The sequence below is a fragment of the Sorangium sp. So ce693 genome (genome assembly GCF_051521375.1).
Taxonomy (GTDB): domain Bacteria; phylum Myxococcota_A; class Polyangia; order Polyangiales; family Polyangiaceae; genus Sorangium; species Sorangium atrum.
This window is the reverse complement of sequence record NZ_CP150347.1, coordinates 6,827,745-6,885,415: the sequence shown is the minus strand read 5'-3', so window position 1 is coordinate 6,885,415 and position 57,671 is coordinate 6,827,745. Positions and strand designations below refer to the sequence as shown.

The window sequence follows — 57,671 nt, the reverse complement described above, 5'->3', positions numbered from 1 at the left end:
GGTGCCCCGGTAATAGAACGGGAGCAGGAACGTCCGCTCGAGATCGATGGCCGGATCCCGGTATTGCCAGAAGAGCGGCGTGATCATGTCGAGCTCCGTCCGCCCTCGGTAGCGAGCGTAGCCCCAGGTCGCGAAGGTGCTCTCCCCCTCCTCGCCGCGCGCCTTCAGGAAGAGCGGCGTGATGAGCAGGCTCTTGTTGCCCTCGTACCCGTAGTGGAAGAACGGGAACAGCGTCGTGCGGTCGTAGTTCTTGCCCCAGCTGTGCCAGTAGAAGGGCATGACGTTGAACACGTCGCCCTTGCGGGAGTGCTGCCACATCAGCGGGCCCCACACGTTGGTGGAGCGCTCTCCGACATCGCTGTAGTGGTAGTAGTGCAAGAGCGGCGGGATGACCTCGTACTCGCTGCTCTCGTCGCGGCCGTAGAAGTACAGGGGGGCCAGGCCGAGGTGGATCTTGTCGGCGGAGCGCACGTCGCACGCGGGGCCGCCCTTCCAGCTGCAGTAGAGGGGGCCGACCAGGTTGAAGCCGCTCTGCGCCGTGTGATGCGTGAAGGTCAGCAGGGGAGGGATGTGGAAGTAGCCGCTCCCGTCGTCGCGCTTTCCCTCGAAGAAGAGCGGCGCGAGCCAGTTGTCGTGCCGGCCCGGCTCTGCCGCCCGCCCGGGGCTCGCGGGGCGACCCTCGGACTCGCGGTGCATGAACGGGCCGACGATCGTCGTGTACGTGTTCTCGTCCCGGAGCTTCCAGAAGAAGGGGAAGAGCACGTCGGCGTCGACGTCCTTGCTCCGGCGGTTGTAGTAGAGCGGCGTCACCATCGTGGCGCGGTCGCCGGGCATCCGGCGCTCCGCCCACAGGGGGAAGACCGTCCTGAACTGGTAGCTGCCGCTCCGCTCGCTGTAATAGGGGCCGTACCAGTCGCGCTGGATCTCCGCGGCGCGCCCGCGCTCCCACTCGCCGACGTCGTTCGTGCCGATCTGCTTCTTGACCGCGGGCGGCACCGCCAGCGGGTCCTCCGGCAGGGTCGGCTCCTGGGTCTGGATCGGGCTCTCCTCGGACGTCGGCGCCGCGTGCGTCTCCGGCGTGCCGGGCGGCGGCTTCGGCGCGCTCGCGGGCGGCGGCTGCGACATGCCGGGCTGGCCGAAGCCGAGCTGCGCCGCCGCGACGGACGGCGCGGCGAGCGCGGCCAGCGCCACGGCGAGCGACAGCGCCGATCGCGCGCGCCGAGCGCGGCCCCGCCCCTCGCCCGCCGGCGCGCCGCGCGCCCCTCGCGAGCAGCCCTGCGCTCCCATCGCTTCGGAGGTCAACGCGCTCCCCGCTGGCCGCCGGGCGACGCCTCGAGGGCCCGATCCGCGAGCACGCGCGCCGCACCTTCCAGCGGGATCTCCTCCTGCACGTGCGCCACCAGATCCTTGATCTGGAGCACGCCGCGCTCGATCTCCGCGTCGCCCAGGATCACGCAGAGCCGCGCGCCGAGGGAGTCCGCGCGCCGGAGCATCGCCTTGAGCCGCCCGCCGCGCCCGTCGAGCTCGACCGGGACGCCGAGCGCGCGCAGCTGCTTCGCCAGCACGAGCGCCTGATCCGCGCCGCTCTGGCCGAGCGGGGCGAGGAAGCAGCCGGGCCTCCGGCGGGGCGAGGCGCCGGGCATCATCGTGAGCAGCCGCTCCATCCCCATCGCGAAGCCGATCGCGGGCACGCTCGGCCCGCCGAGCCCCGCGACCATGGCGTCGTAACGGCCGCCGCCCGCGAGCGTGCTCTGGGCGCCGAGATCGCCCGCGGTCGCCTTCACCTCGAAGAGCGTGCGCGTGTAGTAGTCGAGCCCCCGAACGAGCGACCGATCGACGACGTAGTTCACGCCGAGCACGTCGAGGCATCGGCGCACGCCGTCCCAGTGCGCCCGGTCCGCGTCGTCGAGCAGGTCGAGGATCGACGGCGCGTCGCGCGACACCTCGTGATCGCGCTGGTCCTTCGAGTCGAGGATGCGCAGGGGGTTCTTCGCGAGGCGGCGCTGCGAGTCCTCGCTGAGCTCGTCCTTGCGCGGCGTGTAGTGGGCGAGCAGCGCGTCGCGGTAGCGGTCGCGCGTGCCCGCGCCGCCGAGCGAGTTCACGTGGACGACGAACTCGCCGATGCCGATGCGCTGCAGGAAGCCGGCGACGAGGTCGATCGTCTCGGCGTCGCAGAGCGGCCCGGGATCGCCGAAGAGCTCGCAGCCGGCCTGGTAGAACTGGCGGTAGCGCCCCTTCGCCGGCCGCTCCCCGCGGAACATCGGGCCGAGGTAGTACCAGCGGGTGACCGGCTCCTTCGCGTGGACCGCGTGCTCGACGTAGGCGCGCGCGGCGCCCGCGGTGCCCTCGGGTCGGACGGTGAGGTGATCGCCGTGGCGTTCGAAGGAGTACATCTCCTTCTCGACCACGTCCGTCGTCTCCCCCATCTGGTGACGGAAGAGCTCCGTCGGCTCGAGCAGCGGCGTGCGCACCTCGGCATAGCCGTGGAGCTCCGCGTGGAGGCGGAAGGCCCCCTCGAGCTTGTGCCAGCGCTCCACCTCTTCGGGGAGGATGTCGTTCATCCCCCGTACCGCGCGCAGTTCCATCGCGCGGCGCTTATGGTCGGTGCTGGCGAGCGGGTCAAGCCGGTCGGATGCTTCCGGGTGACGCTCGGGTCTCGCCGGCGCGTCGCCCGAAGGCTATGGGGTCTTTCCAGAGGCATGGCGAAGGCGAAGGCACGCGCTGCGGCGATCGATCTTGGTAAGGCCCGCGTCGGCGTGGCCGTGACCGACGAGCTCGGGCTCTACGCGCACCCGCGGCCGCTGCTCGACGGGCGGAACCGGAAGGCGCTCCTGGAGGCCCTTGCGGCGCTCGCCCGGGACGAAGGCATCACCCGGTTCCTCGTGGGGCTGCCGCTCGAGATGAACGGGGACGAGGGGCCCGCCGCGCGGCGGGCGGCGGCCTTCGCGCAGGCGCTGGCCGACGCGGCCGGCGTCGAGGTGGAGCTCGTCGACGAGCGGCTGACGACGGTCGAGGCGGCCCGGCGGCTGCGCGACGGGGGCGTCTCGGGGCGCAAGAGCAAGGAGCGCGTCGACGGGGCGGCGGCGGCGCTGCTGCTCCAGGCGTGGCTGGACCGTCGGGGCTAGACCGCTGCACCCCGCTCTGGCCTCGACCGGGAGGCGCGCGGCCAGGGATCGCCCGGGCTACCGGCTCTCGCTGCGGAGCAAGAGGTACGCGCCGGCGGCGCCGACCGCGCCGACCGCGAACAGCACGACGTCCCACATGGGCCACGCGACGCCGGCCGCGCGCCGGAGGACGACGGCCTCCACCACCCGCACGAGCAGCGACGCGAAGCCGTAGGCGCACAGGCCGACCACGATCGGCCGGCGCAGGTTGTCGGCCAGATCGACCGCCTTCATGCTGTTGTTCCAGACGGTCTTGCGCACGTGGCTCGCGCTGATCAGCGCGGGGGTGATCAGCGCGAAGCCGATCCCGGACGCGAGCAGGACGGCCTCGAGGCCCGTCAGGTTGTCGGTCACCTGGCCGCCGCGCGACAGGCGGATGATCGCGGTGACGAGCGTGACCAGGCTGCCGGCGACCCAGAAGAGGCCGAGCGCGAAGAGCAGGAGGATGAGCGGCCTCGCCATGCTCACCTGCTGCGCCTGGCGGAGCTGCATCGTCGGCGCCACGCGCGGCGCCGACGGCATCGACACGCGCGGCCCGGGCACGCCGGGGGCGTCGAGCTCCTTGGGCTCGGCCTCGCTTGTGTCGTAGAGCGCGAGCTCCGCGTCGAGCTCCTCCATCGTCTGGTACCGATGGCCGGGCTCCTTCGCCATGGCCCGCTGGATGATCATCTCGAGCGGCTCGGGGATGCTCGGCTCGAGCGAGCGGGGACGGGGCGGGTCCTCGGTGAGCACCGCGGTGAGCGTCGCGGTCGGATCGTTGCGGTCGAACGGGCGGCTGCCGGTGAGGGCGCAGTAGAGGATCGCGCCGACGGCGTAGATGTCCGCCCGGTGATCGACGCGCTCGCCGCGGGCCTGCTCCGGCGCCATGTACGAGGGCGTGCCCATGATCATGCCGGTCTGCGTGAGCGCGGCGCCCGGCGCGTCGTCGACCTTGGAGATGCCGAAGTCGATCACCTTGGCGGTCGGCATCGCGAGGTCGCCTGTGAGGAACACGTTCTCCGGCTTCATGTCGCGGTGCACCACGCCCTTCGCGTGGGCCGCTGCGAGCGCCTTGCAGATCTGCCGGACGATGCGCACGGCGGGGCCGGTCTTCATCTTGCCGGCCTCGTTGAGGTAGTCGGCGAGCTCCTTGCCTTCGAGGAACTCGTTCACGAGGAACGGACGGCCCTCCGCGGTGCGGTGGACGTCGAAGACGGTGACGACGTACGGGCTCTGCACCGCGGCTGCGGCCTCGGCCTCGCGCTGGAAGCGCGAGATCACCTGAGGCTGCCGCGCGAACTCCGGGTGCAGCATCTTGATGGCGAACCGCTTGCTGGAGATCCGCGTGTGGCGCGCCTCGTAGACGCGCCCCATGCCGCCCTCGCCGACGACGCGCACGACCGTGTACGTCTCGTTGAGCGTCTTGCCGACGAGATCGTCGCGGACCGCGTCGTCCTCCGACTCGTCGAGCGTCGCGGCGTCGCGCGGGCAAACCCTGAACTCGGCCGGGTACCGGACCCCGCAGGTGGGGCAGACCTTGGGGGTCGAGTTGTCGCTCGCGGGGGTCGAGAGCGCGGTGGCGGAGGAGGAGAGGCTCGTCATCGCGTTCGCGATATGAAGGTCCGACTGCGAGCCGCGCGCGTCCGACTGCGGTCGGGAGGCTTCGTCGGGGGGCCGGATGGTGCCGGGCATCGCCGACCGAGGGTAACCAATCGGCCGTTCTGGGGGTGACAAATCGCGCGGCCCGCGTCGACCGCGTTGACGGACCGAGGCACCTGCGTATACTCGCGCGCTCCTCAGCTCACTGGCCTGAACTTCGCGGGCTCCCGCCACTACGGGCGCGGGGCTCACATTCAGGCGTCACTTGGCCAGCCGCCGGTTCCGTTCCTCCGTTTTCGGAGAAGACGAGCCGGCCCGGACGCTCGGTAGCGCACCGGCAGGGCCATGGAGAGCCAGCCATGCTGCATTCTGTTCAGAAGACGGACATCATCCAGAAGTACGCGATCCACGACGGCGACACCGGGTCGCCGGAGGTCCAGATCGCCCTCCTCAGCGAGCGGATCAACCAGCTGCAGGAGCACTTCCGCACGCACCAGAAGGACCACCACTCCCGCCGCGGCCTGCTGAAGCTGGTGAGCCAGCGCCGCCGGCAGCTCGACTACCTGAAGCGCGTCGACATCGAGCGCTACCGCGGCCTCATCAGCCGCCTCAACCTCCGCAAGTAGTCGCGGATTTCCGGGCCATCAGGCCTGCCGCCCCCGGGCGAGGCGCGCCTCGCACGCTGGCGCTGCGCGAGAGCAGGCGACCCCGCCTGCCGTCTGCCCGCTGGGCCTGTCTGTCCCACCTGCTGATCCATCCCACCACCAGCGATTCACCCCAGCGGCCCGCCCATGTGCGATCGGTCCCGCCTGCGGCCCAGCCCGGGTGCGGCCTGGCTCATCTGCGGCTCCGCGCGCGCCTTTCCGCTCCAGCACCCATGCACACGCGGCCGTTCCGGCCCCTTCCGTTCGGGAGGTTTTGCGGCACGCGCCCCTGAACGCCTGCGTTTTGCGCTGGCGAGAGCGGAGCGGACGCTCTAAGGAGGTCATTCATTGACCACGGACCGGCGGGGCGATCGCGCCTCGCCGTTCCCGAGCGCGGGCTTCGCGCATCTTCGTCTTCGCTTCGTGCGCAGCAGCTCGGCTCCTGCGCAGGAACCGAGGAAGAAGAGCAGCCCCTCGCGCTCGGCGTAGCGCCGCACGCAGCGGCCCTCGCGATCGTGCGAGAGAGAGCTGAAATCCCAATGTTCGTTCGTGAATCCGTCATGGTGGGCGGCCGTGCCCTCACCCTCGAGACCGGCCGCCTCGCCAAGCAGGCCCACGGGGCCGTGCTCGTCACCTACGGCGATACCATGGTGCTCGTGACCGCCGTCTCTCAGGACGAGCGGCCGGGCCTCGACTTCTTCCCCCTCACCTGTGAGTTCGTCGAGAAGACCTACGCCGCCGGAAAGATCCCCGGCGGCTTCTTCAAACGCGAGGCGCGCCAGCGCGAGGAGGAGATCCTCTCGAGCCGCCTCATGGATCGCCCGCTCCGCCCCCTCTTCCCGGAGGGCTTCAAGCGGGACACGCAGATCATCGCGACCGTCCTCTCCAGCGACAAGCAGAACAAGGCGGACGTCCTCGCCCTGACGGGGGCGAGCGCCGCGCTGCACATCTCGGACATCCCCTGGCACGGGCCGGTCGTGGGCGTGCGCGTGGGCCGGCTCGACGGCGAGTTCGTGGCGTACCCCACGGTCGCCGACATCGAGCGCTGCGACATCGACCTCGTCGTCGCCTGCTCGCGCGACGCGATCGTGATGGTCGAGGGCGGCGCGGCCGAGGCGACCGAGACGGAGATCATCGACGCGCTGATGTTCGCGCACGAGACCGCGCAGCCGGTCCTCGATCTGATCGAGAAGATGCGCGCCGCGGTGGGCAAATCGAAGCGCGAGTTCGTCGCGCCGGCGCTGCCGGAGGAGATCAAGCGGCGCGTCGCCCAGATCGTCGACGAGGACCTGAAGGCCGCGACGAAGGTGACCGACAAGAAGGCGCGCTACGACGGGTACAGCTCGCTCAAGAAGAAGCTGACCGAGACGCTGAACGCCGAGCTCGGCGCCGAGAAGCTCCTCCCCCTCCAGGGGCTCGTGAAGGCGGAGTTCGAGGAGCGCAAGGCGCACGTCGTCCGCACCTACGTGATCGAGGAGGGCAAGCGCATCGACGGTCGCGACGGCAGGAGCATCCGGCCGATCATGTGCGAGGTCGGCCTGCTCCCGCGCGTGCACGGCAGCGCCCTGTTCCAGCGCGGCGAGACGCAGGCGATCGTCACGACGACGCTCGGCACCTCGACCGACGAGCAGAAGATCGACGGCCTGATGGGGGAGACGTGGAAGCGCTTCTACCTCCACTACAACTTCCCCCCCTTCTCGACCGGCGAGACGAAGCCGCTCCGCGGCCCCGGCAGGCGCGAGATCGGCCACGGCGCGCTCGCCGAGCGCGCGCTCTCCCGGATGATCCCGGCGCCGGATCAGTTCCCGTACACGATCCGCATCGTGTCGGAGACGCTCGAGTCGAACGGCTCGTCGTCGATGGCGGCCGTCTGCGGCGGGTGCCTCTCGCTCATGGACGCGGGCGTGCCGATCAAGTCGCCCGTCGCTGGCATCGCGATGGGGCTCATCATGGAGGGCCAGCGCTACGCGGTGCTCTCGGACATCCTCGGCGACGAGGATCACCTCGGCGACATGGACTTCAAGGTCTGCGGCACCTCGCGCGGCGTGACCGCGATCCAGATGGACATCAAGATCGCGGGCCTGAGCCGGCAGATCCTGGCGCAGGCGCTGGATCAGGCGCGCGAGGGGCGGCTCCACATCCTGGGCAAGATGCTCGAGACGCTGCCGACCACGCGGCCCGAGCTCAGCCAGTACGCGCCGCGGATCACCACGGTGCGCGTGAAGCCCGACCAGATCCGGCTCATCATCGGCCCCGGCGGCAAGACCATCAAGGGCATCGTCGACCAGACCGGGGTCGCGATCGACGTCGAGGACGACGGCACGGTGAACGTCGCGTCGGCCGACTCCGACGCAGTGAAGAGGGCGCTCGACATCATCAAGGGCCTGACGGCCGAGCCCGAGGTCGGCGCGACCTACAAGGGGACGGTCAAGCGCATCACCGACTTCGGCGCCTTCGTCGAGATCCTCCCGAACACCGACGGCCTGCTGCACATCTCGGAGATGGCCCACACGCGCGTCGAGCGCGTCGAGGACGTCGTCAAGGAGGGAGATTCGCTCGACGTGAAGGTGCTGAGCGTCGATCGCGAGGGGAAGATCCGGCTGAGCCGGCGCGAGCTGCTCCCGCTCCCCGAAGGCGAAGAGGGCGATCGGGCGCGCGAGCGCATGGCGCAGGCGCGCGACGCCGGCCCGCCGCCGCGGCGCGATGGACCGGGCGGGCGAGGCGGCGATCGCGGCGGCGATCGCGGATCGCGGCCCGGCATGGAGCGCGATCGCGGCGGACCGCCGCGCGAGCGCCGAGAGCGCCGCTCCTAGTCACAAGCCCCCCAGGCGGGACCTCATGCCGCGCTGCGGCGCGCGCCCGAGCCCTCCCGCCGCTGACTCCCCCTCAGAGAGAGCCCCGATTCGCAGCGATCCGCGGCCGTGCGCGCGGATCGCCGCCCTCATGCAGGCCAGCGCGCTCCGCTGCTGCGTTGACGCGCGTGTGCGCCGCGCCGCGCAGCGGCTCATCTGCCAGCTGCTTTGTTGGAATCCGGTGAAGTCCGCATGGCTCGTTCACAATCAGGGTAGTGTCGCGACCCCTGCTCGTGGCATGCTCCGCCCGTGCTCGTACGCAGAGCGAAAATCGTCTGTACCATTGGCCCTTCGTGTGACTCTCAAACGACGCTGGAGCAGCTCATCCGCGCCGGTATGGATGTCGCTCGACTCAACTTCTCTCACGGCTCGCATGAGGATCATGGCAAAGCAATCGCCACGGTCCGTGCGGCTGCGGAGGCATGCGGGAAGCCTGTGGCTATCCTGCAAGACCTCTGCGGCCCGAAGATCCGAGCCGGTCGCTTCCCCGGCAACACCTTCGAGGTGACTGACGGGGCTACCGTTTGGCTGACCGAGGCGAACAGGGACAGCCCTGTCGCGACGCCCGGCGAGATCCCGATCCTCTACGAGGGGCTCGCGTCCGATCTGCAGCCGGGCGACGTCGTCCTGATCGACGACGGCCGCGTCGTCGTCACCGTGACCAAGGTCGAAGGGGACCGCGTCCAGGCCGGCGTGACGCAGGGCGGACGTCTGCGCGATCGCGTAGGCGTCCACCTGCCCGCCAGGCGTGTGCGCATCTCCGCGCTGACCGAGAAGGACAAGGCCGACCTCAGCTTTGGCCTTGCGCAGGGGGTCGACTACGTCGCCCTCTCGTTCGTCCGCAACGCGGACGAGGTCCGGCACGTCCGCGACATCTGCGAGGCCTGGGGTCGCCCGACGCCCATCGTCTCCAAGATCGAGACGCCAGGCGCCATCGACAACCTCGAGGCGATCATCCTCGCCTCGGACGGGGTGATGGTCGCGCGCGGCGATCTCGGCGTGGAGTTCAACCCGGAGCGGGTGCCGATCATCCAGCGCGAGATCCTCGGCCTCGCCCGCGTGCACCAGAAGCCGGTCATCGTCGCGACCGAGATGCTCCAGTCGATGGTGACCGCGACGCGCCCGACGCGCGCCGAGGCGAGCGACGTGGCCACGGCCGTCTTCGACGGCACCGACGCGGTCATGCTCTCTCAGGAGACCGCGACCGGCGCGCACCCGCCGCTCGTCGTGCGGATGATGGCCCGCATCGTGACGGAGGCCGAGCAGAGCTCGTTCTACCGTTACCTCTCGAGCGAGCAGCCCGGGCAGCGCGCCAACGTCCCCGAGGCGACCGCGCGCGCCGCCTGCGACATCGCGAAGGACATCGGCGCGAAGCTGATCGTCGCGTTCACCGAGAGCGGCCTCACCGCGCGGTACGCGTCGAAGGCGCGCCCCGTCGTGCCGATCGTCGCCTTCTCGCCGAACGATACGACGCGCCGGCGCCTCGCGCTGCTCTGGGGCGTGGTGCCGTTCCCCGTCGACGCGCTCCGGAACTCGGACGAGATGATCGAGCGCGCCACCGGGTACCTGCTTGCGAACGGCCTCGTCTCGCCGGGCGACAAGCTCGTCACCATCTTCGGCGCTCCTGTCGGTGTCTCGGGGTCGACCAACACGATTCGGGTGAAGGTCGTTGAATGAGCCTGCCCGCCCGCGATAGGGGCTCGTCGGGCGAGCAGGAACCTCTCTCCAGGAACGCGGGCACGGAAGTCCTCCCGAAGCTCGAGAAATACGAGCTGATCGAGGAGCTAGGCCACGGCGGGATGGCCACGGTCTACCGCGCCCGCGACCCGCGGCTCCGCCGCGATGTCGCCGTCAAGATCATCCACAAACACCTCCGGGAGAACACGGAGGTCGGAACCCGCTTCGTCGCCGAGGCGCGCGCGGCGGCGAAGCTGCGCCACCCCGGCATCGTCGAGGTGTACGACGTCTCCAGCGAGCAGGACCGCGAGCGCTACCTCGTCGTCGAGCTGCTCCGCGGCGCCACGCTGCGCAAGATCCTGGGCGCCCACCGCGAGATGCCGGCCGAGATCGGCGCCGCGGTGGTGCTCGAGCTGTGCGACGCGCTGGAGCACGCGCACGCGTCGGGGATCATCCACCGCGACGTGAAGCCGGAGAACGTGCTCGTCGAGCTGCCGTCCGACCGCGCCGGCGAGAGCCGGGACGGCGCGAGCGTGGTGATCAAGCTCACCGACTTCGGTATCGCCAAGATCCTCGACGCCCAGGGCGTCACCTCGACGGGGCAGGTGCTCGGCTCTCCGGCGCACATGGCGCCGGAGCAGATCGAGGGCGGCGAGGTCGACGCGCGCACCGACGTGTTCGCGCTCGGGGTGCTCTTCTACGAGTGCCTCGTCGGGCACCTGCCGTTCGAGGGCAAGAACCCGGCGCAGGTGCTCCGCAAGGTGCTCGAGGGGCTCTACCCGGAGGCCGAGCGCGAGCGACCCACCGTGGGCGCGCGCTGGAGCCGCATCGTCGCGGGCGCCCTCGCGCACGACATCGTCGCCCGCTCGGCGAGCCCTCGCGCGCTCGCGGATCAGATCCGGGCCGAGCTCACGGCGCTCGGCATCGCGGAGCCGCGCGCCGAGCTCGCCGCCTACTTCGCCGACCCGGCAGGCTACGCCGAGCGGCACGCCGCGCGGCTCGTCCCGCGCCTCGTGGCGCGCGCGGAGGCCGGCCGCAAGCGCGGCGACGTGCCCGGCGCGGCCGCCGACTACAACCGGGCGCTGGCCCTCGCGCCGAACGACCTCACCATCCTCAAGCGGCTCTCGAAGCTGAACGCGAGCCGCAACCGGAAGAAGCTCGCGCTGCGCGCGCTGCTCGTCGCGCTCGGGTCGGTGGCGCTCGGCCTCGCCGCGTTCACGATCGCCCGCGCGCTCCGCGACCCGCCGGTGGACGCGGAAGCGCTCGCGGCGGTCGAGCCGACGCCGGCGCCGCCGACGCCGCCCATCGACGCCCTCATCCCGTCGCCGAACGTGCGCGCGGTCGCGCCGAGCGCCACGGAGCTCGCGAGCGCGCCGCGGCCCCGCGCGCGGCACCCGCTGCCGCAGAGCCCGCCCTCCACCGCGCCGACGGAAGACGTCCCGGTGGTGCGCGATGTCGTCTTCCAGATCGTCCCGAGCGGCGCCAAGCTGGTGCTCGATGGCGTCGAGTTCAGCTGGTTCGGCGCGAACAAGGTCACGCCCCTGAAGATCGGCACACACACCGTTCACATCAGCGTGCCCAGCTCGCGGTGCTGCAAGCCGTACTCGGGCGTCATCTCGGTCGTGGCGCCGAAGCCCGGCGTCTCCGCGCCGCAGCGGATCATCCACAAGCTGGAGATCCTGCCCAGCATGGTCGTCCTGAGCGGCGCGCCGCCGAGCGCGCAGGTCGCGTGCCCGCAGATCGGCCTGATCGGCTACGCGGGCACCCCGCAGGCCGTGACCTTGAACGACGTGTCCTGGAGCGGGAGCTGCCTCTTCACGCCTGCGACGCCGGATGCCGCGGCGCGCGTCGGCAACGTGACGCTGGTGGCCGGCGAGCCGAACACCGTTTCCTGGCCGTCCGGCTGACGGCATCGCCGTCATTGGGGCGTCCGCTCCGGAATTCTCAGCATCCCCGCCCAAACTCCGCTACATCACGGCGCACCCCTTCCGCATGGCTGCGCGAACTCCAGGCAGGAGATCTCCCGGCGCTCGCTCCCCATCGGTCGGGGGCCGCCGCGCCCTGCGCGCGCCGCGGCGCCTCGCGGCGGCGGCCGCCGCCGCCCTCGCGCTCTGCTTCGCGGCGCCGGCGCGCGCCGACGACGTGCAGCAGTTCGAGCTCGCCAAGACGCGCTTCGACGCCGGGCACTACGAGGAGGCCGTGAGCCGCTTCGCGGCGATGCTCGATCCCGCGAACGCGCCCTGCGAGCGCGGGCCGATCGAGGCGGAGGGCAAGCCGTGCAGGATCTCCGAGCCCGGCCTGATCGAGCGGGCGCGCGGCCTCGCCGCCGCGGCGCTCGTGGCGCTTCGGCGCACGGGCGAGGCCGACGCGTACATCGAGCAGATCCTCCTCGACAACCCGGTGTACTCGCCGAACCCGGCGGTGTTCCAGCCCGAGGTGATCGATCGGTTCACCGCGGTCCGGGCGCGCATCCGGGCGCGCATCGAGGAGGTGACGCGGCAGAGGGCCGAGGCGCAGCGCGCGGCGCGGCTGCGGATCGAGCGGAGCCGCGAGGACGAGCGCCGCTGGGTCGCCGAGCTCCATCGCCTCGCGGGGCGCGAGCGGGTCGTGGCGCAGAACTCCCGCTGGACAGCGATGCTGCCCTTCGGCGTGGGGCAGTTCCAGAACGGCGACGACGGGCTCGGCTGGTTCTTCCTGGTCAGCCAGGCCGTGGCCGGCGGGACCTCGATCGTCTCGGCGATAGCGCTGGCCAGCTACGAGAACGTCGACGTCTCGCCGAGGTCCTCGGGGCAGGGCGGCGGCCCGGTGCAGAGCGTCGACATCGACGCGCTGAACAGCCGTATCGGGACCGCGGCCGCCGTCAACCGCGTGGCCTTCGGGGCGTTCGCGACGCTCGCCGCGGCCGGGATCGCCCACGCGCAGATCACGTTCGTCCCCGAGCGGGTCTCCTTCCGGACGCGCCCCGTGCCGCCGCCGCCGCCGAGCTTCACCGCCGCGCCGACGATCTCCGTGCTCCCCGGCGGCATGTTCGCGGGGCTCACCGGCCGGTTCTGACCGGGGGAGCCGCGCGGCTCACGCCTTCCGCGCGGCGGCGATCCAGAACCCGCCGAGCTGCGCGAGCGGCGTGTCGCACAGCGCCCACTCCGCCCCGCGCAGGAGGCGCCCGAGGCCGGGCACGCGCATCGCGGCCGCGAACGGCGTCACGATGCGCACCCCGCGCGAGGCGACGACGCGCACGCCGTCCGGCATCAGGGCGGCGGCGGCGCTCGGCGCGTCGAAGCGCGTGAACACGGCGCTCTCCCGGGTCGCGTCGCTGATGGCGCCCGCCGGGCCGAGCCGCTTCACGAGCCCGCGCAGGCTGTAGGGGTTGTAGAACTCGGCGATCACGTGCCCGCCGGGCCGCACCACCCGCGCCATCTCCGACAGCGCGCGGCGGACGTCCTCCACGTGGGCGAGCACCTTGAACGAGCACGCGACGTCGAAGCTCTCGTCGGCGAACGGCAGGTCGGTCGCGCTCCCCTCCACGACGTCGAGCCCGCGCTCCCGGGCGCGCTCGAGCATGCCGGGCGAGAGATCGACCCCGCGCGCGGCGCGCGCGAACGCGCCGATCCGCGCGAGCAGGAGCCCGGTCCCACACCCCACCTCGAGCACGTCGCGGCCCTCGCCGAAGCGGCGCACGAAGTCGACCTCGAGCGCGTCGACGAGGTCGTGGTAGCCCCCGGGATCGCGCCCTCCGCGCCGGGCTTCGTAGCGCGCCGAGAACTCGTCGTAGTACGCCCGCGTCGCGCGCAGGCGCTCGTCCGTGCCGACCTCTGCCGTCTGGGCTCCCATGGGCCCGCTATAGTACTCCGCGCCGCGGGCTGCCCGTGCTCCTTGCGCTCCGTGCGCTCCTTGCGCTCCTTGCGATTCGCCGCGCCGGGCCGCATCTCTCCTGCGAGGTGACCCATGAAACCCGGCGACCATCCCGATTTCTTCCGCTTCGCGCCGCCCCCAGGGACCTCCCGCGAGAGCTCGATCCGGCTCGATCGCGAGGGCCGTTTCTGGCACGACGGCGCCCGGGTCGACCATCCGGCGATCGAGCGCGGGCTCCGGTCCTGGATCGGGCGGCACCCGGACGACGGCCGGCCGATCCTCACGAACGGCTACGACTGGTGTTACTTCCAGGCCGACGACGCGCCGCTCTTCGTCGACGCGCTCCGGATCGGCGAGGGCGGCGCGGTCTCGCTGCTCCTGTTCGACGGCACGGAGGAGCCGCTCGATCCGGCGACGCTCTCCCTCGGCGAGGACGGCGTCGTGTACGCGCGCGCCCGGAGCGGCGCGCTCGAGGCGCGCTTCTCACGCCATGCGCAGACGCAGCTCGCCCCGCTGCTCGTCGAGGCCGAGCCGCCCACGCTGCGCGTCGGCGGTCGCGAGGTCACGCTGCCCCCGCGGGCCGCGCGCTAGCCCCGCGCGCCGGAGATCCAGAGAGGGATCGCTGTCCCGCGGGGCCGAGGCGGCCGCGCTCGGCTCAGTATCGATACTGCCAGAGCAGGTCGAGCATGCCCGAGGTCGTCTGGCGCTCGTCGACGCCCACCGTGCCGCGGAGCGTCCAGTGCTCGTTGAAGCGCCAGTCGATGGTGACCTCGGTCCGCGTTCCGCGCTCGCTCGCCGTCCCGCCGGGGGTCGGCCCGCTCGATCCCGCCGAGGCGCTCTGCTGCGCGCCTTCCTGGAAGGTCGCCTGCGCCGTCAGGTTGTCGCTCAGCCGGTAGACCACGCTCGTCCGCAGCGTGCCCTCCGACGTCGTCCCGAACCGCGTCGTCAGCCCGCGCAGCGGCGCGATGCCGCTCAGCAGCGCGTTGAACTGCGCCGCCGCGATCTCGCTGCCGACCGACGCCACGACGCCGCCGGCCGCGAGGCCCGCGGGGGTCTCGGCGCCCGCGGCCTGCGCGCCCTCCGAGAAATCGGCGCCGAACAGGAGCCGCGCGAGGATGTCCTGCTGCGAGCTCGGCGGGCTCGAGGTGAAGCGCAGCGACCTGTCGGTGATGGGCCGGAGGTTGCCGTTGAAGTCGACGTGGATGCGCGTGCCGTCGGGGGCGTCCCAGTGCGCCGTGACGTTCAGGTGCGGGTTCGACGCCTCCTCCTCGCGCAGGCGCACGCGCCCGCCCTCGATCTCGAACGCCTTGCCGTAGATCTCGAGCTCGCCCCGCGTGACCTCGATGCCGCCCGACACCCGCGTGTCCTCGCCGATCACGACGCGCGGCGGCGCGTCCTCGGCGCCCCTCAGGCGCAGCCGTAGCCCCGCGCCGCTCACGAACGCGTCGCGCACGTCGAACGTCACGGTGTAGCGGAGCGCGTCCGCCGCGCGCCGCTGCTTCTCCGGCCCGAGCGGGTGCGAGACGGAGATGTCGGGGTTGTCGTCGAGCGGCTGGACGTCGCGGCTGCTCGTGGCCGGCAGCGAGACGCGGAGCGTGGGGACCTCCGGGACCGTCACATGCAGCGCGAGCTCGCCCGGCTTCTTCTCCGCGATGAACGACAGCGCCCCGGAGGCGGTCCCGAGCGGCACCCCCTCGAGCGTGAGCGGGAGGGCCTGGTCCTCGGCGATGGTCAGCGCCCCGGCGCCGTCGCGCAGCGTGAGCCCGGCGAGCCGGAACAGGGCCCAGCCCTGCGCCATCCCGGTCGTGCCCGCCGCGCGGAAGCCCTCGATCCGGAGGACGCCGCCCTCGGCCGTGATGCGGGCGGCCACGTCGCGCAGCTCCTGCCCGAGCTCCGGGATGTGCACGACGCCGTCCGTGACCTGCAGCTGGGCGCGGAGGTTCCCGTCGGCGTCGGACGGGCCGCCGAGCTCGATGCGGAGGTTGCCGTCCAGCGTCCCGTCGACCTTGCTCAGCAGCCCGCCGACCAGCGGCTGGAGCGCCGCGAGCCGGAAGCGCTCCGCGGAGAGGGCGAGGTCCGTGCGCTCGCCGTCGAGGACCGGGATGAACCCGTCGCGGAAGCGCACGCTGGCGAAGGCGTTCGCGCGGATCTTGCCGCCGCGCCGGCCCTCGAGGGCGAGCTCGGTGACGCGGAGGTTCCCGCGCCCGGCCTCGCGCATCGGGTCGATGCGCAGCGCGAGCACGCCGCGCTCGAAGGCGAGGTCGTTCCCGAGCGTGACGCCCGGCACCGTGAGGCGCGCCTTGAGCGACGGTGCGATGTTGAGGCCGCGCATCTCGATCTCGCCGCTCACGCGCCCGGCGATGCCGCTGTCGGCGAGCAGGGGGATCTCGCCGAGCGGGACCTCGCGCAGCGTCGCGCGGAAGGAGCCGGTCCACGCCGGGGGCGGAGGCGCGCCTTTGCGCGCGCGCGCCGGGACGTCCCCGAGCAGGCGCTCGAGCGGCGCGATCACCTCGGCGCTCACGGTCGCGATCTCGGCCGCGCCGCGCGTGACGTGCGCGTCCAGCGTGGCCCTCTCGCTGTCGTACGTGAGCCACGCGTCGAGGTCGGTGGGGAACAGGAGATCCGTCGCGCCCGAGGCGCCCGGCGGCGCATAGGTGAAGCCCCACCAGAGGGTGCGCGCCGTCAGGAACGGACGCTCGATCGTGCCGCTGGCGTACGCGTCGATCCGCGCCTCGCCGGCGAGCGGCGGGAGCGCCTCGCGCACGAACGAGGGCAGCGTGGCGAGCTGGTCCATCGCGCGCCGCGGGATGGAGGCGTGCGCGGCGATGGGCGAGCGCAGGAGCGACGACCACCGGTCAGCGAGTGGCCCCGTGAGCGCCTCGAGATCGAGCTCGATCGTGCCGGAGACGTCGGCGAGCAACCCGCCGTCGTACAGGGTCAGCGCGGCGTCCGCCCTGCCGGTCGCGCCGCTGAACGAGCCCTTGAGCTGCGCGTCGACGAAGCGCGACTCCCAGGCCGGGCGCTCGGCGTCCAGCCGATGCGGCCCGGCGATCGCGAGGCCGTGCGTCCGCACGAGCACGTCGTGCAGCGAAGGCAACGGCTCGCCGGCCGCGCGCGACACCCGGAAGCTGGTCGTGAGCTTGCCGCGCACCTCGCTCACGATGTGCCCGATCGGCATGAGCTGCGCGAGGCAGCCGAGGTCCCAGTCCTCCGCGGCGACCTCGGCCTTCCCGACCAGGGTGGTCCAGGTCTCCGCGCGCAGGAGGGGCCCGTCCAGCGTGCCCTCGGCGCCCGACACGCGCACGCTCGCGAGGGTGCCCGCGCACCGCGGCAGGGCGCCGTTCCACGCGCCGTTCGGCGGCTGCCCGCCGTTCCCGTTCGGTTGCGGCGATTTCGCGTCGATGCGCACGGACCCGTCGGCCTTGACCTGGTCGCGCTCGAAGGTCGCCGTGAGCTCCGCCGAGATGCCGGACAGGAACGCGATCTCGCCCCCCGTGAGGCCGAGCCGCACGTGGCCCGAGCGCCCGCTCTCGGGGTCCCGATCGAGCGCGACGTCGACCTCCGCGCGCCCGCGCACGCGGAGCGGTATCCCGAGCATCCGGGCCACGCGGCCGACGTCGATGCCGTCGCCCCGGAGGCGCCCGGTCACGTCATCGCCCCGCACCGCGAGCCGGCCCTTCAGCGAGCCGAGCTCGGCCGAGGAGAGATCGAGCCCCTCGACGGCGAGCCCGCCGGGCGAGGGGCTGATCGCCGTGATCTTCCCCGCGACCGCGGCGCCGTCGCGCTTCAGCTGGAGCTCGACGTCGCGGAGGGCGAGGGGAGTGGAGCTCAGCCGCGCGGAGGCGCTCAGGGAGTCGTCGCCGTCGGTGATCGTCGCGCGGAGCTTCGGCGAGGCGAGCGGGCCGGAGATCTGCGCGGTGACCTCGTCGAGCGTGTGGCCGCCGGCGAGCGCCTCCTTCCCGGAGAGCGAGGCGTCGATCGAGAGCGCGTCGATCGGCCCGGAGACCCGCCCCGCGACGCGCGCGCTGGCGAGCGCGACGTCCGGGCCGGCCCGGAGCCCGGCGAACGCGCCCTCGACGCGCGCGTCGAGCGCTCCCGCGCGGAGGCTCCCCTCGACGCGCACGCGGCCCGCGCCGTCGACCGGCCCGGCGAGGCGTGGCGCCGCGGCGATCGCCGGGATGTCGGCCGTCGCCGCGAAGCGGAGGCCCTGGCTGCCCGGCAGGAGCGAGACGGCGGCGTCGATCGGAGCGCCCGGCTCGTGGAGGTGCACGCGCGCGTCGAGCTCGCCGCGGTCGAGGACGAGGTGGACGTCCGCCGCCGGCACGCGCTGCCCGAGCAGCGTGGTGGGCTCGGTCCGCGCCTCGACGGAGAGCCGGAGCAGGTCCCCGAGCTCGACGCGCACCCGGCCGTCCGCGGTGAGCAAGGGCGCCGCGTCCGCCGGCCCGGAGCCGCGCTCCGGCGCGGGCTTCGCCGCGGCAGCGCGGGCGGGCGCGACGCGGGGCAGGGCGGGCGCGGCGTGGGTCAGGGCGCGTACGGCGCGTGGCAGGGTGGGCGCGGCCGGGACAGGCGCCGCGCCCGTCTGCGTCGGCGCCGCGCCGGCCGGGACGGGCGCCGCGCCCGTGCCCGTCTGCGTCGGCGCCGCGCCGCTCGCCGCATCGGGCGAGAGGCGCACGCCGAAGAGCCGCAGATCCACGTCGCGCGCCTGCACCTCCGCGTCGAGCCGCACGGGCCCCGCCACGTCGAGCCGCCCTGTGAGGGCGAGGCCGCCGCCCGCCGGGCCCGCAGCGTCTGCCGAGGCCGACGCCACCACGTCGAGCTGAGGGAGCTGGCCGTTCACGGCCACGCGCGCGGAGATCGGCTCGGTGAGGGGGTGATCCGGGAGGAGGCTCCGCAGCTGCTCCGGCGTGGCGCGCGGGACGCTCGCCTGCGCCTCGAGGTGCTCCTCGTCGAGCACGGCCCGCGCGGTGACCTCGACGTCGGCGAGCCGACCGGCGAAGCTGCTCCACATCCGGACCTTGTCCCCGGCGCGGAGGTGGTAGTTCGCCGTGCCCGCGGTCCTGGCCGGAAGGAACGCGCGATCCACGAGGCCCGTCTGATCGACGTCGACGGCGACCCCCTCCGGGCCGACGTGCACCGACCCGAAGAGCCGGCTGACGTCGGCGTCCAGCGCGCGCGGCGGAGCGGCCTGCCCGTGGACCCACCCGCGCCCGATCTCGACGTGCGAGAGGGCGACGACGACGTCGCGCGGAGGCCCCCCGGGCGCGGACGAGGGCGGGCTTCGCGGCGGTAGCGGCGTGAACGTGTCGCCGAGGGTGACGCCCCCCGCGCCGTTGTCCTGGACCAGCACGTCGGCCTGCTCGACCCGGATGTACGGGACCTCGATGCGGAGCGGGCCCGCGCCGAAGAGGGCGCCGCGGAGCATCGGGAGCACGTCGGCGCGCGCCTCGAGGCCGCTCGCGCGGATCACCTTGTTCCCCCGTGGATCGAGCGCGACCGCGGATCGGATCCGCACGCCGCTCAGGCTGAGCGCGTCGATCTCGTCGGCGACGATCCGCCCCTGGAACAGCGAGCCGAGGAGCCGGTTCGTGGCGTCGCGGGCCACGCGGCGCGCGGCGGGCGTGTCGAGGTGGAGCGCGACGCCGACGGCCGCGGCGCCCGCGAACGTCAGCGTGAGCCCGAGCGCCGCCGCGACGGCGGAGGCGGCGCGGCGCACGCGTCCCGGCGCGCGCGGCGGCGAGGAGCGCCGCGCCTCGGGTGCGGGGTCGGGCGTCACGGCGGGTAGCTTAGTACGCACGGGGCGTGGCGACCGTGCTGACGCGCGGCGCGACGGCGGGCGGCGGAGGAATACCGCGCCGCCGGGTCGAGCCCCGCGGGGGCGTGTCCGAGCCAGATCCACGCGCGCCGCAGGGAAGCCCTCGCCGGAGCGCCGCGACCTGCGACACGCCGCCACGGTGTGCGCCCGAGGCGCGCCGGAGCGGAGCGGTCAGCCGGCGAGCCGCTCGAGCTCCACGAAGAGCGAGCCGAGCTCCGGCTTCGACCGGAGCGGCGCGCAGAAGCGGCTGGCCAGGTGGAGCAGCTCGGCGTCGAGCTGATCGACCCTGCGCCCGATCTCGGCGATGCGCTCCTGGGACTCCCGGCGCCGCGCCTCGAGCTGCCTGTCGAGCTCTTCGAGGCGCTCGCGCAGCTTCTTGATCTGCGCGTCCACCTCGGCCACCTCGTGCTCGCGGGCGATCGCCTCGCTCTCCGCCTCGTAGTCCGCCTTGCGCGACGCGTACCAGCCCTCGACGAGCTCGGCCAGCCTGCGGTAGCTGGCGGCGAGCTCGAGGTAGGGCTCGGCGAACCCGCACCGGCCCTCCCAGCGCACGGCCTCCTTGTGCGCGATCAGCACCTCGGGGACGAACGCCTGCGTCGCCGCGTTGAGCGGCGCCACCCTGGCGCGGAAGGATCGGGCCTCGTCGCGCGTGAGCGAGGCGTCGACCGTGAGCGCATCCATCGCCCGTCCGATCTGCATCCGGCCGTCCCGCCACTCCTCGGCGACGCCCTCGAGGCGCCGCTGCTCGTCGAGGGCCCTCGAGCGGAGGTCGGCGTGCTCCCGCACGACGCCGCGCAGCGCGTCGAGCTGCCGCTGGATGTCCGCCGGCGCCGACGGACCGAACGCGCGGGCCGTCATCCGCTCGAACAGCTCGAGCCGGCTGACCCAGGGATCGCGCCCGGCGCCCCTCGAGCGCACGGCCGAGTCGCGCGGCATCGCCTCCGGCGGCGGGGGGAGCGCGATCCGGCCCGCGGCCGCGATCTCCTCGAGCTCCGCGAGCACGCGGTACGCGTCGACGGGGCGCTCGGAGGGATCCTTCGCCATCAGGGCGCTGACGAGGCGGTCGAGCGCGTCCGGCATCTCCGGGGCCAGCTCCTTGAGGTGCGGCGGCTGCTCGTTCATGTGCTTCAGGATCCAGCTCGCCGGATCCGGCGCGTCGAACGGCAGCCGCTGCGTGATCATCTCGAACATGATGACCCCGAGCGAGTAGAGGTCCGCCGGGGGGCCCGCGTCGATCGTCGTGCTGCGCTCGGGCGCCATGTACTGAGGTGTGCCGAAGATCTCGCCGAGGTTGGTGAGCCGCGCGTCCTGCGCGCAGCGGGCGATGCCGAAGTCGAGGAGCTTCACCCAGTCGCCCTTCAGCAGGAACACGTTCTCCGGCTTGAGATCGCGGTGAACGACGTCGAAGTCGTGCGCTCGGCCGAGGGCGCGCGCCATCTGCACCCAGATGGGCAGCGCCCGCGCGAGCGGCACCCGGCTGCGCTCCACCACGTCGGCGAGGCTCGTCCCCTGGAGCAGCTCCATCACGAGGAAGGGCAGCCCGTCGTCGGTGTCGCCCTGATCGAAGATCTCGATGATGTTCGGGTGCGCGAGCCGCTGCGCGTGCCGCGCCTCGCGCCGGAAGCGCTCCCGCGTCGTCGTGTCCTGCGCGAACTCGCGGTTCAGGATCTTGATGGCGCACGGGGTGCCGATCAGCTTGTTGTACGCCCTGTAGACCGTGGCCATCCCGCCGATCCCGAGGCCCTGCTCGATGACGTAGCGGCCCGCGATCGACGTCCCGATGCGGGGATCCTTCTCGGAGACGAGCGACGAGCCGTCGATGAAGCAGAAGGCGCTGTCGGCCGGGTAACGCTGATGGCACTGCGGGCAGGTCTTCATAGCGGGCACGTCGGCTGCAAGGCTACACTCTACGGGGGGCCGCTCTCGAGGGTCAACGCTCGGCGCGCGCCTCGGCGCTTTGTCGAGTCGCGGTGTGCTGCGCTGCCTTGCCCTGCGTGATTCCGCGTAGCCCGGTGTCTCCTCGCGTGGCCCAGTGTCCTCTTACGTGGCTCACGCGTCTCCTCGCATCCTGCGGCCTCCCCTCGCGCCTCCTCGCGTCTTCTAGTGTCTCCTCGCGTCTCCTCACGTGATTCCAGCGCGGTTTCCGCGTGATTGCCGGTGGTGCGGCGCGCGCCGCACGGGGGGCGCTCCGCGATATGTTCTCGTGACGTCATGGACGAGGCTCCCTTGCGCGCAGTGGTGATCGGGTCTGGCGTCGGCGGTGCTGCCGCGGCGCTCCTCCTTGCGCACGCCGGCATCCCGACCCTGCTCGTCGAGAAGGAGCGCCGCCTGGGCGGCTCCTCTGCCGCTTACGAGAGGGACGGGTTCCGTGTCGACACAGCCACGCACATGCTTGGCTGTGGCGAGCAGGGCCCGCTCGGCGACGTGCTCCGCCGCGTGGGCCAGGGCGACGCGATCACCTTCCGGCAGGACGACGAGCCGGCGGCGCTCTGCTTCGCGGGCGTCCGCGCCGGGGCAGCGCGCGCCCGCCGCGTGGTCCTGCAAGCGGATCTCCTCCGGCTCCCCGGGGCCGCCCTGGATCTCGCGCGCGGCCTCGACCTCACGCCGCTGGAGGCCGCGGGCGCCGCGCGTCTCTTCGCGCACGCGGGGGCGATGCGCGACGTCGATCTGGCGGCGTGCGACGACGTGACGGCCGAGGCGTACGTGGCCCGCTTCATCCCGCGCGCCGCGGCCGCCGCTCGGCTCGGCGGGCTGCTTGGCCTGCCGCTGCTGCTGCCAGGAACCGAGGCATCGGCGGGCGAGGCGCTGTTCTCCTTGCGCCGGCTCGCCCGCGCCGGCCGGCAGCGTTATCCCGAGGGCGGCGGGTCGCGGATCCCCGAGGTCTTCTGCCGCCTGGCCCGGGAGCTCGGCGCCGCCGTGTGGACGGGAACGACCGTGCGCCGCGTGCTGGTGCGCGATCGTCGGGTGCGCGGCGTCGAGCTCGAGGACGGAACGGCGCTCCCCGCGCGGATCGTGGTGAGCGCGGCCGGGCTCCTGCGCACGGTCTCGGGCCTCGTCGGCGAGCCGCACTTCCCCGACGCCTACGTGGCGCGCGTCCGTGCGATCACGCCGCGGCCGAGGCTGGTCGAGGTCAAGATCGGGCTGCGCAGGCGCCTCGTCGCCGCAGGCGCGCTCGCCGGTCTCGCCGGCGGCGCCGGCGCGCCGGCGCTCCCGTTCTACTGCCTCGCGCCGACGCGCTTCGACCCGTCGCTCGCGCCGCCCGGGCATGAGCTCCTCTGCGCGTGCGCCGTACCTGGTGGGAGCGGCGGCGCCTCGCGCGGTGGACCCGGCGCGACGGTCGACGAGCTCTTGCGCGCGCTGTCGGCGGCGGTGCCCGGCCTGCTCTCCCAGGCGATCTTCATCGACGGCTCGCCCGCGGACGGAGGTCGAGAGGCGTGCGCCCCTGGCGGCGAGATCGCGGCGGGGACAGCGCAGACGCCGGGCCAGGTCGGCCGCGCGCGGCCGGCGGTGTACACGCCCGTGCGGGGGCTGTACCTCGCAGGGCGCGCCGCCGGAGGGCGCGGCGCGGGGATGGATCTCGCCGCCTCGAGCGCGATGGAGTGCGTCGACCGCATCCTCGTCGATCTCGGCCGCGACCTCGGCGCGCCCGCTCCGCCCGCGTTGCTCGACATCGCCGGCGATCTGCTCGAGCGCGCCGCGGGCTCCACCGTATCGTGGCTCACCCGCCCCCGCTAGAGCGACGGTCACCCACTTCGGATACGGGCCCATCTCGACGTTTTCGGTGCTCAGCGCACTGGAGTGCGCTTGCGCGCCGAAAACGCCGATCTGGGCCCGTCTCCTGTGCGGGTGACCGCCGCTCTGCTCGGCATGCCGCTCTGCTCGGCATGCCGCTCTGCTCGGCATGCCGCTCTGCTCGGCATGCCGCTCTGCTCGGCATGCCGCTCTGCTCGGCATGCCGCTCTGCTCGGCATGCCGCTCTGCTCGGCATGCCGCTCTGCTCGGCATGCCGCTCTGCTCGGCATGTGGCAGAGGTGGGCGGAAAACGCTCTGGCCCGCGCTTCAGCGCGTGGTCGTGCTGCCGCGGTTGCCCCGCGCGAGCGCGTCGAGCGGCAGCTTCTGATCCTCGAACACGGCGTCGAGCTCCTCGCTGCCCCGCTCTCGCACGCCTGAGCGCGGCGACAGCTCGGGGCGCACCGAGGACGCCGGGGCCATCCGCGCCGACAGGGGGCCCATCGTCTTGATCGACGGCGGGGGCTCGGCACCCGGGAGCATGCCGGGCGGGACGGAGCGTACGGAAGGGGGCGAGTTCGCCATCGTGCGCAGGGACGGCGGGCTCGGCAGGCTCCGCCTGGAGGAGGGCGGCCCAGCTTGCCCGCTCGACGGCATCGGCGTGGGCCGGCGCGCCGCAGGGCCCCCGGGCAGAGGGCGCGACGAGGGGACCGGCGGCGCGCTCGGCTGTGCGCGCGTCGACGGAGGTGGACCCGACAGGAGCTGTGAGCGCATCGACGGGGGCGGGCTCGACAGGGGCTCGGGGCGCGACGATGGGGGCAGGCTCGACAGGCGGCCGCTCGCGGCGGTCTCCGCGTGCGCAACCGCAGGGCTCGGGAGCGAGCGGGCGGAGGGCGGCGGTGTCGATTGCGAGCCGCCCGGCGCGTAAGCGCTGGGCTGCGTGCGCGCCAGCGGCGGCGCCGAGGGCACCGACGGCGGGGAGCGGAACGACGGCGGCGCGCTCGACGGGGGCACCGGCGTGAGCGCGTGGCTCGCGAGGGGCGCCCGGGCCGACGGCGGGGCGGCGGAGCGCGCCGAGGGCGGCGGCAGCGTGCTGTGGCTCGTTGACGTCTCGCGGACCCGCGGCGCCAGGCGGGGATCGGCGCTCGCGCCCGCCCGCAGCGGAGCGCGCGAGTCCGCGCCCGAGGACCCCTTGGAGCCGAAGGTCTCGCTGCGCTGCGCCCCGATCATCGTGTAGCGCCCGCCGCCCTCGTCGCGCCGCCCCGTATCGCGCTGCGCGTTCATCTCGCGCGTCTCGCGCAGCGCCCCGTTCAGCATCGCTTCGAGCTCTCGCTCGCTGACCTCCTCGTCGAGCCGCAGCAGCGTCGAGTGGACGTCCCGGGCGAGCGCCTCGAAATCGGCCGGATCCCTTGCATAGACGCTGTTGGACAGGAGGATCGCGAGCGGCCGCCGCTCGGCGGCGATCGTCGCGGCGGTGGCCGCGTCGCAGCGGTGCAGGAGCACCCCGCAGCCCGGCGCCACCGCGAGGCACAGGCTGAAAAGCGCCGGCCACGCGGGATCAAGGACCACAAGAATGCTGGGCACATGAAGCGGGGTTGCGGTGATCTGCGCGCGGCGGTCCATGGCAACCCGAGGATAAACGAAACTGCCGGAGCGATCGTAGTTCTCTTTCTCTGAATCGGTCATTTTTACTCTGCTTGTACGTTCTGCGATGAGGCCAGAGGCGTCGATCTCCTACAGCCCTATTGCGTGTGCGCCATTCATTGCGGCGTCGCGTCATCACGTCGTCGCGTCGTCGCGTCATGGCGTCACGGCGTCGTCGTCGTGACATCGACCTTTCGGCTCCCGCGTCCACCCGGTGCGTGTCCTGCAGCGGGCGGGCGCGAGCGCCGCGCGCCCCCGCCGGCATGAGCGGCGGAGGGCGCGTGGCGCGGCAACGCCGGTGTCGCAGTGGGCGTCGCGGTGGGCGTCGTGGGCTCGGTGGACGCCGGGAGATGACGTGGTGCGATGCCTGCGCGGCGCCGCCTCGCTCGGCGGCGCAGCGATCACAGCCCGGTGTAGATGGTGGCGAAGGAGGCCGCCTCGCCGCGGAGGAGCAAGCTGAGCCGCGGGTTCGGCACCTTGAAGGTGTGAATCTTGGCGTTCCGCACGTCGAGCACCGCGAAGGCGCCGCCCGGCGTGCTCTCTGCGAGCCCGTTCATGAGCAGGTTCAGCACGACCGAGACGCGCTTGGACGACAGGGGCTCCCCGCGGAAATACATCTTGATGACATGCGGCGTCCCATCGATGACGAGCCCGAGCTCCGGGTTGACGTTGATCTCGAGATCGCCGAGGCGATACGTCGACGCCGGAGGCTCGAACCACGTCATCTTCGTCGAGGCGAGGAACTTGCGATATCCGTTCACCACCGACGGGTAGATGCGGCGGCGCCGCTCGTCGTGCTGCGCGGCGAGGAAGCCGTCGAGCACGCTGGTGGGCTTTCCGCTCCTGTGCATGTCGACGATCGCCTCTCGCACCTGCCTGTAAAAGTCCGTGTAGAGCTCGTCCTTCCGCTCCTTGAACTCCCTGACGCCCGTCAGCTTGGGCGTCCCGGCCTTGAGAACGAAGTCGACAAAGTACGTGAGCGAGATCTTTTCCATGAAGTCTCCTCCAAAACGAAGCATTCCGGCGCGCCATTTACACGCTCATGCGAGAGACACGCCGTCGCGCCGCGTCCTTGATGTCTACCATGGATAGTCATCTTCGACCCGTCGGGAAAGGGATCGATCGGACGGACATTGTCCCAACCTGTCAGGGGCGGACGGCGGGGCCTGTGGATGGAAAAACTATAGTAATTACAGTTAGTTGCATTGTCTTGTAGGCGCCGGTTCACCCTGCGGCGCGGGGTTCCGCTAGGCTGCCCGAATGGCCATGACGAGAAGAGGCTTGCGCGGCGATGGTAATCGACAGAATCCAGCTGTTGTCCAGGGGATGTCCTGTGGAGAACTCCTGTGGAGAACTGGAGAGGCGGGGGCGTTATCGAGGTGTCGACCCGGTCGGACATGGTCTGTCATAACCACGCCCTTTTTGGCGCTTGACGCCGCTCGCGGGCGGGGGACGGCGCCGGACGCTGCCCCTCGCGCAGGCGGATCGGCCGAGGGGCGTCTGTCTGGAGGGGGGCGTCGATGATCGACGTCAGGCCCGGACGGGCGGGGGATGAAGCGGGGATCCGCGCCGTTCACCTCGCGGCGTTTCCCTCGGCGCTCGAGGCGGATCTCGTGGACAGGCTGCGGGATGCGGGGCGCGCGGCCGTATCGCTCGTCGCGGTGACGGATACGGGCATCGTCGGACATGTCCTGTTCAGCCCCGTGACGATCGCCGGCGACGGCGTCCCCGGCAAAGGCGTCGGCCTCGCGCCGCTCGCGGTCTCTCCTGGGCTGGAGGGCCGCGGCATCGGCTCTTCGCTGGCGCGACGGGGGATCGCGGCGTGCAGGGACGCCGGCTTCGCGTTCGCCGTCGTCCTCGGATCGCCCGAGTACTACGCGCGGTTCGGGTTCAAGAAGGCAAGCCTGTACGGCCTCGGCAACGAGTACGCGGCGGACGAGGCGTTCATGGCGATCGAGCTCGCGCACGGGGCGCTGGAGCGCGCCCGAGGCGTGGTCGTCTACAGCCCCGAGTTCGCCGTCTTCGCGACCTGAGCCCGGGTCCGGCGTCTTCACGACCCGATCTCGCGTCCTCTCCGCCAGATCGCCTTGCCTGTCACGACGGCGGCCCCACCCCGCGCGCTCCGCGATCCGCCGCCGACCAGGTGACGATCGGGCTTGCTAACATACATTTGTGAATGTATATGAAGTGGGTGCGACGGACGAAGGAGGAAGCAGCCGCGACCCGCGAGCAGATCCTCGACGCGGCGCTGCGCGTCTTCAGCCGCAGGGGATACTCGGCGGCGACGCTGCAGGACGTCGCGGCGGAAGCCGGGCTGACGCGGGGCGCGGTCTACTGGCACTTCAAGGGCAAGGTGGAGCTCTACTCGGCGCTGATCGGCGAGCGCTGCGCCAAGGCGAACGAGGTCTTCGCCGAGGCGCTGTCGCCCCGGTACTCGCCGCTCGAATCGATCGAGCGCCTGCTCACGCGATCGCTCGAGTACCTCGAGGAAGATCCGGAGTACCGCGCGGTCCTCTCGATCACGCTGTTCAAGACCGAGCTCACGCCCGAGCTCGAGCCAGGATTCCAGCAGAAGATCGCGAGCGCGCGCCGCCTCGTCGACATGGTCGCCGACCTCGTGCGCAAGGGCATCGCGGCCGGCCAGATCGACCGTGCCACGGACCCCAAGGCCGCGGCCCTCGCGGCCGTCAGCCTCGTGCACGGAGCGACCGCGCTGCACCTCATGGACCCGAAGGTGCTGGAGTCGAGGGCCGTCGTGCGCCGCATGGTCGCGACGTTCCTGCGCGGGCTCCAGCGCTGAGCGCGGTTTTTCATGTCGAATTACATACATTCATGAATGTTTGCTGGAGGTGAGGTCATGTTCCTCAGGGAGTACTGGTATGTTGCCTGTGCGTCCTCGCAGCTCGGGGATGCCCCTCGCGCGGTCCGGGTCCTCGATCGGGACATCGTCGTATTTCGCGGAGACGGCCGCCGTCCCCGCGCGCTCGCGGATCGCTGCTGCCACCGCGGCGTCAAGCTGTCTCTCGGGCGCGTGACCCAGGGAGAGCTGGCGTGCGGATACCACGGCTGGAGATACAGCGGCGGCGGCGAGTGCGTGCACATCCCGTCGCTCGCGGGGGGCAGGCGCATCCCCGAGAGGTGCGGTGTCCCCGCGTTCCCGTGCGCGGAGCAGGACGGGTATGTGTGGGTCTGGCTCGGGGGAGGCCACGGCGGAGCGCCGCCGCCCGCGCCGAGCATCGACGGCTTTGCGGCGCACCGCTGGGATCAGGGCACGGTGGAGCTCGGGTGCTCCTCCATCAAAGGCCTGGAGAACAACCTCGACTGGTGTCATCCAGCGTTTGCGCACCCGTGGACTCACTGGCAGTTCTACGCCGCGCTCTTTCGTGGCCTGCGCGAGGAGCTCCTCGAGCTGCGGCCGACGCCCGACGGGATGACGCTGCGCGGGCCGGTCCGCGAGGGCGGCGGGGCGCCCGGGCAGCGGTCGCTGCAGACGCTGCTCTCGTTCACGCTCCCCGATCGCGTCGAGGTGCGCTCGCTGGGAGGCCCCTCGCGCCGGATCGTCCTGCACTTCGTCCCGACCGCGCCCGATCGGTGCCGCCTGGAGTGGATGATCGCGAGGGCGTTGCCCTTCGGGGCGCGCGTGCGCTTTCGCCAGGAAGAGCCGGCGATCCTCCGGCAGGACCGGATCCTCCTGGAGAGCGCGGAGCTCGCCTGCGCGGAGCCGGGGGCCCTCCGCGAGCACCACGTCGAGGCGGACGCACCAGCGCTGCTACTGCGCCGCATCCTCGAGTCGGCGGCGCGCGGCGAATGGGAGCAGAGGCGAGCGAGCCTGCCGGAGCGGCGGGTGATCCGCGTCATGGCGTGACGGCCCGTCCGCGCAGGCTCCAGGCCTGCCTGGGAGGCCGAGCTCTAGCGGTGCTGTGTGGGAGGGCAGGCGGGGTCCGGCGCACGAGGCGCGGCAGTCTCGCGGCGCCGCGCGGCGGACGGGAGGCGTCCGGCTCAGGGGGGCGCAGCGGACCGATCGGGCGCTGTCGCCGCGCGCCAAGCGGCGGTCGCATCCAGACCGTGCTCGCCGAAGCGAGGGACGTAGTCCCGCTCCACGGCGCGCTCGAGGATCTCGCCGTACCGAGCGGGCGCCATCAGGCCCCAGGCGCGGTCGTCGTCGGAGATCGCCGCGCGCCTCGCGCCGCCAGGGGGCATGTAGCTCCTGCGCAGCCGCGTGAACATGGCGTGGAGCTCGCGCTCGACCAGCTGCCTCACGGCCGGCGCGCACGGCTGCTCGAGCAGGTAACGGAGCAGCGTCCAGCCGAAGTCGCGGTGCCGCACCTCGTCGCGCAGGATGCGGTCGAGCGCCCGGCGCGCGACCGGCACGGTGCACCCCTCGCGGAGCACCTTGAAGAGCGGGACCGCGACCGTCTCTCCCAGGCAGAACACCTCCACGCCCGCCCGGGCGACGGCCACCTCGAGCGCCTCGTCTCCGTTGCTCCTGAGCCCGAGCGTCTCGCGGCGGAGCGCCGGCAAGGCGCCGCCGCCCGCGCGGGCGTGGACGCGATGGCTGAGGCGCGCGTGCGCGAGCTCGTCCTTGACGATGCGGAGGCCGTCGTCGATGAGATCCGGCGATGCGCCCATCTGGATCAGCCAGAGCGTGAGGTGCTGTGTGATCGCCGCCGAGCGGTACTCGGCCTCGACGCGCCGCCCCCACTCGGCGCGCACCGCGTCGCTCGCGGGCGGGAGGGGGGCGCGCTGCCCGCGCGGCGCCTCTGCGTGAGCGGCGCTGTCCTGCTCTGCGTCGGGGGCGTCCTTCATGGGATCACGCTAGGCGGGGAGTCCGGGGGCGGCAAGGCGGGAGACGGGCGCTCGCCGCCCCTGGAGGAGCTCACGGCGACGCGCTCGGGCGCCCGCCCGGCGGCGCGCACACCTTCACCGTCGAGCCGCAAGCGTCACAGGCCTGCTTGTAACAGGGGTTGATGACGAGTTCCTGGCAGCGCGTCCCCCCCGGACACGCCTCGTCGACCTCGCAACCCTGGCTCGGGAAGCAGCCCGCCTGGGCCAGCACGGGTGTCTCCGAGGCGTCGCCGCAGCCTGGCGTGAGCCAGCGACACGCCGGCCCGAGGTTGGCGCACGCGTCCTCGGTGGCGGCCGTGAGGCAGACCTCAGGGGGCGGCGGGTTGCAGAAGATCTCGGCTACCTGCCAGCTCCAGGTGTCCTTTTGCTGAACGCACTCGGCCTGGGTCGGCATCGGGCCGCAGCCGGTCATCATCTCGTAGGGGCAAGGCCCGGTCCCTCCCTCACAGAGGTCCCCGTCGGACGGCATCTTCTCGGGACACACCGGCGCCGGCGGGTTGCACGTCGGCACGACCGTCTCGGTCCACGTGCCGTCGTCACCGCACGTCACCGTCGAGGGGCAACTCAAGGCGGGCTCGGAGTCCTCGTAAGGGCACCTCATCCCGGGCTGCACGCAGGCGCTGCCGGCCGCCGGCTTCTCCGGGGGGCACTCGAGCGGCGGCGGGTTGCAGGCCGGCGCGATCGGCTCGGACCACGTGCCGTCGTCACCGCACGTCACCGTCGAGGGGCAACCGGTGGGCAGCGGCTCGTCATAGTTGCAGTTCATCCCGGGCTGCGCACACGCGCTGCCGGCCGCCGGCAGCGCCGGCGGGCACTCCGGCGGCGGAGGCGGGTTGCACGTCGCCGTGGGCGCCTGCTCCCACACCCCGTCCGAACAAGTGTAGTCGATGGGGCGGCCGCACCCGTCGTCGCCATAGCCGCACGAGAGATCGTCCACCTCGCAGCTCGACCCCACCGCGGGCGCCGACTCCGGACAGCTGCCGTCGCTCACCGTGGGAGTGCACCCCGGCAAGGCCATCGCGCCCGTGAGCGAGGCCGCCGCGGCGACGGTCACGATGAACGGCGCCTTCAGCACCTTTCGCTTCTTCTGCATGGCCATGGTTCGATCCGTCCTTTCTCTGGCACAGGTTGGCGCAAGGTTGCGTCCTCGCGCGCTCCGAGGCCGGGTCGAGCAAGCAAGGTGCCAGGGCCATCGATGGCCGAGCTCGGGGTCGTGACGGATGCCAGCAGGAAAGGAAAATGGCAGTCGTGGTGTGTCTCGTCGCGGTGCCCAGGGGAGCGCGCGGGCGCTCTCCCGCTCGGGTCGTGAGCCGGCTCAGCGGCACGCGCTGATCTGCACGTCGTCGATGTTCCAGCCCGACATGGGCGCGCCGCCGAAGGCGATGACGGCGCTGTAGCCGAACCGCACCCGCAGGTTCGAGCTCTTGTAGGGCGTGAGGTCGTAGGTGACGCGCTTCCATCCGGACTCGGTGACATCGTCGTGCGGGGACTCGTAGACGATCCGCCAGCGCGAGCCGTCGAAGACCTCGACGCGGGCCTTGTTGCGGTAGGTCGTGTTCAGCCATCGCCAGAACGACAGCGTGACTCGCCCGCTCACGAGGGCGTCGACGGCGGGGCTCGTCAGGTAGCGCTGCGGGTGCGGCGCGGTGACGCTCGGGCTGCCGCCGAGCACCACGCCCGCCACGCCGTCGTCGCCGGCCTCGGTGTGATCGCTCGCCGGATCGGGGAACCCCGCGCGCTGGTCGCTCGACGCCCTCGCCGGCCCGATCTCCCACCCCGCCCCGAGGCTCCACCGGGTCGCGTTGTCCGCGAAGGCCTCCGTGAAGAGGACCCGGGCGGAGCACGGCGCGCTCGGGTCGACGTTCCCGGGGGCGCCGCGGAACGCCGTCGGAGAGGCCGCCGCCCAGTCCAGCGCCAGCGACCCGTCCCCCTCCGCGAGCCATGGTGCGTCCGCAGGGCCGGCGGTGCACGCGGCCGCGGCGAGGCCGCACAGGACAGCGGCCCGTCCAATCCACCTCTTCATGATCGCTCCTACGAACGTTCGATGCCGGAGGCGCAGACACCCTTCCGCAGGGCCGTCGCGCGGCACCGAGAGCACGTGTTTGTAGGACCGAACCGGGGCGGTGGATAGCCCGCGCGAGCGCCGCCCGATGCGGTGAGATCGGCGTCGTGCGCTCTCCGATGACAGGATCAGGCCGACGCGCATCGGCGAGGCCTACGGCGAGCGCGCGTCGGGCGCGACGCGCCGGGCACTGCGGTGGTCGTCGCTGCGGCAGCCGAAGCCGCAGCGACGATGACGCTCGCCGAAGCGGGCGTCGGCGCCGCTTACGTCCTGCCCTCCTTTGTCGCCTCTGCCACCCCTCGACACAACGACCCGTCGTCCTGCCGATCGCTTCCGCGACGTTGACCCGATCCATGTTGCCCGTGACCGACGTGAACGGCTGGGTCCGCTGCTTGTCCGTGAACAGCCGGCCATGCAAGCCTGTTGGCTCGTCCGCCGACCGCTTCTCCTGCCTGCGCCATCGCCATCTCGCGCTGGCAGGCGCCGGCGCTGATGGCTCCGACCGCTTCGTCGGCGACGCCGTCGCCAGCCGATTTCCGGGCCGGTTTGCGGCAAAATGTAGAGAGATCAGATCCTTGTATGCACGGTGACCGCGCTTGACTCTTTTTCATGGACGCTGATATCTTCTTGGCCGCCACAAATGGGGGCGGGGCGGTCGAGGTACGACAAAGTGGGGCGAGACGAGGCGGAGCGGGACACGGTCAAGGCTCCGGGCGAGATGGAGCAGATCGCGAAGCGAATGCACTCGGCTATCGAGGCGACAGCCGACCGATCGCAGAGCGCTGGCAGCGGTCGAGCCTTTCGACGCGAGATTCCAGGGCCCATGGTCGTGACCGCCGTTGGCGAGGGTCGCTTCCGAATCGAACGTAGGGTAGGCGCCGGGGGGATGGGGACTGTCTATCAAGCGTTCGATCGGCGGATGCAAGTCCCAGTGGCCGTCAAGCTGCTCACGGATCGCGCACCGTCGGACATCGCGCGCTTTCTCCGCGAGGCGCAGGTGCTCTCGAAGATCAAGGACCCCGCGGTCGTTCGCTATGTGGCGCACGGCGACGACCCGGTGCCTTATCTCGTGATGGAGTGGCTCAATGGCCACGATCTTGCGGCGCAGCTCGCCCGCAAGCCGCCCAGCATCGCCGAGAGCGTGGCGCTCATCAAGCACGTCGCTTGTGCGCTGACCAGCGTCCATGCCCAGGGAATCGTGCATCGCGACCTCAAACCCAGCAACCTGTTCCTCATCGACGGGCGCTTGGATCGGATCAAGATCATCGACTTCGGCATCGCGCGCGCGCTCCACGCGACGCGTGTGCTGACCGCCAAGGACACCGTGATCGGCACGCCAGAATACATGGCGCCGGAGCAGGCGCGCGCATCCTGCGCCGTCGACGTGCGCGCCGACGTGTTCTCGCTGGGCTGCGTGCTGTTCGAGTGCCTCGCTGGGCGCCGGCCGTTCACGGGAATGAACTTCATGGCGGTGTTGGCCCAGGTGCTCCTTGATGATGCGCCGAGGCTCTCGGATCTCTGCAGAGGAGTGCCGGATGCGCTCGTCGATCTGGTGGACCGCATGCTCTGCAAGGATCCGAGCGGCCGTCCTGCCAACGCAGCAGCCCTTGCTGCCGAGCTCGACGGGCTCGATCTGGAGCTGGTCACACCTAAGCGACCCGCGGCCACGCCCGTCTCGCTGAGCGCGGAAGAAGACCGGCTGATCTCGGTGCTCATTGTCGGCGCGATCGAGTGCGACGCTACCGGGTCGACAGTTCGATCCGACGTAGAGCATGACGAGGACAACGCCGATCGTATAGCCGAGGCGGTGAGCCTTGCGGTCATGCAAGCAGCCTACCGGTACAACGGGCGCGTCGAGTGCCTGATCGATGGCACCACGGTGGTGACGTTCCGCGCCGATGGGTTGATCACCGACCATGCCGAGCGCGCCGCGCGCTGCGCGCTCGAGGTGCACCGGCGTGTCCGCAGGCATCCGCTCGCGCTCGCGACGGGCTGGCAGCGCGCAGGACAGCCTTCTCCAATTGGAAGGCTTGTCGAGAAATCCATCTCGCTCCTCCTCGGCTCGCAGGGTACCCTGCAGATCGATGGCTTGACCGCGGGCCTGTTGGACAGGGGCTTCGAGATGGAGTCGAGCGAAGAGGGGTACATACTGAAACGCGAGCTCGAGCTCGCGGGAGAGGCGCGCAAAGTACTCGGCAAGGTGGTTCCGTTCGTCGGGCGCGACCGTGAGATAGCGCTGCTCCAACGGACCCTCGACCCGGCCGATCCGGGGGCGCGCGCTGTCCTCGTTATCGGCGAGCCGGGCGCGGGCAAGTCGCGCCTGCGTCACGAGCTGGTGCATTGGATCCGCGGGCGCTCCGAGCCAGTGACCATCTGGAGCGCCCGGGGGAACCCGATGCGCGCGGCCGCTCCGTTTGGGCTCCTTGGGGATCTCGTCCGCCAGGCCGCGGAGATCCAGACCGGTGAGGCGCTGGCCGTGCGCCGCGAGAAGCTCGCGACGCGCGTGGCGCGGAACGTCGGCGCTGCTCACGCAACACGGGTCACCGAGTTCCTGGGCGAGCTCGCGGGCACACCGTTCCTCGCCGCGCACCGGGACGAGCTACGTGCAGCACGGAACGACAAGGCGCTCATGGCCGACCATCTACGCCGGGCCTGGGTCGACTTCCTCGAAGCGGAGTGCCGTGTACGTCCTGTCCTGATCATCATCGATGATTTGCAATGGGGCGATCCCGCCACCATCGAGTATATCGACGTGGCGCTGCGCCGCTTGAAGAAGCAGCCGCTCTGGGTGCTGGCGCTCGCGAGGCCCGAGGCGAGCGCGCTCTTCCCTGAGCTGTGGCGGGCGCGCGGGCTCTTGGAGATTCACCTCGACGGGCTGTCCCGAAAGGTATGTGACCTTCTGTGCCGGCATCTCCTGGGCGAGGACGAGCCGGCCGACGTGGTGGAACGGCTCTGGGAGCGCTCGGGAGGCAACCCCTTCCTGCTGGAGGAGCTCTTGCGCGCGCGCCGCGCCGGCGGCGTTGAAGACCTGCCCGAAACAGCGCTGGCGATAGTGCAGTCGCGGCTCTCCTTGCTCGAGCCCGAATCGCGCCGGCTGCTCCGTGCCGCGAGCGTTCTTGGAAAGGTCTTCTGGCGGGGAGGTCTCTTGCAGCTCCTCGGCGCGGAGACGCGCGCTGCCGACGTGGATGCGCGGCTCGCCGAGCTGGAGGAGCGCGAATGGATCCTCAAGCACAACGAGTCGTCGCGCACCGGAGAGGTGGAGTATTCTTTCCTGCACGATGCGATGCGCGACGGTGCCTACGCCATGCTCACCGAGCACGATCGCCGCCGGGGGCACGCGCTCGCCGGCGCATGGCTGGAGAACAGCGGCGAGACCGACGCGATCTTGCTGGCCCAGCACTTCGACGCGGCAGGTATGCCGGCGCAGGCGGCGTCCTATTTCCGCCGGGCCGGCGAGCAGGCGGTAGCCCAATGGGCGCACCAGGAGGCCATCGTTCATCTCTCGCGTGCGCTCGAACTGGCGGCCTTGGTGCCCGAGCCGGGTGAGCGCGCCAAGCTGGAGCTGGACCTGCGTGTCGCGATCGCGGTGCCGCTCGCACCGGCTCTGGGCTACAGCGCGCCCGAGGTTCGACAGGCCTTCGCCCGCGCGTACGAGCTGTGCTCGGAGGTCAGGGCAGCTCCGCAAAATTTCGCGACGCTGTGCGGCCTGTGGCGAGCGAGCTTGTGGCGCACGAAATTGGATGCCGGCATGGAGCTCGGCGAGCAACTTCTTGCGCTTGCCACCGGCGCGCGCGAGCCCGCAATGGAGATCGCAGCGCACCGCTGCATTGGCGCCATCTACTTCTACATGGGGCAGTTCGATCAAGCGATCGAGCACCACCTTCGCGTCCTCGCGGCAGGGGACGACGCCTCTGTGATGCGGGGCGCGGCGCAGTCGTTCGAGCTCGTCGATCCCGTGGTGGGGTCGCTGAGCTACATGGCATTTCTGGATCTGCTGCGTGGCCGCCCCGACGGCGCGGTGAGGCGAAGTGAGGCTGCCGTCGCGAGGGCGCGCGGAATGAAGCACGCGTTCAGCGTCACGTTTTCCCTGAGCTTCGCCACGTGGTTCCACCAATTCCGTCACGACGCTGAAAAGACGCGCGAGTACGCGACCGAAGCCATCCGCGCGTGCACCGAGCTTGGCCACCAGATGTGGCTCGCATGGAACCGCGTACCACTCGGGTGGGCGCTCTGCGAGGAGGGACGCGCCGCGGAAGGGCGCCGTCTCATTGAACAGACCATCGAAGAAGGCACGTCCGCTGAATCGTCACTTGGTCTTTCCTATTTTCTCACGTTGCTCGCAGAGGCCGAGCTCCTCACGGGAAAGAACGACGCTGCGTCCGCGGCGCTCGACAAGGCCGAGCAGTTCGCGGCGCGCTCCAACGAGGGCTTCTACCTTCCAGAGATTCACCGGATGCGCGGCGTCGTATCCCATGCCGCCGGTGCGACGCACGACGCCGCGCTGGCCATCGACCGGGCGCTCAGAACGGCGCGTTCCCTCGCTTGTCCGTTGTTTTTCGAAAGGGCGGCTCGCACCGCCGCACACCTCGGTCTGGAGGGCGAGCTGGAGGACGTCGACCGGGAGAGGGAAGCCTGACAGTCATGAGTGTGATGACCCACCCGCGCCTCAAGCAGTTCCTGCGTTGGGAGCTCGTCGCCGGCGAGGGCGTGTTGCTGCTGGCCGAGACCGAGCGCGTTTTTCTCCGGGATCCGGTGTTCTGCGACATCATGCCGCTGCTGGACGGCATGCGCTCCATCAATGAAATCTTCACCGAGCTCTGCGAACGCATCCCGCCCGACCGCGTATTTGTGGCCATAAACCAGCTTCGTCGCAAAGGGTACCTCGCGGGCGGCGCGGTGGATACGCGCGACGGCGAGGCGGCGTTCTTGGAGCGGCTCGGCGCGAGCGCGGACGAGGCGCGCAGCCGGCTCTCGCGCCTCACGGCGACGGTCTCCGCGCACGGCGGCCTCGACGCCGCGCCGCTCGTCGACCTGCTGGAGTCGATGGGCGTGCGCGCCTCGCTCGTGCGAGGTGGCACAGAGCAGGTCTCGGGAGACCTGCACGTCGCGCTCACCGACGATTACCTCCGTCCAGAGCTCGCCGAGGTGAACCGCGCGTCGCTCGCCGCGGAGCGCCCCTTCCTGCTGCTGAAGCCCGTGGGCATCGAGCCGTGGCTCGGCCCCCTCGTCGTGCCCGGGCGCACGGGGTGCTGGGCCTGCCTCGCCCACCGCCTGCGCGGCCACCGCCGGATAGAGGCATATCTCCAATGGCTGAAGGGGACGGACGAGCCCTTTGGAGCGAGCCTCTCCTCGCTCCCCTCAACGCGCCAGATCGCCATGGCCCTGGCAGCCACCGAAGTGGTCAAATGGATGCTAGAGGGTCCAGAACCCGCGCTCTCCGGCAAGGTGGTCACGCTGAACGCATTGACCCTGGAGTGGCGCGAGCACCTCCTGACACGGCGACCACAGTGCCCGGCGTGCGGCCATCCGGACCAGATCGACCCGCGCGCGCCGCGGCCGCTCGTGCTGGAGAGGAGGGAGAAGCGGTTCACGACAGACGGCGGTTTTCGAGCAGAGCTCCCTGTAGACACCTTGGCCCGATTGAGCCGCCACGTCAGCCCGATCACCGGCATCATCGGCGCATTGCGCTCCACCGCGGCCGCGGGCGAGGACGTCACGATCACCTGCATCGCGGAACATGCCTTTGCTCCCCTGCAGAGCGAACCCTACGGCTTCCACGAGGGCCTGACGAAGCGATCCGGAGGCAAGGGTGCGCACCGCGATCAGGTGCAGGCCAGCGCCATCGGAGAAGCGATCGAGCGGTACTCCGGCGTCTTCCAGGGCGACGAGCCGCGGTTCGCCGCGGCGCGCGCGGACGTCGGCGAGGCCGCGATCCACCCCAACGCGTGCATGCTGTACGGCGAGCAGCAGTATCGGGAGCGGACGGCGTCGAACGCCTCAGGCTCCCGGACCCGGTGGGTGCCCGAGCCCTTTGACGAGACGCGGGTCATCGAGTGGACGCCGCTCTGGTCGCTGACGTCCTCCGCGTCACGGTACCTGCCGACGTCGTATTGCTACTACGGAGCTCCCGGCGAGGGAGCCCGCTTCGCCGTGGCCAACTCCAACGGCTGCGCGGCGGGCAGCACGCTTGAAGAGGCCGTGCTCCAGGGCTTTTTGGAGCTGGTGGAGCGCGACGGCGTCGCCATCTGGTGGTACAATCGCCTGCAGCGGCCAGGGGTGGATCTGGCGTCGTTCGACGATGCGTACATCGAGCGGCTGCGCGCGCACTACGACGCCCTGGGACGGGATCTCTGGGCCATCGATGTGACGAGCGACCTCGGCATTCCGACGTTCGCGGCGATCTCGCGGCGCCGCGACGCAGCGGAGGAGGGCATCCTGCTCGGGTTCGGTGCTCACCTCGACGCCCGCATCGCGTTGCGCCGCGCGCTGACCGAGGTCAATCAGTCCTTGGCCGCGGTGCCGCCGCCGGGCGACGGCGCCGTTCCCCAGCGCGGCGTGATCCCGGAGGCGTTCCGCTGGTGGCGCGCCGCATCGGTCGAGCGCCAGCCCTATCTCCGGGCGGACGGGCGCCTGCCGGCGAAGCGGCCCTCCGACTATCCAGCCCTCGCCGGCGATGATCTCCTGGCGGACGTCCACCGCTGCGTGAGGATCGCCGCCGAGCGAGGCATGGAGACGCTGGTGCTCGATCAGACCCGCCGCGACGTGGGGCTCCACGTCGTCCGCGTGGTCGTGCCGGGCCTACGCCATTTCTGGGCTCGCTTCGGCCCGGGACGACTCTATGATGTGCCCGTCCGCGAAGGGTGGCTGGAGGCGCCGCTCGCGGAGGCCGAGCTCAATTCATGGGTCGTATACGTCTGATGACAACGAACGTCTCTTCTTGCTAGTGTTTTGCCCTCCTTCAAGAGGTATTATGTCCGACAGTTTTCCTAGATTCAAGGCCGCTGTTGTGCAGGCGTCGTCGATACTCTACGACCGCGAAAAATGCCTCGATAAGGCTGTGGCGCTCATCGAAGAGGCCGCGAGCAAGGGGGCCGAGCTGGTCGCGCTGCCGGAGTCGTTCATCCCCGGTTACCCGTTTCACCTGTGGCTCGGCTCACCGATGTGGTACCAATCCCTGTTCAAGGAATGGTTTTGCAACAGCGTCGAGATCCCGAGCAAGACCGTCGAACGGCTCTGCGAGGTCGCGCGGAAGCGTCATATCAACGTGGTGATAGGCGTCACCGAGCGCGAGCACAATAGCTGCTACAACACGCTGCTCTACATCAGCCGGCGCGGGAAGCTGCTCGGCAAGCACCGCAAGGTGATGCCGACCCACGTGGAGCGCGCGCACTGGGGCCTGGGCGACGGCTCCGACCTCGTGACGGTGGACATGGATTTCGGGAGGCTGAGCGGCCTGCTCTGCATGGAGCACTCGATGGATCTGGTTCGGCACGCGCTGATCGCGCGGCACGCGAAGGTGCACGTCGCGGCCTGGGTCGGGTTCTCGAACGTCAAAGGCTGGGAGAGCTTCAATGAATCCACCTCCCTGTGCGCGCGCTACCACGCGTACGCAGGCGACTGCTTCGTGCTCAACGTGCAAAGCACCGCCAGCGAGCAGAACGTCGAGAGGCTCTGCGAGGGTGACTACCAGAGGCAGTACTTCAAGAAAGGCGGCGGCTGGAGCGCGATCATCAGTCCGGGAGGCAGCGTTCTCGCAGGCCCGCTGGTGGACGAGGAAGGCATCCTTTACGCCGATATCGATCTCAGCGCGATCGCCGACTGGGCGCACTGGCACGACGCCACGGGCCACTATGCGCGACCCGACGCGCTCAGCCTGATGGTGAACTCGGAGCGCAACCGCGTGTGCCGTCCGATGCAGGAGAGCGGGGCGGCGGCCCAGCTCGGACCCGCGGAGCAGCGCGGCGCCACGGCGCGCCTCGTGGAGGGGGTGGAGCAGCTCCTGGAGGCGGTTCGCCAGCAGAGGTCGGCGCCGGAGATCGAGAGGATGGCCGCCGAGGTGACCGCTCGGAGCCGAGCGGTGGATGGTCGCCGGACCTAGGGGAGGAAGCTCGCTGGAAGCTGTCAAGTGCAGACAGCGCACCGCGGCGGCGGCGGCGACGATCTCATTCAGGCGGGCTCGTCGGCGGATGACAAGAGATTTCTCATCGCGGGCCGCGGAGATTATGTATCGTGACCGTTGTGAGGGGCAGCACGTCCCTGATTGAACTGACCCGCACCCCTTTTACACAATCCGAGACGGAGAATGAATGATGACTGGCCATACTTCCAGTGCTGAACAAAAGAGCCCTTATGACATCTTCCTGGGGACATGGACAGGATTAATCAACTGCTTCAACCGCGAAGGTGAGCCGATTGGCCATTGGCCCTTCGAAGTCAAGTACGAGTGGGTGGTGGATAATCGGACGAAAGAGCGCTTCTTCTATTTCGTTGAACATATCGACTCGTTCTGGGACGACAAGAATAACGTTAACTGGCTTGGGGCCCAGGGGATCATTGTAGCCAAGAGCGGAGATCAACATCCCGACGAGATCGCCAGGAAGCACGAGACATACCTCAAGGATGAGCATTACAAGCCGACGGAGGTGGAGTTCTACGCTAAAGTCGACGGCAAACGGATCACGGCGACGAGCAAGTGCGGAAAGTACAACCTCACAGGCGCCGAGTCCGCCCCCGGAATCTTCCTTTTCATGGTCAGGTATAAGGAAGGCGGCGTCTATTTCTGCAACAACACCTACTTTGTCAACCCGAATCTGCGGCAGACCATCGGCCCGACGCTCGCCGATACTCTTCACCCCGGGGGGATTTGCGTGCACACAAAGGGCGCCGTCCAAAGCTTTAACGCCCAGACCTTCAACCGCGTCGTCGTCGGGCCGCTGCATGTGCCCGAGAGGCATGTCGACGTCCCCCGGCCCGAGGAGAAGGCCCATTCTCAGCGGGGTTTGGCGAACGTCTACGCGAAGGCCGCGCTGGACAGCGAGTTCCGTAAAAATCTAAAAGAAAATCCGAAGGAGGCGCTCGAGAAATACGCGAAGGAGCACGGCCTCCCGACGACCATCTTTGCGGGCGTCGATGCTAAGGAAGTCAAGCGCATCCTGGAGGAGGACTGCAACGACTCACCATGCCCCCCGATCTGCTGCTCCTGAGAGGGGACGCGCATGGGGCCCCATGACACCGTCGCAGCCGGCAGAGGCGGGCACGCCGTGGTCGTCGGCGGCGGTCTGGGCGGTCTCCTCGCGGCGCAGGTGCTTCGCCGCCGATTCGGCCGGGTCACGGTGATCGAGCGCGATCGTGACCTCAGCCGGCTCGGCCACCGCAAGGGCGTCCCCCAGGGGCGCTGCCTGCACCTGCTCATGGCCGGAGGCCTCAACCTCGTCGAGCGCATTCTCCCCGGCTTCGGCGACGACCTCGCCGGCGCCGGGGCGGTGCCGTTCGATTTCGGCGAGCAGGCGGCCGTGCGCTTGCAGCACGGGTGGCTGCCGCGGTTTCGATCCGGGATCATCGTGTACGCTTGCTCGCGCGGTCTCCTCGAAGGCGTCCTTCGCCGCCGGGTGCTCGCCGAGCCGGGGATCGTGCTCCTGGAAGGGCGGGTGGCCACGGGCCTCGTGGCCGCCGGCGGCGGCGTGACCGGGGTGCGCGTGCGCCGCGGCGACGACGCGGCGGGCGAGGCGCTCGACGCCGATCTCGTCGTGGTCGCCGACGGGAGCGGCTCGGCCCTGCCGGGCTGGCTCGTGGATCTCGGCCTCCCGCCGCCCGAAATCACGGAGATCGAAGCCGAGACGCAGTACACCTCGTGCTGGTTCGAGATCCCGCGCGCCTTCCGTGACGACTGGAGGTTCCTCTCCATCGCGGCGGCGGAGCGTCGTGATCTTCGCAGCGGCGCTGTCCTGGAGGCCGAGGGGCGGCGCTGGAGTGTGGTGTTGCTCGGACCCAGGGACGAGGAGGCGCCCGATGATCACGGTGCCTTCCTTCGCGCCGCATCCCGGCTCCCGGACCTGCGGCTCCACGACGCCCTCTCGGAGGCCCAGCCGCTCTCGCCCGTGCATCATTACGGGCGCAGCCGCAGTCGCATCTATCACTACGAGCGCGCAGGCGTGTGGCCGGATCGCCTCGTGGCCCTTGGCGACGCCGTGTGCGCCCTCGATCCGTATTTCGGGCTTGGAATGACGGCGTGCGCGCGCGGCGTCGACGACCTTGAACAGGAGCTCATGGCGGGACTCGTCGCCCCCGGCGGGACGCGGCGGTTCCAGGCGCGACTCGCACGGACGAACGCCGCTCCCTGGAAGATCGTCACCGGGCGCGATTGGGACGGCCGGGTGGACGCGATGCAATCGTTCGCTCTCGCCGGCGTCCTTCGCCTCGCGCCCGAGAGCCCGGCCGCAGCCCGCGTTCTCCTGGATCGCGTGCACCTGCTCGCGCCGCCCGACGCCATCCTGGCGCCGGAGGTCATGGAGCTCGTTGGCGCTGAGCTCGGTCAGCCCCTCGGCACCCCTCCGCGCACCGCGGGCTCGCGATGAACCGCGTCAACCCCGCACATCGGGCAGTGATCCGAGGAGGATCTCTCCCACTGACGTCGCGACGAGGACGTCCACGCCGACGATCTCGGCGAACAGACGCGCATCCCCGGCGCCGAGCGCGCACGCTCCGAGCCCCATGGCTGTGGCCGCGAGGTACACAGAGTGAAAGACGACACCAACCTCCTTGAGGATCAGGTTGTACGCGAGCGGTCCATAGCTCCAGGAGACCCGGGCGAAGCGGGCGGCAAGGATCATCAGGACCTGAGGCGGCGCTTCGACGCCGGTCGCGCGGGCGGCATCCTGGAGTAGCCGGTCCACGCCGCGATTTTTCCCACATACCAGTTCCAGGGCGTGTTCCTCCGGTACGTATCGAAACAAACCCGGATCGAGGCGGCGACAGCGATCCACGGCGAGGTATGCCTCGAGCGGATAACAGGCGCCGGCGCTGGGGTAGGGGCGGTCCGTGACCTCGTAGGGTTTCTCGGTGCTTGGAGGAGAAAAGCGGCGGACGCGCAGGGTCCGGAAGAGGAGCTCGCCCAGCGCGTCTACAGACAGGGGCGCGGCGCCGTGGCGCCGCACCGATCGCCGTGTCTCGACCACCGCCGCGAACGGCGGATCGTCGCTCACGAGCCGAGCGAGGTCCGGCGTCGAGAGGCTCACGCGCGCCGCGCCCGAGGGCGGAATGAGCGCCGGCGGCGGATCGAACCGGCCGCGGAACGGGTACGTCTTGCCAAGCTGTTCCACGTTGGTCCCGCGGCGGGTGCGGGCGTGGAAGAGCAGATCGTAGAATCCCCACATCGCGGAGTCAGGCGCGGTGTCCTCTTGGAAGGAGGCCTCGCCGTCGGCGCGGCACACGAGCCCGGTGCGATGCAGCAGGGCCAGCGTCGCGAAGACCACGTGCTCCGGCAGACCAGGCGAGCGCCGGACGAGCTCCGAGCAAGAGCTGGCCTCGCCGATGTCGTGGAGGAGCGGCATCAGCGCGCGGTCAAGCACGATCGCCTGCGCCCACGCGGCGGGGGATTCCACGAGTATCGCGGCGCCTTCGCGGCGGATCAGCGTGAACCGGGAGAGGCGGTAGATCGTCGTGGAGGCCGGCATCACGCCCGCGCAGCCGTGCGGAGGCGGGCGTGAGGGACGCGCAGTCAAGAGCGGCGTCCCGTCGTGCTCGACAGACCAGCAGAGAAGCCCGAGCTGATCGAGGAGCGAGAGAAAGCGTAAGAGCGATGTGAAGTCCATCTCCCCCGTCGCTTCGTGGTAGGCGTCGCGCAAACGGGCCTGGGTCGATCCATGGCCGAGCCGCTCGATCACGGCCACGACGCCGGTGTCCGATGAAAACTGGCCGGAGGCGAGCCGCAGGATGGACTCCACCTTCGCGGTGGGGGGGAGGCGCAGTACCCATGGGAAATCTTCAAAGCGCATCGGAGTTGACAGAGCTCGCCCGCAGGGGTTGATCGCAAATTCAAGCGCATGATAGCATGCCGTTGTGAAGCACCTCCAAGGCGAACTGGTCGGCCTGGTCCGGAGGCTCGCCGCGGAGCACGGCGACCTCGTCCGGTTCCCCCTCGGGACGAAGACCTATTACCTGCTCAATCGGCCCGCGTACGTGCGGCTCGTCCTCATCGAGAACGCGCACCGCCTGCGGAAGCCGGCGTTCCTGCTGGATTCGAACCGGGGTTACTGGGGAGACGGTCTCACCACGCAGGAGGGCGCGGTGTGGCGCAGCCGGCGCGCCCTCCTGCGACCCGCTTTTCGCGCAGGCGCGATCGGGCGACATCTGCAGATCACCGGCGCATGTACGCAGGAGATGCTGTCGACCTTTCGCCACGGCAGGCACGTGCGTCTGCGAACCGAGCTGCGTATTCTGGTGGCGCGCATCGCGGCGCGGTCGCTCTTCGACGCCGAGGTGGAGGGCTTCGGCTCGCCTGAGACACATCGACACCGCGCGGGGATGATTCGCTTCGACGAAGCGTTCGGTGAAGACTTCACTGGTGTCATGCGAGACGAGCCGATCGCCCCGCTCGCGCTCACGCGACCGCGCGCGCCGAGGCGCATGGACTCGACCCTGGCGATCATCGATGCGCGCCTCCGGAGCAGGGAGGATCGAGGGGATATGCTCTCGTTCCTGATGAATTCGAGATCTGCGGATGGCTCCTGCCTCACGCGAGAGGAGCTCATCGGTGAGATCATCCAGATGTTCCACGCGGGGCACGTCACCTTGACGCAAACGCTCTCGGATTTCTGGGTGGCGCTGTCCGGCGCCCCCGAGGCGGAGCGTCGCGTCCACGAAGAAGCAGCGCGCCTGCCGGACGGGTTTTCCATCACCGGGGATGCGGCGCTCCCCGTCTGCCGGGCGGCGTTGAAGGAGGCCATGCGCCTCAATGCGCCGGCGCCGATCCTCTTCCGGGAGGTCGCGCTTCCGTTCGCTGTTGGCAATCATTCGCTGGAAGTGGGGGCTGGCGTATGGATCTCGCCCCAGCTCCTCCATCGCGATCCGCGCAACTTCCCCGAGCCCGAGCGGTTCCGGTTGGAACGTTTCGATCGAGCTCAGCCAGTGAGCATCCAGGAATGTGCGTATCTGCCGTTTGGGGCGGGGCCGCGGACGTGCATCGGAAACCATCTGGCAATGGCGCAGATGAGCATCATCGTTGCCCTGACCGCCCGGCACTGTCGGTTGATCCCCCGGGACAACGGAGAGCTCTTCGACGTCGCTGCACCCTTGGCTCCACCATCCGGTCGGTGAGCTCTCCTCGCGATCACCGGGATGCGGTCGTCATCGGGGCGCGGGCGTGGCCGCGGGCGGCCGGGGCAGCGGGATCGGCCGCTGCAAGATCGCCTGGCGGCTCGTCACGTCGCTGAGCATCATCGTGAGCATCAGGCCGACGAGGAGCGCCGCCACGATCATGGGGAGGGCGTTCGTGAAGCGCTGCTCGATGAGGTGCATGAAGAAGAGCAGCACGAGCAGCGTCTTCACCGTGGCGATGAGCAGCGCAGCGACGACGTCGGCCTCGCCGAGGTGGGCCAGCGAGAGCAGGTAGGAGGCGAGCGTCAGCCCCATCAGGAGGAGCCAGACGATCACGTAGGTCCGCGAGGAGAGGTGCTTGACGGTCATGGGCGCAACGTGCCGTTAGCGGTGCATCAGTGCATCAGGTAGAGCATCGGCCAGAGGAATATCCAGATCACGTCGACCAGGTGCCAGTAGAGGCCGCCGAGCTCGATGTGCGTGTCGTTGCCCGCGCCGTACCGGCGCCGGAAGCACCCCCACGTGAGCCAGCCGAGGACCACGAGCCCCGCCGTGACGTGGATCGCGTGGAGCCCGGTCGTCAGGAAGTAGAGGGTGAAGAACATCTTCGCGCCGGCCTGCGGGAGCTCCTCGAAGCGGTAGGCCGAGCCGGGGAAGATCCCCTCGTGGAAGTGCTGGGTGTACTCGACGCCCTTCAGCACGAGGAAGGCGAGGCCGAGCGCGATGGCGCCGAGCAGGAGGCGGCCGGCCATCGTGGGCCGGTCGAGGCGCACGGCGTAGACGCTCAGCGCGACGAGCAGGCTGCTCGTCAGGAGGATCGCTGTGTTCGAGGTCCCGATGACGGCGTTGTTGTGCGCGACGCCGGCGCTGAACTCGTGGCCGAAGACCGCGCGGTAGGAGGCGTAGAGGGCGAAGAGCCCGGCGAAGAGCAGGACCTCGCTGGCGAGGAAGATCCACATGCCGAAATGCGCGGCGTGGGTCTGCTTCTCGAGATCCTCGAACTGCATGGCCAGCCGCGCCGGCGCGAGCTGCTCAGCGGGCGGTTGAGACTCGGGCATGGGCTTCCTCTTCGGTCAGGTGGTAATCGTACGGGCCGCGATCGATGACCGGCGTCACGGGGAAGTTGTGCTCCGGCGGGATGGGCGGCGTCATCCACTCGTAGCTCCGGGACCTCCATGGATTGGCGCTGGCGCGCGGCCCCCAGCGCAGGGCGATGAGGAGGTTGAGCAGCGCGAGCACGAGCGCGCCCGCGAGCAGGTAGGCCCCGCCCGTCGAGAGGACGTTCAGCCACTGGTACTGCGCCGGATAGCTGTAATAGCGGCGCGGCATCCCGGCGTTGCCCGCCAGGAACTGGGGGAGGAACGTCAGGATGAACCCAAGGAACACCCCGAACGAGGTGAGCAGCCCCATCGGCTCCGAGTAGGCGCGGCCGAACATCTTGGGGAACCAGTAGTGCGCCGCCGCGAGGAACGCTGTGAGCGTGCCGCCCACCATGATGAAATGGAAGTGGGCGACGACGAAATAGGTGTCGTGCCAGTGGACGTCGAGCGACTGCGTGGCCACGGCGACGCCCGTCATGCCGCCGAAGACGAAGAGGAACAGGAACCAGAAGAAATAGAGCATCGGGGTGTTGAACTGGATGGCCCCCCTGTGCAGCGTCGCCACCCAGGTGAAGACCTTGATGGCGGAGAAGATCGCGATGAACATCGAGAACGCGCCGAAGATCCCGGCGTCGAGCTCGCTCATCCCGGCCACGAACATGTGGTGCCCCCACCCCGCGAACCCGATCAGCGCGATGCCGAACGACGAGAGGGCGATCGCCCAGTAGGACGCCGGCTGCCGCTGCGCGAAGGTGCAGACCACCTCGCTGATGACCCCGAGCGCCGGGAGCACCATGATGTAGACGGCAGGGTGGGAGTAGAACCAGAACAGGTGCTGGAACAGCACGGGATCGCCGCCGAGCGTCGGATCGAAGACGCCGAAATGGTAGATGTGGTCCAGCCCGACGAGCAGGATCGTCAGGCCGAGGACGGGCGTCGCGAGCAGCATGATGATGCTCGTGCTGTAGATGGCCCACACGAAGAGCGGCACTCGCCCCCAGCTGATCCCGCGGGCCCGCATCGTGTGGGTCGTGGCGATGAAGTTCACCGCCGTCATGATCGACGAGACGCCGAGGATGAAGATGCCGATCACGACCGGAAGGACGCCCGCGGGCGTGGTCGTGCTGTACGGCGGGTAGAACGTCCAGCCGGTGTCGGCGCCCCCGGCGATCGTCGCCGCCAGCGTGACGACGGCGCCGATCGCGTAGACGTAGAGGCTCGCCAGGTTGAGGCGCGGGAAGGCGAGATCCTTGGCGCCGATCATGATCGGGAGGACGAAGTTCCCGAAGATGTTCGGGATCGATGGGATCATGAAGAGCCAGACCATGACCACGCCGTGGAGCGTGAACATGCGGTTGTAGATCGCCGCGCTGATCACGGTGGGCCCGGGGGTCAGGAGCTCGGTCCGGAGGACCAGCGCGAAGGCGCCGCCGAGCAGGAGCATCAGCACAACGAGCACGTAAAACATGAGCCCGATGCGCTTGTGATCGGTCGTGAGCAGCCACGATCGCACGCCCGCGCCGGCGCGGAGATAATCGACCTCGTGCGCGCCGTGGACGGGCGCTGTCCCCTCGACCTCGTGGGCCATCATGGCGTTACCCCCTCCGGCGTGACGCTGCTCCCGGGGACCCCGCCGTCCCACGGCACGTCGGGGCCGTGAGGGACGTCGCGGATCGATTTTATGAGCTCGATGATCGCGGCGACGTCGGGCGGCGCGATCTGTCCGAGATAGGACGGCATGACCGGCGGGAACCCGCGGTGCAGCGCGGCGAGCGGATCCATGATCGACTCCGTGATGTAGGCCTCGTCGGCGACGCGCTCGCCGCCGGACTCGAGCGGTACGACGGCGCGGTAGAGCCCGGCCCAGCTCGGGCCGACGTGCGGTGTTCCGTCGAGGGTGTGGCAGCGGAGGCAGCCGTGCTTCGCGGCGGCGAGCTCGCCGCGGCTCGGCATCGTCGGCTCCGCCTCGGCGAGCTCGTTCTCCGCCTCGGCGGCGGCCTTCTGCGCGAACGCCGGGGCGCTCGCCAGGCCGCCCGCGAGCCAGCGCTCGTAGTCGACCGGGTCGAGCGCGATCACCTGGCCGCGCATCTCGGAGTGGCTCGTGCCGCAGAACTCCGCGCACAGGATGGGGTAAGCGCCGGGCTCGTTCGCCTCGAACCAGGCCGTTGTGTACCGGCCAGGGATGACGTCCTGCTTGATGCGGAACGCGGGCACGTAGAAGCTGTGGATGACGTCGCGCGACGTCATGATGAGCCGGACCGGCCTGTGCGCGGGGACATAGAGCACCGAGATCTCGCTGTCTCCCCCCGGATAACCGAACTTCCACATCCACTGCTTGCCCGTGACATAGACGTCGAGCGCGTCGTCCGGCGCCGTGCGCAGGTCGGCGAACTGGCGCGTGCCGATGGTCCAGAACGTGAGGAAGAGGAAGCCCAGCGCGAAGAGCGACACCGTCTCGAGGAAGAGCGCCGGCCGGGCGAACGCCCCGGGGTGCGGCCGCGGCGTGTCCTGGGGCCGCCGGCGATAGCGGATCAGGAAATACCCGCCGATGAGCGTGATGAGGGCGGCGCCGCCCATCGTCACCAGGATGACGAAGTAGTGCAGCCCGTCGATCTCGCGGGCCAGCGAGGAGCGCTGCTCGGGCAAGAAGAGCAGCTGGCGCAGCAGCTCGTTCATCGCGCGCGCTCCAGTCTCCTGCGCCGCCGCCCTTGCCAGCCGAAGAAGGCGACCACCGCGGCGACCCAGGCCAGGATGGCGGCCCCGCCGAGCCTCAGGAAGCCGGCCACATAAGGGCCGTACCGGCGGCTCGCGGGGTCGTAGCGATAACACGTCATGAGCACGCGCTCGAGCGGGGTGCCTATCTGCCCCCGGCTCGCCTCGAGGAGCGAGAGGCGGAGATCGAGGGGGGAGAACTCGATGCCATAGAGGATCCGTGAGAGGCGGCCCTGCGGCGTGAGAACGAAGATGGCGGCGGGGTGCGCGTACTGCTCCGTCTGGGGGTCGTACGCGAACCGGAAGCCGAGATCGCCGGCGAGCGCGCGGATCTCGGGCAGCGCGCCGGTCAGGAAGGGCCAGGTCTCCGGCGTCGGCGCGCCGGCTAGGCCGAGGGCCGACAGCGCGGCTGTCCTCTTCCGCGCCGCCGTGGCCGGGGTGTCCCGCGGATCGAAGCTCACCGTGAGCGCGCGGTAGTCCTCGCCCAGCCGGTAATCGAGCTTCGCCATGCCGGCGACCAGGCCGCGCAGCACGAGGCCGCAGAGCGTCGGACAGCGGTAATAGGCGAGGACCAGGAGGACCGGTCGCCGCCCGTCGAAGTGCTCGGCGAGCGGGGCGCGCCGCCCGTCCATGTCGGTGAAGGGGAGCGCCGTGTCGATGGCGCTCCCGAGGCGCTCCTCGATGTCGGCCTCGCGCGCGGCGGGCGGGAGCGACGGCGGATCGGCGGCGGCCGCGACCGGCGCGCGCGCGAGCACGAGCGCGAGAAACGCCGTGGTGGACAGGTGGTGCATCCTCATCAGCGGCTCTCCTCCACGACGAGATTCATCGCGTCCTCGATCGGGATCTGCGCGAGCCCGCGGCTGCGGTCGACCCAGCCGAAGCGGCCGAGCTCCTCGCGCTTCCGGCGGTTCAGCGCCGTGCCGATGCCCTCTTCGCCCATCTCCTCGCGCCGGAAGATGCGCTGATCCACCCCGGCCACCTCGTCGCGCGGCAGGGAGATCTCACGGGCACGCTCGGCGCCCTTCCCCGCGGGGCGGAGCTCCGCCTCGCGCCCGCGCATGAGCATCCAGGCCCAGAGGCCCAGGACGATGAAGATCACGACGACGGCGAACGCGACGGCGAGGATCATCCTCCACTGGACGACATCCTCTTCCTGGTGCACGTCGGGACGGCGATAGTTGGACGTCATACGCTCTCGTAGCGGAAGGCGGCCGGCAGCGCCGGGTCGTTGACGGGGACGAGCGGCTTGCCGCGCACCCGCAGCACGGTGAACGCAACGCACGAGCCGACCACGGCGAGGAGGGCCGCCGCGTCGAGCCAGTGGAACGGCGCGCGGGCGCCGGGGGCCTCGGGCGCGACGAGCCAGTGCATGTCGAGGTAGTGCGCGACGAAGATCCAGGCGGCGACGGCCGACAGCCAGGCCGGGCGCCGCTTGATCCTGTAGTTGAGCAGGATCAGGAAGGGGATCACGAACCGCGTGAGCACGAGGATGAGGGACACGACCGCCCACGGGCCGTGGGAGCGGAGGACGTAGAACTCCACCTCTTCGGGCCTGTTCGCGATCCATATCAGCAGGAGCTGGAAGAACGCGGCGTAGGCCCAGAAGATGGTGAACGCGAGGAGGAGCCGGCCGAGCGCGTAGTAGTGCGACGCGTTCAGCCCGGGCAGGAGCCCGGCGCGCTCGGAGGCGAACGCGAGCACCGTGAGCAGCGCGATCGCCGCGACGAAGCCGCCGGCGAACACGTAGACGGGGAACATCGTCGACACCCACGTCGGCGCGAGGGACATGAGCCAGTCGAAGGCCGCGAACGAGAGCGTGAGCGCGACGGGCGGGAGGCCGGCGACGCTGATCACGCGGAGACGCCGGCTGTCCGCGAGCGCGGGGGTCGCGTCGCCCTGGATCGAGCCGCGCCGGAGCAGGGCGCCGAAGACGAGCCACACCGTGAAGTAGATCCCCGTCCTCACGAGGAAGAAGGGGAGGTTCAGGTAAGGCGTCTTGTGGAGCACGATGGATCGGACGTGCTCGTCGGCGATCGACTCGGGGCGGAGCCACTCCCCGTAGAGCGCGCCGAGGCCGAACAGGAGCGGGATGAACAGCGCGCAGAGGAGCGGCAGCGTCCCGACGATCGCCTCCGCGAGGCGGCGGACGGCCACCGGCCATGTCGCGGCCATGGCGTGGCAGATCATGAGGAACAGGAGCGCCCCGACCGCCGTGGTCACGGCGAAGGCGTAGGCCGCGAGGTAGGCGTAGAAGAGCCGCTCCCGGTCGACGAACGCGCCGACGACGAGGAGCAGGGCGCCGAGGAGCGCGAGGCCGAGAGACCTCGACACGATCGCGCGGCCGCCCCGGAAGATGGGGAATCGCCGGTTCACTGGAGCTCCTTGCGGGCGCGCTCGCGGAGGGGCGGGGGGAGCGCGTCGAGCGCGGTGGCGCGGCTCTTCCCGAGTGCCTTCACATAGGCCACGATCGCCCAGCGCTCCATCAGCGGGACCTGCGTCTCGTACGAGCGCATGAGGCCGTAGCCCTCGACGATGACCCGGTAGATGCGGCCGGGCGGGAACGCCTGTACGCGCGTGTCGACGAGGGATGGCGGGCGCCGCAGCGTCATGTTGCGCGCGACCTCCGACTCTCCATCTCCGGCGACCCCGTGGCAGGCGGCGCAGTGGATCTCGAAGCGCTCCTTCCCGTACTGGAGCAGCTCGATGGTCACCGGGACCGGGATGCGCGCCGCGTACGTTTCGCCCGTGAACCCGTGCGTGAGCCCGGGATCGCCGGTCACGCGGTCGTTCGGCACGGCGCCCGCCGGCGGGTGGCGCATGACCGAGCCGTCGTCGAAGAGGTCTGTCGGCTGGTAGGGCGCGAAGCGCCGCTGCCTGAGCATGCGCTCGAGATCCAGCAGGTCAGCGTCGCCCGGCTCGGCGTCGGCCGTGGTCACCGGCGTGCACGAGAGGCAGAGCGCCGCGGCCAGGCAGGAGAGCGAGAGGAGCCGTCCGCGCGTCATGAGCGCTCCTTTCCGGCCCAGGCCACGGTGATGGCGCCGAGATCGGTGAGATCTCGCTCGGTGATGGGGCTGATGAGCGCTGGATCGCGGGCGTCGATGCCGACCCAGAACCGATCGATGGAGGCGCGCTCGAACCCGGGGACGTCGAACACCGGGTGCCAGAGCTCGGGCAGCCGGGCGAGGACGAGCAGCACGACGAACCCGGTGAGGGAGGCCGAGAGCACCATCATCTCGAAGGTGATCGGTATGAAGGCCAGGGCCGCGTGCGCCGGCCGCCCGCCCACGATGAGCGGGTAGTCGTACGCATTGCAAAACCACTGGACGAGGTAGCCGCCCGCGGTGCCCGCGAGCGCCAAGGGCAGGATGATCCAGTTGAGCGGCGAGCGGCGGAGCCCGAGCGCCTCGTCGATGCCGTGGATCGGGTACGGCGTGAACGCGTCGAGCCGCCGGTATCCCCGGCTCCTGAGCTCCGCGATCGCCCGGAGCATCGCCTCGGGCGTCTCGAACTCGGCGAGCAGTCCTCTCCTCATCTCAGTGATCCTCCTTGTGGCTGAGCTCGTGGTTCAGCTCCTTGACCTCGGCCACGGGGATGAACGGGAAGAGGCGGAGGAAGATCAGGACGAGCAGCAGGAAGAAGCAGATCGTCCCGATGAACATCGAGATATCGACGTACGTCGGGTGGTAGGCGTGCCACGCCGACGGGATGAACTCGCGCTGCAGCCCCATGACGATGATCACGAACCGCTCGGACCACATCCCGACGTTCACGAGGATCGAGATGACCCAGAGCAAGGGCATGTTCCTCCGGACCCGCGGGAACCAGAGCAGCTGGGGGACGAGCACGTTGCAGATCATCTGCGCCCAGAAGATCGCGGCGTTCGGCCCGGCGGGGCGCGCGACGAAGAACTGGTAGATCTCGTATTCCGACCCGCTGTACCAGGCGGCGAAGAGCTCGATGATGTACGAGTAGATGACGATCCAGGCGGTGACGAGCGCCAGCTTGCTCAGGTTGTCGATGTGCCGCTGGGTGACGACGTTCCCCAGGTGGAAGATGCGGCGCGCCGGGATGAGCAGCGTCAGCACCATCGCGAACCCGGAGAAGATGGCCCCGGCGACGAAGAACGGGGGGAAGATGGTCGAGTGCCAGCCCGGGACGAGCGCCATCGCGAAATCGGTGCTCACGATCGAGTGCACCGAGAGCACGAGCGGCGTCGCGAGCCCGGCGAGCAACCCGTAGAGCAGCCGGTAGTGACGAAAGGTGACAGCGGAGCCGCGCCAGCCGAGCGACAGGACGCCGTAGACGACCCGGCGGAGGCGATTGGGGGCCCGGTCGCGGAGGGCCGCGAAGTCGGGGACGAGCCCGATGTACCAGAAGACGAGAGAGACCGTGAAGTACGTGAACACGGCCGCGGCGTCCCACGGCAGCGCGCTCTTGAACTGGGGCCATACCCTCAGGGTCGCGGGGTAGGGGACGAGCCAGTAGGCGAACCACGGCCGGCCGAGGTGCAGGAGCGGAAAGAGGCCCGCCTGGATGACCGCGAAGAGGGTCATCGCCTCGGCGAACCGGTTGATGCTCGTGCGCCAGCGCTGCTCCAGGAGGAGCAGGATCGCGGAGATGAACGTTCCCGCGTGGCCGATGCCGATCCAGAACACGAAGTTGATGATCCCGAACGCCCAGCCCACCGGGATGTTGTTTCCCCAGACACCGATGCCGGTGGTGACGGTGTAGAGGACGGCGAGCGCGAGCACGACCGTCCCGGCGCCGGTCAGGGCGAACGCCGCCCACCACAGCCTGGAACGCGGCTTCCAGACGACCGACAGGAGCTCTTCGGAGAGCTCCTCGTCGGTTGGCCGGCCGAGGATGAGGGGCTCCGTCACGGCTCGTCGAGCTCCGGGTTCTTGTTGTCGACGCGCGCGAGGTACATGGTCCTCGGCCGGGTGCCCTGGTCGTGGAGCACCGCGTAGCTCCGCGGCTCGCCCCGCCACGCCACCATCGCTGTCTCTCCGTGCGCGAGGGAGCCGAACTGGATCGCCTGCGTCGGACAGGCCTGCTGGCACGCGGTGACGACCTCTCCGGGGCGGATCGCGCGGTCTTCCACCCGCGCGGCGATCTCCGCCCGGCGGATCCGCTGGACGCAATAGGTGCACTTCTCCATGACGCCGCGCTCCCGCACCGTCACGTCGGGGTTGCGCTGGAGCTTCGTGAGCCCCGTGTTGTACGCGCGGAGCTCGCCGTAATCGAACCAGTTGAAGCGGCGGACCTTGTACGGGCAGTTGTTCGAGCAGAACCGCGTCCCGACGCAGCGGTTGTACGTCATCTCGTTGAGCCCGTCGGGGCTGTGCGTCGTCGCGTTCACGGGACACACGTACTCGCACGGCGCCTTCTCGCAGTGCTGGCACAGCATGGGCTGGTGGACGACGGCCGGGTTGCCCGGGTCTCGCGGGTCGTCGGACACGTACGTGTCGATGCGGAGCCAGTGCATCTCGCGGCTGTTCAGGACCTCCTCCTTGCCCACCACGACGACGTTGTTCTCTGCCTGGCACGCGGTGACGCACGCGCTGCAGCCGGTGCAGATCGTGAGATCGATCGTCATGGCCCATTGGTCCTTCGGCGCCCCGGGGGGAGGCGTCGGGGGCATGAGGGACGGCAATGGCCCCTTGAGCGCCTCCGTGAAGTCGGGGCGCTCGCGGTAGACGGCGAGGGGGATCGAGAGCGCTATGGGGCGCCCCTCCAGGCTCCAGTGCCTCTGCGTCAGGGCGAGCTTGTGCTTCTGGTCCGGCCGCTTCGTCACCGAGGCGCCTGCCGCGAAGAAGGGCGCGGCCGCGGTGCGGAGCCGGTACGCGTCGGACCCCACCCCCGCGGCGATCGACTCGGCGCCGCTGCGCCCGTAACCGAGCGCGAGGGACACCGTGCCGTCGGCGTGCCCCGGCGCGACGAGGACCGGTATCGAGATCGTTCGCCCCCCGAGCTCGAGATCGACAACATCCTCGCTCTCGACGCCGAGCGCCTTCGCCGTCGCCGGGCTGAGCAGCGCGGCGTTGTCCCAGGTGAGCTTGGTCATGGGATCGGGCAGCTCGAGGAGCCACGGGTTGTTGGCGAACCGGCCGTCATAGACGCTCGCGTCGGCCGAGAAGGCGATTTCGATGGCGTCCGCCTTCGGCGGGGCCGCCGCCGAGAGCTGCGCGAGCGCCGCGGTCACCCCGTCGAGCCGCAGCTCGGCGTCCGCGCGCGGGGCCGCGGTGCCCTCGACGAGCCCGCGCCGGAGCGCGTCCTCCCAGAACGCATCGAAATCGGCGCCGCCCCGGCGCGCGGCCCAGGCGTCGCGCAGGAGGTCGCGCGCGCTCTTCTGCGTCTCGCCCGCGAACACCGCGAGCACCTCGGCGGCGGTCCTGCCCTGGAAGAGCGGCTCGATGAGCGGCTGGATCAGCGAGCTCGTGCCGTCGTACGCGCGCGCGTCTCCCCAGGCCTCGAGATCGTGCGCGGCGGGCACGAACCAGTCGCAGCCCGCGGCGGTCTCGTCCTCGTAGAGCCCGAGGTAGACCCGGCTCGGGACGGAGCGGAGCAGCGCCGCGAGCTCGAGATCCGCGGGCGCCGTGTAAACCACGTTGTTCTCGAGGAGCACGAGGGTATCGACGGCGCCGCGGCGGAGCTCCTCTGCGAGCGCGGTGAGGTCCTGCTCGGCGGCGCCTGCCGTGATCAAGGTCCCCGCGGTGGTCCACGCCGCGCGGTCGTTGTGGAGCGCCGCGTTCATGAGGTGCGCGAGCGCGTGCACCTCGGGAGGCTGCCGCTCCCCCGCGACGACGACGCTCGCCGCGCCCCCGCGCGCGAGGTCGCGCGCCACCGCCCGGGCGAAGCGCCTCTCCGCCTCGCTGACCCGCGCACGGAGCGGATCGAGCGCGCCGAGCGCCTGGGGAGGGATGAGCCCCGGGCGCGCGCCCTCGGTCAGGAGCAGCTCGGCCGCGATCGCCGCGGCGAGCGCCGGCACGTCGCTCGGCCGCTTGCGCAGGCGGTGATCGGCCATGCTCCCCGTCGGGGTCAGCCCGGGCTCGATCACATAGAGCCGGTTCATGGTGCCTGTCGGCGAGCCGATGCGCCTGCGCTCCGCGAACTGGCGCGCATATCGGACGCTGAACGGCATCGACGCGAGGAAGTCGGCGTCGAGCGCGAGGATGACGTCGGCTGTCCGGAAGTCGTACTGCGCCTGGAGCGGAGCGCCGAAGGCGAGCTCGGCCCCGCGCGCCGGGTGCGCCGACCGAGCGGGCGCGTAGAACGTGAACCGGGCGGCCGGATAGCGCGCCTGGACGCGGCCGATGAGGTCGAGGAGGAGCGGAGAGCCGGTGGGCCGAAGGACGAACCGGAGCCCGGCGCCGCGATCGCTCCGGGCGCCCTCGAACTGCTGGACGAACGCGCGCCACGTCGCCGGGGCCGCGCCGCGGCGCGCCGCGCGCGCGCGGTGCTGATCGTAGAGGCCGAGCACCGACGCTTGCTCGTAGACGCCGGTCGAGCCGAGGCTCGCCGGGTGCTGCGGATTGCCCTCGACCTTCGTCGGCCGCCCCTCGTGGCTCTCGACGAGGATGCCCGTCGCGAACCCGTCGAGATCCAGGCTGGTGGCGTAATACCGGAGCACGCCCGGCGTCACCTCGGGCGGCGTCGTCACGTAAGGGACGATGTTGTCCCCAGCCCTCGCTCTGCACCCGGACACGCCGGCGAGCGCCATGCCCGCGCCGAGGAGCTCGAGCCAGCGCCGCCGGCTCATCGCGGCCGGATCGCCCACGCCCGCCGGGAGCTCCCGCGCCGCGGCCTCGACGAGCTCTGGTGACTCGAGGAGCTCCGCGAGGCTGCGCCAGTACGCTTTACCCGTCTTGCCGTCGAGCGCGGCGCTCCACGGGATCTGTTTCTGATCAGCCATCGTCCCTCTTCAGGTCATCGTTGGATCCGCGCCGCCGCCCTGACGGCGCTCCGCTGCTGGCCGCCCATGGCCCCTCGTCCTCTCGCGCTCTCGTAGGTGTCCTGGTCGCTCCTCGATGATCCCCTGTGTGTCGCTCCGTTCGCGCCCGCGCGCGCTCACCTGTGGCAGGCCGAGCAGTGGACGAGGTGCCGCACGCCGAGCTGCTGCGCGATCTGCCGGCCGATCCGCTCCGCGTCGGGGCCCGGGTCCCAGTCCATGTCCGTGATCGCCGAGAGCGGGCGGAGGTGGCGCTCCGGCGCCCTGTGGCACTCGAGGCACCAGCCCATCGTCATCGGCGTCGCCTGCCGGACCTCGGGCATCTGATCCACGCGGCCGTGGCACGTCACGCAGCCGACGCCCTTGTTCACGTGGATCGCGTGGTTGAAATAGACGAAGTCGGGCACGTCGTTGACGCGGTTCCAGACGATCGGCGTGCCCGAGAAATAGCTGTTCCGGACGAGCTCGAGCTTGGGGCTCTGATTCCAGATCTGGCTGTGACAGCCCATGCAGTCCGCTGTCGCCGGCATGCCCGCCGTGGCCGCCCGCCCGACGGTGTAATGGCAGAACCGGCACTCGATGGCGTCGTCCTGCACGTGGTGCCTGTGATCGAACTGCACGGGCTGCTGCACGGGCAGGTGCCGCCCGGTGTTCCAGTCCGAGCGCACGTAGATCATCGGCGCTGCCACGGCCGCCGCGCCGCCGAGGAGGACGGCGGCGATGGCGAGTCGGAAAGCG

Annotated in this window: 41 protein-coding genes (2 of these 41 cut by a window edge); 17 read left to right on the top strand and 24 right to left on the bottom strand. The window is 70.8% G+C overall.

The window, feature by feature from the left end:
* Both WMF14_RS25535 and hisS read right to left on the bottom strand, forming a co-directional pair.
* On the bottom strand, positions 1-1,302 hold the 5' portion of the coding sequence (locus WMF14_RS25535) for a hypothetical protein (protein WP_437790227.1). 480 nt of this gene lie to the left of the window's left edge; only the first 1,302 of its 1,782 coding nucleotides appear in the window; its start codon is at positions 1,300-1,302; the stop codon falls past the left edge of the window.
* The gene (gene hisS, locus WMF14_RS25530; protein ID WP_437790225.1) at positions 1,299-2,561 is read right to left on the bottom strand and encodes a histidine--tRNA ligase; all 1,263 of its coding nucleotides are present in this window, start codon (positions 2,559-2,561) and stop codon (positions 1,299-1,301) included. Before hisS ends, WMF14_RS25535 begins: the two co-directional genes overlap by 4 nt.
* 138 nt (positions 2,562-2,699) lie before the next feature.
* On the opposite strand from hisS, the gene ruvX reads away from it, so the two are divergent.
* Positions 2,700-3,125 (top strand): Holliday junction resolvase RuvX, encoded by a 426-nt coding sequence (gene ruvX / locus WMF14_RS25525; protein ID WP_272093463.1) that lies wholly within the window; start codon positions 2,700-2,702, stop codon positions 3,123-3,125.
* A 57-nt stretch (positions 3,126-3,182) separates the two neighbouring features.
* Here the strand turns inward: ruvX and WMF14_RS25520 are convergent, their stop codons facing one another.
* Positions 3,183-4,745 (bottom strand): serine/threonine-protein kinase, encoded by a 1,563-nt coding sequence (locus tag WMF14_RS25520; protein ID WP_272093462.1) that lies wholly within the window; start codon positions 4,743-4,745, stop codon positions 3,183-3,185.
* A 356-nt stretch (positions 4,746-5,101) separates the two neighbouring features.
* Between WMF14_RS25520 and rpsO the strand changes: the two genes are divergently transcribed.
* The 5 genes from rpsO to WMF14_RS25495 all read left to right on the top strand — a co-directional run bounded on the left by rpsO (position 5,102) and on the right by WMF14_RS25495 (position 12,969).
* Positions 5,102-5,368, top strand: a complete 267-nt coding sequence (gene rpsO, locus WMF14_RS25515) for a 30S ribosomal protein S15 (RefSeq protein ID WP_272093461.1) — start codon at positions 5,102-5,104, stop codon at positions 5,366-5,368.
* A 557-nt stretch (positions 5,369-5,925) separates the two neighbouring features.
* Positions 5,926-8,199, top strand: a complete 2,274-nt coding sequence (gene pnp, locus WMF14_RS25510) for a polyribonucleotide nucleotidyltransferase (RefSeq protein ID WP_272093460.1) — start codon at positions 5,926-5,928, stop codon at positions 8,197-8,199.
* Positions 8,200-8,487: 288 nt separating this feature from the next.
* Positions 8,488-9,915, top strand: coding sequence for a pyruvate kinase (pyk, locus tag WMF14_RS25505; protein WP_437322594.1), 1,428 nt, complete (start codon positions 8,488-8,490; stop codon positions 9,913-9,915).
* Positions 9,912-11,822, top strand: a complete 1,911-nt coding sequence (locus tag WMF14_RS25500) for a serine/threonine-protein kinase (protein ID WP_437790220.1) — start codon at positions 9,912-9,914, stop codon at positions 11,820-11,822. The genes pyk and WMF14_RS25500 overlap by 4 nt, the downstream gene beginning before the upstream one ends.
* An 85-nt stretch (positions 11,823-11,907) precedes the next feature.
* A complete protein-coding gene (locus WMF14_RS25495) occupies positions 11,908-12,969 on the top strand; it encodes a hypothetical protein (RefSeq protein WP_437322592.1) in 1,062 nt (353 codons plus the stop codon).
* Between the two features lie 18 nt (positions 12,970-12,987).
* Here the strand turns inward: WMF14_RS25495 and WMF14_RS25490 are convergent, their stop codons facing one another.
* Positions 12,988-13,746: a class I SAM-dependent methyltransferase gene (locus WMF14_RS25490; protein WP_437790216.1), complete on the bottom strand. Its 759-nt coding sequence runs from the start codon at positions 13,744-13,746 to the stop codon at positions 12,988-12,990.
* Between the two features lie 114 nt (positions 13,747-13,860).
* On the opposite strand from WMF14_RS25490, the gene WMF14_RS25485 reads away from it, so the two are divergent.
* Positions 13,861-14,358, top strand: coding sequence for a hypothetical protein (locus tag WMF14_RS25485; protein WP_272093455.1), 498 nt, complete (start codon positions 13,861-13,863; stop codon positions 14,356-14,358).
* Positions 14,359-14,422: 64 nt separating this feature from the next.
* Here the strand turns inward: WMF14_RS25485 and WMF14_RS25480 are convergent, their stop codons facing one another.
* Together WMF14_RS25480 and WMF14_RS25475 are read right to left on the bottom strand one after the other, a co-directional pair.
* The gene (locus WMF14_RS25480; protein ID WP_437790213.1) at positions 14,423-19,540 is read right to left on the bottom strand and encodes a translocation/assembly module TamB domain-containing protein; all 5,118 of its coding nucleotides are present in this window, start codon (positions 19,538-19,540) and stop codon (positions 14,423-14,425) included.
* A gap of 210 nt (positions 19,541-19,750) precedes the next feature.
* Positions 19,751-21,457, bottom strand: a complete 1,707-nt coding sequence (locus WMF14_RS25475) for a protein kinase domain-containing protein (RefSeq protein WP_437790210.1) — start codon at positions 21,455-21,457, stop codon at positions 19,751-19,753.
* Between the two features lie 357 nt (positions 21,458-21,814).
* Between WMF14_RS25475 and WMF14_RS25470 the strand changes: the two genes are divergently transcribed.
* On the top strand, positions 21,815-23,314 hold the full coding sequence (locus tag WMF14_RS25470; RefSeq protein WP_437804298.1) for a phytoene desaturase family protein: 1,500 nt from the start codon (positions 21,815-21,817) through the stop codon (positions 23,312-23,314).
* A 324-nt stretch (positions 23,315-23,638) separates the two neighbouring features.
* Here WMF14_RS25470 and WMF14_RS25465 read toward each other — a convergent pair whose 3' ends face one another.
* Positions 23,639-24,994 (bottom strand): hypothetical protein, encoded by a 1,356-nt coding sequence (locus WMF14_RS25465; protein ID WP_437790207.1) that lies wholly within the window; start codon positions 24,992-24,994, stop codon positions 23,639-23,641.
* Between the two features lie 359 nt (positions 24,995-25,353).
* Complete coding sequence (locus WMF14_RS25460) at positions 25,354-25,947, bottom strand: hypothetical protein (protein WP_272093450.1); 594 nt, start codon at positions 25,945-25,947, stop codon at positions 25,354-25,356.
* Between the two features lie 525 nt (positions 25,948-26,472).
* Here WMF14_RS25460 and WMF14_RS25455 point away from each other — a divergent pair.
* From WMF14_RS25455 to WMF14_RS25445, 3 genes are all read left to right on the top strand, one after another.
* A complete protein-coding gene (locus tag WMF14_RS25455) occupies positions 26,473-26,985 on the top strand; it encodes a GNAT family N-acetyltransferase (RefSeq protein ID WP_437790205.1) in 513 nt (170 codons plus the stop codon).
* A gap of 149 nt (positions 26,986-27,134) precedes the next feature.
* On the top strand, positions 27,135-27,752 hold the full coding sequence (locus WMF14_RS25450) for a TetR family transcriptional regulator (protein WP_437790203.1): 618 nt from the start codon (positions 27,135-27,137) through the stop codon (positions 27,750-27,752).
* A gap of 57 nt (positions 27,753-27,809) precedes the next feature.
* Positions 27,810-28,817, top strand: a complete 1,008-nt coding sequence (locus WMF14_RS25445; RefSeq protein ID WP_437790201.1) for a Rieske 2Fe-2S domain-containing protein — start codon at positions 27,810-27,812, stop codon at positions 28,815-28,817.
* Between the two features lie 134 nt (positions 28,818-28,951).
* Here WMF14_RS25445 and WMF14_RS25440 read toward each other — a convergent pair whose 3' ends face one another.
* The 3 genes from WMF14_RS25440 to WMF14_RS25430 all read right to left on the bottom strand — a co-directional run bounded on the left by WMF14_RS25440 (position 28,952) and on the right by WMF14_RS25430 (position 31,820).
* Positions 28,952-29,758, bottom strand: a complete 807-nt coding sequence (locus WMF14_RS25440) for a ferritin-like domain-containing protein (RefSeq protein WP_437790198.1) — start codon at positions 29,756-29,758, stop codon at positions 28,952-28,954.
* Positions 29,759-29,828: 70 nt separating this feature from the next.
* Positions 29,829-30,890, bottom strand: a complete 1,062-nt coding sequence (locus WMF14_RS25435; RefSeq protein WP_437790196.1) for a hypothetical protein — start codon at positions 30,888-30,890, stop codon at positions 29,829-29,831.
* Between the two features lie 222 nt (positions 30,891-31,112).
* Complete coding sequence (locus WMF14_RS25430) at positions 31,113-31,820, bottom strand: hypothetical protein (RefSeq protein WP_437790193.1); 708 nt, start codon at positions 31,818-31,820, stop codon at positions 31,113-31,115.
* A gap of 679 nt (positions 31,821-32,499) precedes the next feature.
* On the opposite strand from WMF14_RS25430, the gene WMF14_RS25425 reads away from it, so the two are divergent.
* The 5 genes from WMF14_RS25425 to WMF14_RS25405 all read left to right on the top strand — a co-directional run bounded on the left by WMF14_RS25425 (position 32,500) and on the right by WMF14_RS25405 (position 42,433).
* Positions 32,500-36,495, top strand: coding sequence for a protein kinase domain-containing protein (locus tag WMF14_RS25425; protein WP_437804296.1), 3,996 nt, complete (start codon positions 32,500-32,502; stop codon positions 36,493-36,495).
* A gap of 5 nt (positions 36,496-36,500) precedes the next feature.
* Positions 36,501-38,777 carry a TOMM precursor leader peptide-binding protein gene (locus WMF14_RS25420; RefSeq protein WP_437790191.1) on the top strand — a complete coding sequence of 759 codons (2,277 nt, stop codon included), beginning with the start codon at positions 36,501-36,503 and terminating at the stop codon, positions 38,775-38,777.
* A gap of 52 nt (positions 38,778-38,829) precedes the next feature.
* Entirely contained in the window at positions 38,830-39,957 is a 1,128-nt protein-coding gene (locus tag WMF14_RS25415; protein WP_437790189.1) for a carbon-nitrogen hydrolase family protein, read from the top strand.
* A 352-nt stretch (positions 39,958-40,309) separates the two neighbouring features.
* Complete coding sequence (locus WMF14_RS25410) at positions 40,310-41,062, top strand: hypothetical protein (RefSeq protein WP_437790186.1); 753 nt, start codon at positions 40,310-40,312, stop codon at positions 41,060-41,062.
* A gap of 12 nt (positions 41,063-41,074) precedes the next feature.
* Positions 41,075-42,433 (top strand): FAD-dependent monooxygenase, encoded by a 1,359-nt coding sequence (locus WMF14_RS25405; RefSeq protein WP_437790183.1) that lies wholly within the window; start codon positions 41,075-41,077, stop codon positions 42,431-42,433.
* A 6-nt stretch (positions 42,434-42,439) separates the two neighbouring features.
* Here WMF14_RS25405 and WMF14_RS25400 read toward each other — a convergent pair whose 3' ends face one another.
* The gene (locus tag WMF14_RS25400; protein WP_437804294.1) at positions 42,440-43,531 is read right to left on the bottom strand and encodes a SagB family peptide dehydrogenase; all 1,092 of its coding nucleotides are present in this window, start codon (positions 43,529-43,531) and stop codon (positions 42,440-42,442) included.
* 385 nt (positions 43,532-43,916) lie between these two features.
* Between WMF14_RS25400 and WMF14_RS25395 the strand changes: the two genes are divergently transcribed.
* Positions 43,917-45,173, top strand: coding sequence for a cytochrome P450 (locus tag WMF14_RS25395; RefSeq protein WP_437790181.1), 1,257 nt, complete (start codon positions 43,917-43,919; stop codon positions 45,171-45,173).
* Between the two features lie 30 nt (positions 45,174-45,203).
* On the opposite strand, the gene WMF14_RS25390 is transcribed toward WMF14_RS25395, so the two are convergent.
* The 12 genes from WMF14_RS25390 to WMF14_RS25335 form a co-directional block, all read right to left on the bottom strand.
* Positions 45,204-45,542, bottom strand: a complete 339-nt coding sequence (locus tag WMF14_RS25390; RefSeq protein ID WP_437790179.1) for a cytochrome C oxidase subunit IV family protein — start codon at positions 45,540-45,542, stop codon at positions 45,204-45,206.
* 26 nt (positions 45,543-45,568) lie between these two features.
* Positions 45,569-46,231 (bottom strand): cytochrome c oxidase subunit 3, encoded by a 663-nt coding sequence (locus WMF14_RS25385; protein WP_272093442.1) that lies wholly within the window; start codon positions 46,229-46,231, stop codon positions 45,569-45,571.
* Positions 46,206-47,864 (bottom strand): cytochrome c oxidase subunit I, encoded by a 1,659-nt coding sequence (locus WMF14_RS25380; protein ID WP_437790176.1) that lies wholly within the window; start codon positions 47,862-47,864, stop codon positions 46,206-46,208. The genes WMF14_RS25385 and WMF14_RS25380 overlap by 26 nt, the downstream gene beginning before the upstream one ends.
* Positions 47,861-48,949 (bottom strand): cytochrome c oxidase subunit II, encoded by a 1,089-nt coding sequence (coxB, locus tag WMF14_RS25375; protein ID WP_437790174.1) that lies wholly within the window; start codon positions 48,947-48,949, stop codon positions 47,861-47,863. The genes WMF14_RS25380 and coxB overlap by 4 nt, the downstream gene beginning before the upstream one ends.
* Entirely contained in the window at positions 48,946-49,782 is an 837-nt protein-coding gene (locus WMF14_RS25370; RefSeq protein ID WP_437790172.1) for an SCO family protein, read from the bottom strand. Before WMF14_RS25370 ends, coxB begins: the two co-directional genes overlap by 4 nt.
* On the bottom strand, positions 49,782-50,174 hold the full coding sequence (locus WMF14_RS25365) for a hypothetical protein (protein ID WP_437790170.1): 393 nt from the start codon (positions 50,172-50,174) through the stop codon (positions 49,782-49,784). Before WMF14_RS25365 ends, WMF14_RS25370 begins: the two co-directional genes overlap by 1 nt.
* A complete protein-coding gene (locus WMF14_RS25360) occupies positions 50,171-51,358 on the bottom strand; it encodes a hypothetical protein (RefSeq protein ID WP_437790168.1) in 1,188 nt (395 codons plus the stop codon). The genes WMF14_RS25365 and WMF14_RS25360 overlap by 4 nt, the downstream gene beginning before the upstream one ends.
* Complete coding sequence (locus WMF14_RS25355) at positions 51,355-51,987, bottom strand: c-type cytochrome (protein ID WP_437790166.1); 633 nt, start codon at positions 51,985-51,987, stop codon at positions 51,355-51,357. The genes WMF14_RS25360 and WMF14_RS25355 overlap by 4 nt, the downstream gene beginning before the upstream one ends.
* Positions 51,984-52,517, bottom strand: coding sequence for a DUF3341 domain-containing protein (locus tag WMF14_RS25350; protein WP_437790164.1), 534 nt, complete (start codon positions 52,515-52,517; stop codon positions 51,984-51,986). Before WMF14_RS25350 ends, WMF14_RS25355 begins: the two co-directional genes overlap by 4 nt.
* 1 nt (position 52,518) lies before the next feature.
* A complete protein-coding gene (gene nrfD, locus WMF14_RS25345; protein WP_437790162.1) occupies positions 52,519-53,865 on the bottom strand; it encodes an NrfD/PsrC family molybdoenzyme membrane anchor subunit in 1,347 nt (448 codons plus the stop codon).
* Entirely contained in the window at positions 53,862-56,897 is a 3,036-nt protein-coding gene (locus WMF14_RS25340) for a TAT-variant-translocated molybdopterin oxidoreductase (RefSeq protein ID WP_437790160.1), read from the bottom strand. The genes nrfD and WMF14_RS25340 overlap by 4 nt, the downstream gene beginning before the upstream one ends.
* Before the next feature lie 155 nt (positions 56,898-57,052).
* Positions 57,053-57,671, bottom strand: partial view of a cytochrome c3 family protein gene (locus tag WMF14_RS25335; protein WP_437790158.1) — the 3' portion only. 32 nt of this gene lie beyond the right edge of the window; only the last 619 of its 651 coding nucleotides appear in the window; its start codon lies beyond the right edge, outside the window; the stop codon is at positions 57,053-57,055.

Excerpts from the sequence above, each read along its gene's own strand:
- hisS (WP_437790225.1), bottom strand. The coding sequence starts at position 2,561 with ATGAACGACATCCTCCCCGAAGAGGTGGAGCGCTGGCACAAGCTCGAG.
- ruvX (WP_272093463.1), top strand. The coding sequence starts at position 2,700 with ATGGCGAAGGCGAAGGCACGCGCTGCGGCGATCGATCTTGGTAAGGCC.
- WMF14_RS25520 (WP_272093462.1), bottom strand. The coding sequence starts at position 4,745 with ATGACGAGCCTCTCCTCCTCCGCCACCGCGCTCTCGACCCCCGCGAGC.
- rpsO (WP_272093461.1), top strand. The coding sequence starts at position 5,102 with ATGCTGCATTCTGTTCAGAAGACGGACATCATCCAGAAGTACGCGATC.
- pnp (WP_272093460.1), top strand. The coding sequence starts at position 5,926 with ATGTTCGTTCGTGAATCCGTCATGGTGGGCGGCCGTGCCCTCACCCTC.
- WMF14_RS25500 (WP_437790220.1), top strand. The coding sequence starts at position 9,912 with ATGAGCCTGCCCGCCCGCGATAGGGGCTCGTCGGGCGAGCAGGAACCT.
- WMF14_RS25495 (WP_437322592.1), top strand. The coding sequence starts at position 11,908 with ATGGCTGCGCGAACTCCAGGCAGGAGATCTCCCGGCGCTCGCTCCCCA.
- WMF14_RS25490 (WP_437790216.1), bottom strand. The coding sequence starts at position 13,746 with ATGGGAGCCCAGACGGCAGAGGTCGGCACGGACGAGCGCCTGCGCGCG.
- WMF14_RS25485 (WP_272093455.1), top strand. The coding sequence starts at position 13,861 with ATGAAACCCGGCGACCATCCCGATTTCTTCCGCTTCGCGCCGCCCCCA.
- WMF14_RS25475 (WP_437790210.1), bottom strand. The coding sequence starts at position 21,457 with ATGAAGACCTGCCCGCAGTGCCATCAGCGTTACCCGGCCGACAGCGCC.
- WMF14_RS25465 (WP_437790207.1), bottom strand. The coding sequence starts at position 24,994 with ATGACCGATTCAGAGAAAGAGAACTACGATCGCTCCGGCAGTTTCGTT.
- WMF14_RS25460 (WP_272093450.1), bottom strand. The coding sequence starts at position 25,947 with ATGGAAAAGATCTCGCTCACGTACTTTGTCGACTTCGTTCTCAAGGCC.
- WMF14_RS25455 (WP_437790205.1), top strand. The coding sequence starts at position 26,473 with ATGATCGACGTCAGGCCCGGACGGGCGGGGGATGAAGCGGGGATCCGC.
- WMF14_RS25450 (WP_437790203.1), top strand. The coding sequence starts at position 27,135 with ATGAAGTGGGTGCGACGGACGAAGGAGGAAGCAGCCGCGACCCGCGAG.
- WMF14_RS25445 (WP_437790201.1), top strand. The coding sequence starts at position 27,810 with ATGTTCCTCAGGGAGTACTGGTATGTTGCCTGTGCGTCCTCGCAGCTC.
- WMF14_RS25440 (WP_437790198.1), bottom strand. The coding sequence starts at position 29,758 with ATGAAGGACGCCCCCGACGCAGAGCAGGACAGCGCCGCTCACGCAGAG.
- WMF14_RS25435 (WP_437790196.1), bottom strand. The coding sequence starts at position 30,890 with ATGCAGAAGAAGCGAAAGGTGCTGAAGGCGCCGTTCATCGTGACCGTC.
- WMF14_RS25430 (WP_437790193.1), bottom strand. The coding sequence starts at position 31,820 with ATGAAGAGGTGGATTGGACGGGCCGCTGTCCTGTGCGGCCTCGCCGCG.
- WMF14_RS25425 (WP_437804296.1), top strand. The coding sequence starts at position 32,500 with ATGGGGGCGGGGCGGTCGAGGTACGACAAAGTGGGGCGAGACGAGGCG.
- WMF14_RS25420 (WP_437790191.1), top strand. The coding sequence starts at position 36,501 with ATGAGTGTGATGACCCACCCGCGCCTCAAGCAGTTCCTGCGTTGGGAG.
- WMF14_RS25415 (WP_437790189.1), top strand. The coding sequence starts at position 38,830 with ATGTCCGACAGTTTTCCTAGATTCAAGGCCGCTGTTGTGCAGGCGTCG.
- WMF14_RS25405 (WP_437790183.1), top strand. The coding sequence starts at position 41,075 with ATGGGGCCCCATGACACCGTCGCAGCCGGCAGAGGCGGGCACGCCGTG.
- WMF14_RS25400 (WP_437804294.1), bottom strand. The coding sequence starts at position 43,531 with ATGCCGGCCTCCACGACGATCTACCGCCTCTCCCGGTTCACGCTGATC.
- WMF14_RS25390 (WP_437790179.1), bottom strand. The coding sequence starts at position 45,542 with ATGACCGTCAAGCACCTCTCCTCGCGGACCTACGTGATCGTCTGGCTC.
- WMF14_RS25385 (WP_272093442.1), bottom strand. The coding sequence starts at position 46,231 with ATGCCCGAGTCTCAACCGCCCGCTGAGCAGCTCGCGCCGGCGCGGCTG.
- WMF14_RS25380 (WP_437790176.1), bottom strand. The coding sequence starts at position 47,864 with ATGATGGCCCACGAGGTCGAGGGGACAGCGCCCGTCCACGGCGCGCAC.
- coxB (WP_437790174.1), bottom strand. The coding sequence starts at position 48,949 with ATGAACGAGCTGCTGCGCCAGCTGCTCTTCTTGCCCGAGCAGCGCTCC.
- WMF14_RS25370 (WP_437790172.1), bottom strand. The coding sequence starts at position 49,782 with ATGAGGATGCACCACCTGTCCACCACGGCGTTTCTCGCGCTCGTGCTC.
- WMF14_RS25365 (WP_437790170.1), bottom strand. The coding sequence starts at position 50,174 with ATGACGTCCAACTATCGCCGTCCCGACGTGCACCAGGAAGAGGATGTC.
- WMF14_RS25355 (WP_437790166.1), bottom strand. The coding sequence starts at position 51,987 with ATGACGCGCGGACGGCTCCTCTCGCTCTCCTGCCTGGCCGCGGCGCTC.
- WMF14_RS25350 (WP_437790164.1), bottom strand. The coding sequence starts at position 52,517 with ATGAGGAGAGGACTGCTCGCCGAGTTCGAGACGCCCGAGGCGATGCTC.
- WMF14_RS25340 (WP_437790160.1), bottom strand. The coding sequence starts at position 56,897 with ATGGCTGATCAGAAACAGATCCCGTGGAGCGCCGCGCTCGACGGCAAG.